Consider the following 54,746-nt stretch of genomic DNA (forward strand, 5'->3'; position numbering starts at 1 on the left):
CTCCTTGCCGGCGAAGATTGCGAGCTCGTCCCACCAGGGGGGCGGTGGTCGAACGCTGGTTGTGTGCTTGGCCCCCAAAGAGCAGTCGCGTGGCGAGTCCTCGATGCCCAATATTTCGGAGTGGCCCAACGGCGTCGCCGTGTGTTTGTTGTCGCAAGTGCTCGAGTGGGGTTCGATCCCGCAGCGGTACTTTTTGAGCGCGAAGGCCTGCGCCGGGATTCTGCGCCGAGCCGAGAAACGGGCTCGGTCGTTGCCGCCCTTACTGCAAACGGCGTTGGAACGTGTGGTGCAGACGACAACCAAGGACAAGCAGGACAAGCAGGACATTTGATCCCAGCCGAAGCGTTCAGAATGGTGGCGTTTGGTGAATACGCCTGCGATGGCACTGCCAGCACTATGAAGGCCAGAGACTACAAGGATGCTACCGATCTGGCTGTGATGACCGTCCACGGCACCCAAGACCCAGACACCAACACCGAGCTGGCGCATACGCTGGGCCGCAATCAGGGGCAGGAAAATGCTGTTTTAGCCAAATACAACAGCATCAAAGACCACGATCAACGCGTCATATTCGCTGCCAACAACTGGGATGAGTTGGTGCAGGTGAGACCTGTTGTGCCGGTGGCATTCAGCTCAAAGGACTGTGGTGGTGATGCGTCTGAGGACATGTCTCCGACGCTTAGAGCATGCGGACACGCCGACAGCCATGCCAATGCAGGCGCTCCTCCTGCGGTTGCTACAGCAATGGCAGTCCGCCGCCTGACGCCTGTAGAGTGCGAGCGTCTGCAGGGGTTTCCAGACTGCCATACCGATGTGCCATATCGCGGCAAGCCAGCAGCAGACGGACCGCGCTACAAGGCGATCGGCAATTCAATGGCCGTTCCGTGCATGGCATGGATTGGAAAGCGTATAGCTCTGCACCTGTCTGAAATCAGCCTTCCCTGTGTTGATGAGGAGGCAGCATGAACACAGTTATCAAATTCCCTGGTGCTGCCGAGCCAGCATCCAAACCCGTTAGCAGAGGGAGCAATGTGGATGAGAATGCGCGCACCGGCTTTCGCCTGTTTTATCGCAGCATGAAGAGTGCTGCGTGGTACCGAGACCTTGCCAAAAAGTCCGTAATGTTCCACCTCATCCTTGAGGTTGCCCATGAGCAACGCACAGTGCAGTTTGCTGGCAAGCGTATTCAGCTTACTCGAGGGCAACTGGTGTGCTCTGCAAGAAGCCTTGGGCAGGAGTGTGGCATCTCTGAAGATCAGGCGCGCAGGGCGCTGGAATACTTCAGGGAAGATGGCGCGATCAGCTGCGTTGGGGCTCGCGGAAAGCACGGTTACACCATCGTAACATTGCTCAATTTTGACGCTTATCAGCGCGGATTATCGCAAATATTTAGCGCGGAATATGGCGCGGATTCTGAGGCCGCACCAGAACAGGTGTTTGGAGGTGATCACCAAATCAGCGGCGCGGATTTACCTGCCGAATTACATGCCGAAGACTATAACAATAATAACAATATAAAAGACAATACTGAGGGGGCATCAGCTTGCGCTGACACCCCAACAACAGCCGGCAAAACGAAATCTCCGAATACCCCCTATCAGACCATCGTGGATATCTATCACGAAGTGCTGCCAGAGATGCCTGGCGTTCGTGAGTTGACTGATGGCCGCAGGACCAAGATCCGCAACTTCTGGTCGAAGTTCAAATTCACTGAGCAGCGCTGGCGCAGCTACCTGACCCACATTGCGACGCATTGCCGCTGGATGTGCGAGAGTCGGCCTCGGCGCGATGGTGAGTCGCAGTGGAAGCCAAAGAACCTGGATTTTCTGATCACCGAGAAGTGCTACCTGGGCGTGAGGGAGGGCCGATTCAATGACGAATGAGCTGATGGGCTATGTGCCACCGCACAGCTTCGAGGCTGAGCAGTCTGTCCTTGGCGGGCTGATGCTGCGCAGCGATGCGTATCACGACCTGAACCTGAGTGAGCAGGATTTCTACTCGCGGCCGCACCGGATTATCTACAGCGCGATCGCCAGCCTGATGGCGGCTCGCCAACCGGTTGACCTGATGACGCTCAATGCGCGCATCGAGGAGGACGGGGGGATCGAGGAAATTGGCGGAATGCCTTACCTGATTGAGCTGGCCAAGAACACCCCGAGTGCGGCCAACGTAGTGACCTACGGCTCCATTGTGCGCCAGATGTCTGAGCGACGCTTTGCCATCGGCAAGCTGCAGGATGCCATTGAGGCGATGATGGAGCCCGGGTTCAGCAGCACCGACGAGAGGTTTTCAGCCATGGGTGCGCTGATCTCTGAGATTGAAACAAAGCGGGCTGGCGGCGTGGTCGGGCTGGCTGTGCCGGCTAGCGAGATCGTCAAGGAGTGGTGCGATCTGATGGAGGAGCGACTGACTCGCAAACCAGGTGAGGTAACCGGTTTTACGACCGGCATTCAGGGTCTGGATGAGCTGCTCTACCCAACTGGGATCAGCAAATCAGCGCTGATCGCCGTGGGCGCTCGGCCAAAGATGGGGAAAACTACGTTCCTGGCGGCGGTCTGCAACCATGTTGCACTGGTCAGGAAACAGCCTGTGCTGGCATTTTCGCTGGAGATGACCAAAGTCGAGTTGCTGGAGGTAATGCTTTCTCAGGCTGCTGGCGTGAGTGGAACTGATCTTCACTCTGCGTCAGACCAGAGCAAGATGGACAAGGCCTATGCGGTTATTGCCGAGTTGGGTATGTCCAAGCTGCACATTGCCGACCAGCCAAGCATGAGCCTGCAGCAGATCTGCGCGGAGGCTCGGCGCTTGCGCCGCGAGTTTGGCCAGATCGGCATGGTGGCCGTGGACTATCTGACGCTGATGAAAGCCGAGAAGGCAGAGCGCAATGACTTGGCCTACGGGAATATCACCAAGGGCCTCAAGAACCTCGCCAAGGAGCTGCAGTGCCCAGTACTGATGCTGACCCAGCTCAATCGAGAGCTTGAGAAGCGCGCCGACAAGCGCCCTATGCCGAGCGACAGCCGAGACACGGGGCAAATTGAGCAAGATTGTAACATCTGGATTGGTCTGTATCGGGACGAGGTTTACAACGAGCAGTCTCCGCTAGCTGGCTTGATGGAGATGATCGTGCGCCTGCATCGTGGCGGCAGCACAGGCACTGCCTACGCCTCGTTCGGCAAGGGGGTGATGGGATCAATCAGCCAGGACGAGGTGGCACGCCGTACCCATCTGGCCGAAATGGATAGTGCAAAGGGCAAGGGCAAGAAAGGCGGATGGGATGACTAAATTTAAATTTGGTTTTGCACACTGGCGCATTGCCAAATTTTCCGTGATTTGATAGACAGCGCTCAGGGCTAACCACCCTGCTTTGACGGGCTAACCACCCAACGGGAACCACCCGAAACGAGGACCTAACCATGACTACCCGAGATCTATCTACGGCGACCCAGACAGGGCGTGTGATTGCGATCATGAGTGACGGCAAGTACCGCACTCTGCGCGAGATCGAGCGCGAATGCTGGAGCCGTTTCCAGAAAGCCGACACCCAAGCCGCCATCAGTGCCCGCCTGCGTGAGGTGTGCTGCCACGGCTGGATTAAACACTCCCATCACGAGACTATCGACGGCGCACAAGTCTGGCGCTATCGCCTCGAGCCGTTCCCGTCATCTGCGGCCGTTGCCGTTAAGGCGGTGGCAGCATGAGAATTGTTACTGCCATCGCATCCGCACTGGCTGTCAGCGCACCGACGTGGTGCCTGCCTGCTGGATTCAAGCCGTCCAGTTCATACTGCCACCCCAATCCGCGCAATGACAGGGCCGCTGATCGCCAGCGCGCCGCAGCCAAGCGCCGCAACAAAGCCAAGCGGGGGTGAGGATGAGCAACCTGACAAAGGCCCAAGAGGCCCAATTCCGCGAGTTGGTGATCGCCAAGCACGGGGAGGTGTTCACCACCTCACGCCAAGTCGCCGAGCTGTTTGGTAAGCGACATGACAACGTGCTGGCCGCTATTGAAAACCTTGAATGTAGTGATGAGTTTGCAGAACTCAATTTTAAGGTTTGCTTTGAAAACAGTGGGTTACAAAACGGCAAGCCGTTGAAGTATTACAGCCTAACCAAAGACGGAATGGTCTTCCTCGTGATGGGTTTCACTGGCAAGCAGGCCGCCCAGTTCAAGGAGCTGTACATCCTTGCCTTCAACTGGATGGCCGAGAAGATCCGCACCACCCATGAGCTTACTCACTGGCAGCACGACTTCGCCCGCCGAGAGGCGGTGTCCGTTGCTAAAGGTACTGAGCATGGCCAAGGGCTGGCCCGCCGCCGTATCGAAAAGCATGCGTTGAGCCAAGAGCAGGCAGCCATCCACGCCAAGCTCCAGCTGTGCCTGAACCTGATCGGGGAGGAGGCAGCATGAGCAACTTCCCCAAGATGTTCCTGCGTTCAGCCAACGTCCGCGACCGCGCCTGCCAGCTGGTAGCAAGCCTTCCGGTTGACCAGGATCGGCCGCTGGTCATCGAAATCAAGGAGATGACCCGCAGCCTGGCCCAGAACGCTCTGTTTTGGGCCGTCATGACCGACATTGCCAACCAGGTTACATGGCACGGCCGCAAGCTCTCCAAGGAGGAGTGGAAAATCGTCCTCTCCGCCGCGCTCTACAAACAATCCGTGGTACCGAATATTGACGGCACCGGCTTTGTGGCGCTGGGGCAGTCCACATCCAAGATGACCGTGCGCGAGATGCGCGATCTGATCGAGCTGGCGCAGGCTTTCGGCGCAGAGCAGGGCGTGCAGTTCGGGGATGAATCCCGCCGCGGCTTCGACTGGGTGGCCAGCTATGGGAGGGCTGCGGCATGATTCGCCTGTTTTTATTTCTTCTGTCGCTGTCGCTGATGCTGGCACTCGCCCTGGCGGGTCTGGTTGTTATCAATGCGGGAGCGGCGTGATGAGCAAGACCAAGGCTGAGCGCCAACATCTATCAGACGTCGCCTCGCTTGGCTGCATTGCCTGCCGTAATGCGGGGCTGGGGCCATCACTCGCCGAGATCCACCACGTCCGCAGCGGGCAGGGTATGGCCCAGCGTGCAGAGCACACCAGAGTGCTGCCACTGTGCCCACGGCACCACCGCGCTTGCTACCCCACCGGATTCCACGCCGCGCCAAAGAGCTGGCAGGAGGAGCACGGTACTGAATCCTCTTTGCTGGAGCAGGTGGCCCGGGAAGTAGCAGAGCTGCGCAAGAACACGATCGGGAGGGCAGCATGAGCGACAAGGTTGTCAGTCTGAGCGAGGTCAAAAAGGAGAGCGGCGCCAATGTCGTCGCCACCCTTGAGGAGATGCTGGAGAGCGCAAGGCGCGGCGAGATCGTCAACTGCCTGATCGTGACCGTGAATCATGATGGCACCTGTACAAGAGCGGTGGCTAATGGGCATCAGCCGTTTAACCTTCTTGGCCAGCTCGAAGATGCCAAGGTCAGTTTTATGGAGAGCTACCTCGCATGATTCACTTATCAGCTCTCGACGCCGCACGCCTGTTGGACAAGCACCCCAAGGCCAAGCAGGCCGTTAACAAGGTGCGCAAGGCTGAGCAGTTCAACAACCTGCACAGCAAGGTGCTGGCCCAGCTGCATGGGCTGCCTGAGCCTGCCACTGAATTACTGTTCCACCCCAAGCGCAAGTGGCGCATGGATTTTGCCTGGCCGGTGCAGATGATTGCGCTCGAAGTACATGGTGGCATCCACTCCGGTGGTCGCCACACTCGTGGCGCCGGATTCGTAGGGGACAGAGCCAAGATGAACGAGGCGACCTTGCTGGGCTGGACTGTCATTGAGGTGACGCCAGAGCAAGTGCAGAACGGCCAAATGCGGGAATGGCTTAACCGCGCCTTCTCGAACCATAACAAATGAGGACCTATCCATGAGCATCGAATTCCTGATCAAGATCCATGCACCCAAAGCGGTATCAGCCGAAGCCGATAGCCAGCGCCTCACGAAGTCGTGCGATGGCATCGGCCGCGATGAAGCATTGGCCGCACTGGCGCATGCTGAGCGCGCTCACCCCATCGGTGTGGCTGTGCTCAGAGCACGGCATCTGGGGGACATGATTGCCCTTCGCAAGCTTATCGCCGCCTATCCGCCGCGAGCCGTACTCAGCATGGCCGGCATGTTGTGCGAACCAGAGCGCATGCTGCGACTCTACAAACGCCATCATCCGTATGGGCGCCGGGAGGCAAAGCGGGCGCGTGAGCTGGAGCTACAAGGGGACCATGACAACGCAGCACGGGTGCGCGCGCTCATCGAAATGCGGTGCCAGCGCGACACGGAAGGAGGGCGCTGCCCGGCATGCTCTGGCACCGGTGAGCTGACAAAGCCCAAGCCGCATGCCTGCCCGAACTGTCACTCTGGCTATATCGCCTCACCGGAGTTGCTGACTACAGCAGAGCGCCAGGCCGAGCAGGAGCTGCAGCACTGCTACGGCGATGCCGTGAAGGAGTATCACCGCTATCTGGATATGGCTAAGGCGGCGTGAGTGGGGTATTGCGATAAGGGCGCCCATGTGGCGCCTTTTTGATGTTTGTCACAAATTTAAATAATTCGCTTGCATTCGCACTGAGTGCGAATATAGTTTGAGTTGTAGTCAACGCAAACCCAAGCAGCCCACCGATTGTCGGGAGGGAGCAGGGATTAGGAGAGACATCATGACCATCAAGATCATCACCCGCCTTGATTCAGGTATCGCCAGCATACATGCCGGTGAAAATCATACTCGGTATGAATGGGCAACTGGCCCCCGCAATCTGGTTAAGGCAATGACTTTGCTGCCAGATCATCGCCGTCACATGATGGACGCCTATGGAAACATCGGGTGTGGTGGCAGCTGGATAGAGGTCGATGGCGTGCGCCTGTCAACAGATGACATGATGAAGTTTGAGAGTGTCTGTATGTATGCAGACATGAGCGCATCTGAGTATGACAAAATGTTCAGCATTCCCCGGAAAACTCGCACAGAGTGGGCGAAGGACATGCTGGATAAAATAGCGCGCATTCCAGGCCTTATCATCGACGCCATCACAGATAGCGCGGCTGTGGAGTGGATGGGTGAAAACTCCAGCTCACCCGATGGCGTTGAGGCGTATGCGTATAACGCTATGGGTATCAATATCAGCCATCAGTTGGCTGAAAAAATCCATCTCTCTATCACCCCTGCCAAGCCAACCAAGAAGCAGTCAGCTGAGATTAAGTCACTGTGGCGCGATGGCCGTAATGTGTGGGAAATATCCAAGCTCACTGGGATCGGTGAGTCAGTAATCCAGGCAATGGTTAAGCAATTCTAATAACAGGTGGCCGCCATGCGCGGCCTTATTCCGGGGGTTATATGGGGCTTAAAAAATCCGTGATGCTGAGCGACGATACAGTGGCTTACATCAATGCAAGGCATAAGCAGGAAGAGGGAGAGCCGCGCTGGTCTGCCGCCGTGAACGGGGCGGTGGAGACGCTGCGCTCATTGTATCGCAGTAACATTCCAGCGCTTAACGAGCGCGCATGGAATCTGCTGCTCAATGCGCATTCCGGCCATTTCTTCGACTGGCGACCGAGCGCTCCCATGCGCCTGGCATCTGACATCATGGATGATCTCGGCGTTATATCTATCGAGTCTCTGTCCGATGATGACGCTGCAGCTGTGCGCACAATTCACGGACTAAGCCAGATTGAGCAGTTAGCTGTATTTGAAGTGGTTCGCATCTTCTGGGCTCATGAGCGCAATTCCGGGTCGCTAATGGATATGATCGAGGATTGTAAAGCGAGCTTATAGCACCAAACCGCCAATAACCCGACGGCAGCCAAAATGTGCTTTTAGCCTTGCCATTTACGGCGGCGTGGCACAAAATCTACACAACATGGCCAGAGTTTCACGACTCTGGCCTTTTTCGTTTCTGGCCCGCCACTGTGCGGGCTTTTTCGTTGGCGGGGTCGGGTATGTCAGTGCAGGAAAAAAGCGAGATGGCTGCAGCAGCGGTGGCCGGGGGTGTTGCCAAGTCCGGCCCCCCAGTTGTGGTGTCGGGGATGACGCTGGCGGGATACAGCCTTAATGATTGGGTGCTTGTAGCCACATTGTGCTGGATTGTCATTCAGGCTGGCTGGTTCGTGTGGTCAAACATCATCAAGCCTAAGCAGCCATGAAAGCCGTTCGCAATACCGTGGCTGTCGGGTCGTCGCTGATGCTGCTGGCCGCATCCATGATTGGGCAATTGGAGTCGTCTGGTCGGATGCTCCTGACATCATACCAAGATGCTGGCGGGGTCTGGACTATCTGTGACGGTATCACCAAGGGCGTCACTCCCGGTATGACGGTTACACCTGAATGGTGTGCCAGAGCCAAGGCCGGTGAGATAGAGGCCCACAGCCAGCCGCTGGCCACTGTGCCGTATCAACTACCCGGGCACGTCATACTGGCTATGACCGACCTCTGCTACAACGTGGGTACCGGCGCCTGCGCTTCTTCAACGGCAATGCGCCAGCTCAAAGCCAATAAGCGCGAGCAGGCCTGTGACGCCATCCTGCTGTTCAAGTTCTCCATGGTGCGTAATCAACGAGCCGACTGCTCTAAGAGTTCAAGCGGCTGCTATGGAATTTGGACTCGCCGCCAGATAGAGCGTTCGCTCTGTCGCAACGAACTGACCCCGGCTCAGGCCAAATTGCTCTTCAAGGATCTGCCGCTCGGCGGCCTCGAATAACGAGGAATCCATGACTGATTTTCGTCCCTTTATCCCGTATGCGCTGGGAGTTGTGCTCGTGGGCGCTGCGTATGGTTATGGCCACCATCGTGGCGTCAATTCCACCGAGCTCGAGTGGCAGGGCAAGTGGAACAAGCAGGCGCTGGCATTGGCCACTGCTAAGGCCGAGGCACTGGAGAAGGTGAGAGCTGTAGAGCTGCGGCGCCAATCCGACATCGAGAAGGTGAGACAAGATGCTGAACAACAAATCGCTCGCGCAAAGACTGATGCCGCTGCTGCTGATGCTGCTTCTGAGCGCCTGCAGCAGCAAGCCAAGCGCTTGGCAGCAAGAGCAAGTCAGTGCTCCGGCAATACCGGTGCTGCCATCAGTGGCCAGGCAGCCGACGCCACTGCCGTGGTGCTCGCCGACCTGCTCGGCCGGGCTGACAAGCGAGCGGGAGAGCTGGCAGCAGCTTATGACCAAGCTCGAAGCGCAGGATTAGCCTGCGAGCGGGCCTATGACGCATTGCAGAAAAGCCAATGACTGACGACAAGCCGAAAAAAAAGCGCGCACCGCGTCGCTCCGCCAGTGTTGTGCAGGATGCGCTGAACCCTGAGCGTCAGCACCGCAGGCAGACAACCAAGCCGCGCGACGCAAAGGTGCAGCAGCCGCGCAAGTCTCATGGGGTGTACGCCAAGTTTTTCCCCGATGAGGTGATCGAGGATGCGGTGCGCGCCAACCTGACCGACGAGCTGATTGCCATGCGCTGCGGGTTTCGTAATGGGGTGCTCACGCTTGGGCGCATCGCCAAGGACCTTGAGTTGCCGGAAGACCAGTTGGATGTAGAGCAGCGCATGGACCTCTACAAGCTCTACAACTCCACTACCCGAGCTATGGATAACGTGCTCGGCCGTATCGTGCAGCTTGAAAAGACTATCGTGGAGATCCCCTACATCGTAGAGAGCACCGAGGCCAAGAAGGTACAGGCCGATAAGGATCGTGCTCTCACCGACAAGGCTCGCATCGAGTACGAGCTACTGAAAAAGGGCAAGAACACCGGGGTTCAGGTGTTGTGGAACCTGGGCTTTATGAACAAGGGCGGGAAGGGCGATGGAGATTAGGACCATCACCTACAAGCCCAGCCCGACATTTGAGGCCATTCACCGCGAGCGGCCCATGATCGCCGCCGTGCGCGGGCCGGTTGGTTCGGGTAAATCGGTTGGCTGCGTGATGTTTATGCTGGACGTGTCCATCAATCAAGCGCCCAACAGCGACGGCGTGCGCAAAACGCGCTGGGTCTGCATCCGCAATACCTACGGTGAATTAAAAGCGACCGTTATCAAGACCTTTCAGGACTGGATCCCGGAGGAAGTGTGCCCCATCAAGTTCGACGCCCCGATCGTCGGCATGATGCGCATTCCCCATCCTGACGGCCGCACGACTATTGAAGCTGAGTTCTTCTTTCTGTCGATGGACCGGCCCAAGGATATTCGCAAGATGCTGTCGCTCGAGATGACAGGCGTCTGGATTAACGAGGCCCAGTTTCTTGATCTGAACATCGTCAACGAAGCAGCGAGCCGGGCGGTGCAGGCGCGTTACCCATCCGGCAAGGACGGCGGCCCGACGTGGTGCGGCCTTATTATGGATACCAACTCGCCGGATGAAGACCACTGGTGGCACACCTTCGAGTTCGGACAGGATGACGACGGCAACTCCCTCAAGCCGATCGGTTGGAGCTTCTACGAGCAGCCGGGGGCGCTGGTAGAGGTGTCCCCAGGGGCGCCTATCTCACCAGACCTGCAAGCCCTTATCGATGCCGGCTATTTTCGTGACTACCTGGGGCGCCGCTTCGTGGCCAACCCCAAGGCCGAGAACGTCAAGAACAACAAGAAAGGGTATGACGCTTGGTTTGACCAGCTCGGCGGCAAGACGCTGAACTGGGTTCGCTCGCGTATCTGCAACCGCTTTGCCACCGTGGCCACCGGCAAGCCGGTCTTTATCGACCACTTCAATCGCGATCTTCACGTCGCCAAGGACAAGCTCGGTCCCATCAAGTCGCTGCCCATCGTCATCGGCATGGACTTCGGGCTTACCCCGGCAGCCATCATCGGCCAAATCACCGCCTTCGGGCAGCTGCGCATCCTCGATGAAGTGGTGGCCACAGGCATGGGGGTGGAGCGGTTCATTGATGAGCAGCTGTCGCCATTGCTGACCAGCCGGTACGCCAACATGGAGTTCACCATCTGGGGAGATCCGGCAGGGGTAGGGCGCAGTCAGGCAGATGAAACAACCTGCTTTGAGGTGTTGAGCAATAAGGGGATGCCAGCTGAGCCTGCCCACACCAACAACTTGCTGGCACGCCTTGAGGGTGTTCGGTGGTGGATGTCCCGGCTTGTTGGTAAGGGCCAGCCAGCTCTGCTTATCAGCCCACACTGCAAAGTCATCATCAAAGCCTACGAGACCGGATACCAGTACAAGCAGCTCAATGTGGCAGGCGCCACCAAGTACACCGAGCAGCCAGACAAGAACCAGTATTCCCACCCGGCTGACGCATCCCAGTATTTGTGCTTGGGCGCCATGCCGGAGAGGGACCGCAAGCAGACCATCACCAGCAACGCCACAAGGGCAGCGCAGCGCGCCGCCGACTCTGTAACAGGATACTGACCCCATGAACAACCCGACTGAAATTACACTGCCAGGTGAGGTGGTGGAGCAGCTCTCGCCCCTTGATATCTTCGGCGTCAGCCGCTTTCGAGATCTAGAACACCAGCTGCAGCAGCGCAGTCTGGTGGAGCAGCGCTGGCTGGAGGATCTGAGGCAGTATCGCGGTGAGTACGAACCTAGCTTTGTCAAAGAGCTGGAAGATGCTAAGAAGTCTCAGGCTTACGTCAATATCACCCGTGAGAAAACCGATGCGTGGGCGTCCCAGATGGGGGATATGCTGTTCCCGGTCGATGACAAGAACTACGGGATCGCGCCGTCACCTACCCCCAGACTGTCTATGCTGGCCAAGCAAGTGCAAGGCGGTATGGGTGGTGAGCAGCAACCGACAACCGAAGCACAGATGGCGGTGCGGACGTTGGCCGCCGCACAAGCAGCGGCAACCGCCATGGAAAAGACCATTGACGATCAGCTTGTTGCCTGTGACTACAACGCTGAATCGCGCCGTATGCTGCACTACGCAGCCAAGATCGGCACTGGCATTCTCAAGGGCCCGATCGTTGAGAGCGCCATCAAGCAGGCGTGGCTGCCAGGTGAGGATGGCTCGTGGTCCGTCGAGATAGTGAAAGACCTCAAGCCAGGGGCTCGCTGTGTGCTGCCGTGGGACTTCGTGCCGGATATGAGCGCCACCCGCTTTGCCGACTGCGAATTTGTCTACGAGCGGGAGTACATGACTAAGAAGGAGCTACGCAAGCTGCTCAATTTGGAAAGTATGGGCTTCATACCTGATCAGGTGGAGAAGCTGCTGGCGCAAGACCCATCCACTACCCGCACTCGTTACGCCGAGTTTGTAGACCAGATCCGCTATCTGTGCGGACTGAACCCCACGAATCAGGATTCTCGCTATGAAGTCTGGACCTACCATGGACCTGTTCCGCTCGATGTGATGAAGGTTGCCGGGGTCGAGATTGGCGAGCTTGAGGAGCGCGAGGTTGATGGCGTTATCATCTTCTCGGGTGACGTGATCCTGAAAGTGACCATCAACCCCATGGATACAATGGAGTGGCCCTACTCCGTCTACGTCTGCGAGCCGGACGAGGGAAGTATATTTGGCCTGTCGATGCCGTACCTGATGCGCCACCCGCAGCGGATCATCAACTCAGCGTGGCGGGCGATGCTGGATAATGCCGCCAAGACGGTCGGGCCGCAGGTCGTGGTAAACAAGAGACTCATCACACCGAGCGATGGCAACTGGGAGGCCACCCCGTTCAAAGTGTGGGAAATGGACGCGAACGTACAGTGGGCTGAGGTGCAGAAGGCGTTTGGCGTGTTCCACTTCGACTCACGCCAGAGTGAGATGGCGAACATTTTGCAGCTGGCGCTATCGCTACTCGACCGCGAGGCAGGTGTGCCGATGATTAGCCAGGGTGAGCAGGGGCAGGTAACGCCAACGCTGGGTGGCATGTCGATGCTGATGAACGCGGCCAACGCCGTGCGCCGACAGCAGGTGAAGGAGTATGACGACAACATCACCAAGCCCATGATCAGGCGCTTCTACAACTGGAACATGCAGTTCGGCGAGGATGCCGCCATCAAAGGCGACTTTGAAGTGCAGGCCAGAGGCACCAGTGCGCTGCTGGTCAAGGAGATCCAGACAGCCCAGCTGACGCAAATACTGGACAAGTACAGCCAGAACCCCAAGTTTGCGCCGATGTTCAATGAATACGATGCAATGGCCACGCTGTTCCAGTCCATGCACATTGACGCGGCAAAGATCCTTCGCAGCAAGGATGAGTACGAGGCGGCTATCAAGAAGACGCAGGAGTCTGGCCAGCAAGATCCGGCGCTCATCAAGCTGCAGATGGAGCAGCAGCTGGCACAGGTTAAGTTCGAACACGAAACCCAGCTGGCGCAGATGAAGAGTGCAGCAGCCCTGCAAATGGCCCAGATGCAGGCCTCGCTCAAGCAGCAGGAGCTGGAGTTCTCCAGCCAATACAAGCTGGCCACTATGCAGCTGCAGCACGAGGACAGTCAGCGCCGCGAGCGCATTGAGCTGCTCAAGCTGGCACAGGCCAAGCAGATGACCCAGGCGCAGCTGATGGTTGAGCTGGAGAAGCTGGACAAGCAGCAGACCCACGACACCCAGAAGTTTATGGCCGAAGTGAAGATGAAGCAGATTATGCCGCCGACAGGGAATTACGGTCTCGAGTAGTTGACTTTTCCGGCAGGTGGCACAAAATAACTCCAAGACTGCCAGAGTCCCATCAACCCGCCTTGTGCGGGTTTTTGCGTTTCTGGCGCCCGCAATCTGGACAAGGAGGTGATCCCATCTCCCGACCCGGGGTTAAGGGCCTGCTCAAGCACTTCCGTCAGGCAGGGCAAGGGCGATTCGCTGGTTTAGCTCAGTAGGTAGAGCGCCTGCCTTGTAAGCAGGATGCCGCGGGTTCGATTCCTGCAATCAGCACCATATTCATAGCCCGGCCATGTGCCGGGTTTTTTATTGGGGTAGCACCGTGGACGAGCTTAAGAAATACAACTGCCACAAGCAGGTTCATGCCAAGCCAATGAGTCGCGGCGATTACAACAAGCTGCGCGGATGGACCATTCCTGCCAACGAAAACCCAAGCGATCCTGGCTATCTCGTGGTCTACAACAAGGGCACCGAAGATGAGTATTTGAGCTGGTCTCCGGCGCACATCTTTGAAGCCGGTTATACCGAGCACCTGCATGACGGCAAGGCAGTATGGAAAAGACCATTGCCCATATCGCTGTGGTGACGGCAATTGCCGCCCGCTATGGTGTGGCCTTCAATCCGTGGGCCAACCATCAGCGCATTCGCATTGACCGCGAACGCAAAGAGCAGGGCGCCAAGATGGCGCTATGCCTGATCAAGGCCGGCTACCCTGTCAGCAATCTGTTCACGGAGACGTTCCGTGCTTAGCCGCAGCCAAGACACCAATGCCGTACTGAGGCACCTGCAAGACCAGCTACAGCAGTTGCGGTCCGACCTCGAGCAAGACATGGAGCACGAGCAGACGCAGGCCATCCGGTCCCAGATCCGGCTGCTCGATAAGCTCATCAAAGATTTCACACCAGCCGATTAGCTCGGTAGATGACAGTTGCCCGCCTTGTGCGGGCTTTTTTTTTGGAGATTTCACATGGATCACCTGGACGACCAAGCCGCCGCAGATGCCAACCAAGTCGCCGCCCAAGGCCGCGATGAGGATGTGTTCGCACAAGCATCCGCAGCCGCCGACGCGCGTTTGCGTGGTGAGCCCGCAACCAGCGAGCCGCAAGACAACGACGAGCAGCACGACGAGCAACATCACGCCGACAACGATGGCGGCAGTGAACAGCATCAACAGGAGGCCGCCTCTGCTGCAGAGCAGCACGCCGCGTCCGGTGATGATGACCTGTTCCGTGATGCTACTCCCGAGCAGCGCGCCTATTTGCAATCGCTGATCGCCGACCGGGAGCGCGAAGCTCAGGCTGCCCGCTCTGCCAATGGTCGGTACGCCGCAGCACAGCGGCAGCTTGCCGAGAAGGAACGTCAGGTCAACGAGCAGATCAAGAGCATCCAGCATGCAGACAAGCAAGGTGATGGGCAGGAAGCCAATCGCCAACTTGATGCACTGGAAAGCCGCATTGCTGCTATGCGCGAGGACTATCCCGAGATAGCCGAGCACATGCAGGGCGTTGCTACTGCTCTGCGCGAAGAGCTGCGCGGTGACATCTCGCAGGTAAAGGAGCCGGTAGCCCAACTGCATGAGCAGGCCATGGCGCGCCAGCATGAGGAGCGAGTTGCCATCGAGACTGACGAGCTGATCCGTCGGCACCCCGATGCCAACACGATTGTGACCAGCCCGGCCTTTGCTGCGTGGGTATCTCAACAGCCTCCCTCTGTGCAAAGCATCGCCAACTCTGACAGCGCAACGGATGCCGATGTGGTGCTGACCCTCTACAAGTCCACCCAGCTCCAAGCTCAAACCCAACGCAACGCACAGCGTCAACGCAAGCTGGCTGACATGGCACCTCTTGGCGGCAGCCAGGGGCGCGCCACTGTCGATACATCGGATGAGAGCTCGGTATTCACCCGAGCCGCAGCCGACGCCGACAAGCGCCTGACGCAGCGCAAATACTGATTCAGGAGATAAATCATGGCATTGACTGTTTATGGGGATATTTCCCCGCGTGTCGGCATCATCGCCGAAGTGAAGATGCTCGAGCACGCCGAGCCGATCCTGGTGCTGCAAAAGTTTGGTGACCCCAAGCCGCAGCCCAAGAACAAGGGGCAGGTGATCAAGTTCCGCCGTCCGGTGCCGTTCGCCGCGGCAACCACCCCGCTGACCGAAGGCGTCACCCCGTCCAGCCAGAAGATGGCCTATCAGGACGTGTCGGTTAACCTGGCGCAGTACGGTGCGTGGACCGAAATTTCGGATGTGATCGACGACACCCACGAAGATCCTGTGTTGCAGGATGTGCAAATGCTGCTGGGTGAGCAGGCGGCCGAGACCTTTGAAGTGCTGACTTGGGGTGTCATCTCCGGTGGCACAAGCGTGATTTACGCCAATGGCGTAGCGCGCAACGCGGTCAACACCCCGGTCTCCCTGGCTAAGCTGCGTCTGGCGTCACGCTCGCTCAAGAAGCAGCGCGCTAAGAAGATCACCAAAATTCTGGCTCCGTCCGTCAATGTGGCCACCAAGCCGGTGGAAGCAGCGTTCGTTGTTGTCGCGCACACCGATTGCGATTCCGACATTCGTGGCTTGGCCGGCTTCAAGTCGGTGGCTGAATACGGCACTCGTCAGCCTCTGTGCCCGGAAGAGATCGGCAGCGTGGAAGAGTTCCGCTTTGTGCTCTCCCCGGTGCTGTCTGCCTTGCCGGATGCTGGCGGCGCCAAGGGCACCATGGTTTCCACTGGCGGCACCAGTGCCGACGTGTACCCCATGGTGGTGTTGGCCCAAAACTGCTTTGGCATCGTCCCGCTCAAGGGTAACGGCGGCCCCGGCAGTGTGGTGCCGATGATCCTCAACCCCAACACTCCTCGTGGTGGTGACCCGCTGGGTCAACGTGGCTCGGCCTCTTGGAAGAGCTGGTTTGCTGCGGTTCGTCTCAACGAGCTGTGGATGACGCGGATTGAAGTGGCGGTCACCGCCCTCTAATCCACAACGGATAACCGGCCCGCCAAGTGCGGGCCATTTCTTTTTCAAGAGTTGGAGAAACTCCATGGAACTGGTTGATCTGAACAATGCTACCCCGGCAGACCTGCGTAAGTACCTGCTGGAGAATTTCGGCGTCGAGAAGGCGGCTAACACCAGTCGTGAAAAACTGGTTGCCGAGATCCTCGAGCAGGAGCAGGCCAACGGTATTTCCCGCGACGCCACCACCGCAGCCAGTGCCGAAGCCATTACTGGCGCCCCGACTGCTGAGCAACGCGAAATCAATGCTGCTAAGCGCGTCAAGATCCGGGTGTCGCGTGACCCTCAAAGTCGTGGCAATGATGATGTGTATGCCTCCGTCAATGGGGTTGCCTACATCATCAAGCGTGAAACCGTGGCGGAAGTGCCGGAGCCTGTGTATCAGGTGCTGATGCAAGCCACAGAGATGCGTTACGAGCAGAACGACGACGGCTCACTGGTGCCGCGCACTGTGCAGTCTTACCCGGTTAGCCTGGTTGGCTAATCATGACCTTCCTTGAGTTGTGTCAGCGATTGCGGGCCGAGTGTCAGGATCTCGGCAGCGGGCCTGATACGGTAACCGGCCAGAGTGGCAGGATGCTGACCTATGTCACCGCCATTCGCGAGGCGTGGGTCAAGGTGCAACTGTCCCGCACCGATTGGGAATGGCTGCGCACCGATCCGGCAACCCCCCTGCAAAGCCTTGCGGCTGATGGTGACTCCCCGTTTATCGAAGAGCCCTACCACATGGCCATAGTGTGGCTGGCGCTGCGTGGCCTGTCGTTAAGCCAAGTCACCACTGAGCTGCGGATCCGCGCAGAAGAAGAGTGGTCCACCTATCACAGTATGCTCGTTCGTCGTTATGTGCCGGCAACGCTCACCTTTGGTAATGGCGGAGGTGAGTGGTGAAACTGCCCAGCATCGAGAGCAAGGTGGTGTTGCTGGGCGGTGGCATCGATATGGCCAGCACGCCGCTGGCGCGCAACCCCGGCTTTGCGCTCACTGCGATCAATGTGGAGCCCAGCGTGACCGGTGGTTATCGCCGCACGCTGGGGTTTGATCGGTTTGATGGGCGGCCGCGCCCAAGCCAGAGCAAGGGCTATTGGGTGATGCGCACCGATGGTGCCACTGCTCTACCGGCGGCCAGCTTGCAGGCTGTGACGTGGAGTGGCGGCGCGGGGGTGCTCCTGCACGTCAGTGGCAACGATGCCTTTATCGGCAGCGACAGTACCCCGACCCTGACAGCGGGAGACCACATCACCATTGGTGGTGTGAGCTTCACGCTGATTGCGGCTGTGTCGCGTTCGGCGCGCACCATTGATGACATGCTACTGGCCTCTGCTGCTGCAGCGGATTGGCGGCGCTCGATGATTGGTGAGGTGCCAGGCATTGGGCCGGTTCGCTGCGTCGTGGCACTGCGCGATAGCGTGTTCGCCATCCGGGATCAGTCGCTGACAGTCGGTGGCTTGTTCAAGGCGACGGCGGCAGGCTGGCAGGCCATCACAGACTTTGGCTCAAGTTTCACTGTGCAGGATGGTTACGGCATTGATGACGGTGAGATAGAGCTTATCCGCCACAGTGACAGCGCCACCATCACTGCCGTGGCTCAGCTGGCGGCGGACGGTGCCACTGGCACGATGTTTATTCCGCAAGGTCAGAGCGTGGTAGCTGGCAACGTGCTGCGCTCGGCGCCGGCCAGTACCTATGCAGTGACCTTATCTGCTGCGCTGGCTGGCACCAGCACGCTAACGGCAGACACCGCCACCAACATGCTGGGCGGCGGCACGATTGCGGATGCTGACGCAGCGGGCTGGTACGCCTATATCGGCGGCAGCTTCTTTCCGGTGCTGTCTTACAAAAAGAAAGACACCACAACCAGCACGGTTCACACCATGACGCTGTGGAACCCGCACGGGCGCACTGTGCCGACCGGCACGGCGCTGACGTTGTATCGCTACAGCGCGTTTTGTGAGGTAGTCGCAAATCAAGGCGCTACCACGCTTAAAGCTGGCGGACGCTATGACGTGGCGGTACATAATTTCTATGGCGATCCGACTTGGCGCCGCGCCTATCTGGCCAGTGGCGTTCAGCGCTGTCTGGAGCTGCGCGAAGATGGTCGCCTGATCCCGCTGCTGGCTAACACGGCCAGTCCAGCCAATGACACGCCTATCAAGGTAGAGGCGCACGCCGATCACCTGTTCTTGGCCTATCCCGGTGGGCAATACGTCCATTCCGGCGCAGGCAACCCGCACACCTGGAGTGCGCTGCTTGGGGCTAACTCGTTTGCGGTGGGCGATGAGATCACCGGCATGCGCACCAGCTCTGGCGGCATTTTGATGATCACCGCCAAGAATCGCACCATTGCCCTCTACGGCACTGGCAGCAAGGACTGGCAACAGAAGGTTATCAGTGAGTCAGTCGGTGTGTATGACGGAACGCTGCAAAGCCTGTTTGTGCCTATCGGCCTATCCGATCGCGGCCTTGTTCGCCTTGACCGGGTGCAGGAGTACGGCGACTTCACCTTGAACCGCCTGGATCCTGCCGACAAGGTACAGTCCATCATCGAGCGATTCCGCTGGCACGCCTCCACCCAAGTGGCTGCCGCGAACCAATATCGCCTGTTATCCACATCAGGTCGCAATCTGGCTATCAAGATAAATGCTGACGACAGCATTGAGGCAACCGAGTTTAGCTATGGCGCCCCGGTAGATCAGATCTGGCGCTACGACGAGCAGGATGAGCGCAATTTTTTCACGCTGTCCGGCAAGGACGGCTGGGTCTATGAGCTGGATGATGATGCAACCAGCTTTGATGGGCAGCAAATTGTCTGGCTACTGCGGCTGGCGTACAGCCACTTTGGCGCGCCATCGGTCGTTAAGTCGTGGCGTTCTGTGGCCATCGAGCAAAGCGACAGCGCCAGGCTGAGAGCCAAGATCGCATGGTCGCTCGACTATCGACATGGACGGCAATTCAAATCCGAATCCACCGAACTGGATCGTGACGGTGGGCAGGATGGCGTCTGGAATTACTCAAACTGGAACCAGTTTTACTGGGCCACCGAAGCGCAGGATGAATCCAACATCCAGCCACTCAATGGGCACGGCACATCCATATCACTGGCCTTTAGTGGTCGCTCTGCCAGCGAGCCGAATTTCAACCTGACCGGCCTAATCATCAGTTATATCCTACGGAGGCTGCAGCGTGGCTAACGATTATTACAACCGACTATCCGAAATGAACCCCGGTGAGGTGGCGGATGGTTTGGCAGTGGAGCAGGAGTTTGACGCCATTGCTCGAGGCTTTGCCAAACTGCCGACTCCGCACCGCGATGGTGGTGGATTTGAGGGGCCGACCAAGGTCGGAGACCCAACACAAAGTGATGAGGCTGTTAATTTAGGTACGCTGGAAAAGCTAAACCTGCCAATGTATCGCAAGAAAATCACAAGCGAAGATTGGAACTCAATCACCACAGAAGGTGTTTATGATGTTGTAAATGCTAGTGGTAGCAACGCACCAAACGCATATCCTTATGGCGTGTTGGTGGTGTACGTATTTAACGGAACGGCCACCCAGCTTTATTACCCAGACAGGGATGGGACGCTAAAGAAAAGAACCTGCACAAATGTGGCTTCTCAGGCATGGTTAAGCTGGGACTCTTCCCTTTCAATGTCAATGGGAAGCATGGGTTTCGTCAATGCTGTGATTAATGGCGACATGAGGATTGTCCAGCGCGCTTATAAAATGCCAATTAATGTACCCAACAACTATTTTGAGTACGGAGTTGATCGTTTTTATCTAGGAAATACAGCGGGAGCCGCTTCTAATGTGGTCATGTCATATAGGCATGCTATGGGCCCCAATGCTGAGTTCCCATGGGCTGCGCAAGCATACACGCTTTCGACGGGGGTGTTTTCCGCCAACGGCGTTTGCTACTTTGAACAGCCAATAGAGGGTCTAAATCTGGCTGGATTTGTCGGGGTTCCGCTCGTCGTCAGCTTCTGGGTTAAAAGCTCTGTTGCAGGCAAGTACAGTGTAGGGCTTGCGGCAAATGATGGAGCGGCGAATACCTCACAGATCGCCGAGTACACAATTAATGCACCTGATGTGTGGGAAAAGAAAAGCGTCAAGCTGCTTGCTGTTCCCTCTGCTGCTGTGGCTGGATATGACACGTCCAGTCACCTGCGACTTCGCTTTGCCTTTGCTGGGCGCAACGACACGACTTCGCCAGGCGCTTGGGCCTCTGGAAATTTCTTTACTGTTAGCAACCAGGCACACATGGCTGTATCAGCTGGAAATTCATTTTATATTACTGGCGTGCAATTGGTGACAGGGGTAGAAGAGAAGCCGTTTGAGCATCGACCATACCAGTTAGAGTTAGCGTTGTGCCGGAGATACTGTTATCGGCACAATGGGCTTGTATGGCTGAGCACCCCGACACAGAACGATCCAGCTATTAAGGCTAGCATCTTACTTCCCACAGAGATGCGGGTAACACCATCAGTGATAGATATAGTTAAAGGGAACGCCGCGTACCCTGTAACTGTTGAAAACATGTCTGCGCAAGTAGTTAATTTTAGCGCAACTTCAGCTGGTTATAATAACGTTCAATCATTTCTAGCTAATGCAGAGCTATGACTGGGGGTGGTGATTATGTATGTATTGGCTAACAAAAGCTCAATATTTCGCAAATCTGATGGAGCGTACATCCCAGTGGATGATGGGAATTGTGACTATATTGAGTTTTTGAAATGGGTGTCAGAAGGCAATTCTCCAGAAACACCAGAATACACAGCCACAGAATCACGTAATGCTATTGAGCATCTGCGCCTTCGGGCCTACTCCGACCCACTGACCGGCTCTGACCGCCACTTTAACGAAGCCATCCGCATGCAGGCCATGGGCGAGAGCGGCTGGGAGGCTGTGCGCCAGCGCGGCATTGCCCGCTTCGAAGAAATCCAGCAGCAATACCCGTGGCCGGCCTGATTACCCCACCGTAGTTTCCACACCACACAGGACTTCACATGGCAACGACTGATTTGTCAGGGATGGGTATTACCTCGTCCCGGCCGGAGACTCAGCCTGAACAGAAACAGGTTGCTCCGAACTTTGACGCCACCAACGTCAACGACCAGCTTAGCTCAACGCTGAACTCCAACTCCCTGCTGATGCGCGTGGCCAAGTCGCAAGGGCAGGCCACGGCGAACCAGCGCGGTCTGGGCAATTCATCCATCGGTACCGAGGCGGCGCAGCGAGCTATGGTTGATGCTGCCCTGCCCATCGCGCAGCAGAATGCGCAAAGTGCGTTTACTGCCGGGGAATCACAGAAAGACCGGGAGCATGCACTTGGCGTGCTGGACAAGCAAGCTGGCATTGATAAGGACAAGACTGCACAAGAGGTGGTTGCCAACACTCACGGCAAATACCTTACCGCCGTGCAGGATGCGATTAACAGCTACAACGAGCGCTATGCCGCCGTCATGGCAGATAGCAATATCACCGCCGCCAACAAGACCACCCTGGTCAACAACATGAAGAGCGAGCTTAACTCGTCTCTGAATATGTACAAATCGCTGTACTCCAACATCAGCACCATCCGCCCGGACTGGAGCAGTTTCCCGACCATCACGCTGCCCGGCGTCAGCTTGGGCTAAGGAGCAAGCATGTTTGACTTCGGAAGTATCGGCAGTTCCATCCTGGACTTTGCCGACAAAGCAGCCAGCACCGTGCTGGGCGGCCTGAGCACAGCCGGCAGTTGGGCGCAGAGCAACCCCGGCGCGGCGTCGCTTCTTGGCTCGGCACTGGTTGCCGGTGGCAGCTACATGGAGAACCGGGAGACGCTCAAGGAGCAGAAGAAGCAGAAACAGGATGAGTGGGACCGGCAGGATACGCTCTATAACGCCCCAATCACCGCCACCCCGGCCGAGTTCAAGGTCAGCACCGGTCTGACCGGTAACAGCGACATGATCGGCAACGGGGTCTTGGCGGGTAACGGCCTGCTGGCGACCATGAAGAAAAATCAGGGGGTGGTGTAATGGCATTTACCGGTTCGTTTGGCGGTGACTACGCCAGAGACTCTGGGGCAAGGGCTAATGCTGAGTCAAAGTCCAATGGCAAGAGTGGTGACGGCAAGTCCAGCTCGAGCAAGTCCAATGCCAGCAAATCAACCAGTACCGCAAGCAGCCCCAACAGCACCATGAGCGAAGCAGCTCAGCGCAATGCCTACGGTGCAGGCCGTGCGGCTGCACAGGCGATCGCCAGTGGCACAGCCAAATCATCTGGCAGCGGCAACCTGACATCCGGCAACAGCAAGCTCACCGACCGGGTTGCGTCCATCAATAAGACCCTGAACAGTTATGGGGTGAAAACAGCAAGTGTAAACAGCAACCTTGCAAGTGCGCCGTCTTACGCCAGACCAGGCTACGGCGACACGTTGGCTACCCAGCGCAATATCACCGCAGCAAGCGCTCCAGGCTATAACGCATCAGGGTTCAGCCCTATGGGTGGGGCGTCGAGTTACGGGATGACTGAAGATGGCTTTAACGAAACCATCAACACTGACAACCTCAATGGGGTGCTTGGGAACCTGCAGAGAAAAGCGCGGATGGGGACGCTCACGGCGCAAGATCAAGAGAACATCAATGATGCCTCTGCGGCATATCAGAACCGAACAGCCAGAAACGTTGTCAGTTCACTAGCATCGCCAGTGGCTGGTTATATCGGTGATGGGATTATCAGCGCCACCAAGAAAGATTCCTACTTCACAGGTGTGGGTGATCGTCTTGCGTCGGGTGATTACGACAGCAGCCGGCTCGCAGGGCAAGAGGGGCGCTCTCTTGGTAATGAAGGACTGCTTGATTCAGCACTCAAGATTGGATCTAGCTTGGTCGGTGCTGCTATCCCAGGAATGAGCGTAGTCGCTGGCCCACTAACCGCATCGCTAACTACTCCGGCGTCAGGTACTGGCCAGTTGCTCTATGGCATGGCAGAGAGCCCAATTCAGCAGCCAATCAATCAATTGACCGGTACGGGCGGCGGTAATAATAGCGGCTTTACCCCGCCGTCACGTCTGACTCCCAGCACCAGTGACCTGACTAGCGCCACCCCCGATCTCAGTTTTAACTACGACCCGACCCGCTACGGTGTCACCAGCGGAACCAGAGGAGCATAACCATGGGGCTGATCCAGAACATGCAGGCCGCGCAGTGGTCACAAGGCCAACCGGGCGGCGACCAGATGCACGCCAGCATGATGCAGATGCTCGAAGCAGCACTGATGGGGGATGGCGGCGAGGCCGTTGCAGGCCGCCTTGGGGCAGGGAAAGACAAGGTGCAAGGCGTGGCTGATGCCGTGGCCGGTGGCATTTACGCCATCCTCAAGCAGGCCAAAGAGGCAGGGCGCCAGGTGCCGGCACAGCAGATCGTCAAGGCCGTTTATGTGGGCTGCCGCGAGATGTTATCTACTGGGCAGATCACTGACCCGGAAAGCAAAATCGACGCACTGTTTCGCGCCATGGACCGCCTCAAGCGGATGGACGCCGATCAGGATGTGATTGATGACCAAATCCTGGCCGAAGCCGGCCAACTGCTCGAGCAGATCGCCCAGCAGGCTGGCAATGATGAGCAACCAGCGCAAGGAGCCGCAGCATGAGTCTGTTAGCAGCAATGGCCAAAGGGTTGGGGGTTGGCACCCTTGATAATGCCAAGGTGGGATTTGCCGAGCAGCAGCGCAAGCGTGAGGCTGAGCAGCGCAAAGCGGAGCAATCAGCAGAATGGCAGCAGCGGGGGGCGCAGCTCGACAAGCAGTTGCAGGCGAGCCGAGAAGATACCGATAAGCGGCTGGCCGCGCAGGAGAAAGACACCCAAACACGGCTGTCTGCTCAAGCTGAAGAAAGTCGGCTTGATCGCGAGCAACAGTGGGCTTTGTTTGAAAAGAAACTCTCGGTGGCCACCAGTGAGGCGGCAGCCAGTGCTAACGCCAAATACCGTGAGGCCAATGCCCAAAACATTGCTGGTCATCTTGATGCGCTGAGTAAGCAACGCAATGAACTTCTCGCAAACGACAAAATTTCAGATGAACAGCGCGCCATTGCGCTAGGGGAAATTGACTATTTCGGCAACACGATTGTCAGTGACCCGGGCACGCAGGCGCTATTGAACGAAATTGGTGGTGGTGGGCGCATTACTTACTGGAGCAACCTGAAACCCAAGGCAAGGCCAGGCGCAAACACTCAGGGTGGAGGTACTGGCGGTGGAAGTGAATCTAAAACAGAACCACCACCTCAACAATTTAAAGTAAGTGAACCACCGCCATATGCAAAACCCGGTTATGCGTTTAGTGGTGTTATTGGGCATATCCAAAGGGGGGGTGGTGGAAGCATGGCGGCTGGATATGATCCTCAATACAGGCAGCCATTGAATGTCGCACAGGGTAAGCCTATAAAGTTATCTAGCGATTTCAGCTTGCCGACTGATGACTCACATGTGCCCGCTTATGCAAGGTATAACAAATAAAATCATAAAGGGCGCCCGTCGAAGGGCGCCGTTACATTCAGCATGGATTCGTTATCGTTTACAGTCGGAGATTGATATGTAAATCGAAGAGATTGGCCCGCCCGTCTTATCTGAATATACCAAGTAAATGTTGAAACCTTCGCTTAGTAAGTTCCTATAGCCATTGCAGGCGTTAACAACCTCTTTCGGCCGGACGGTTTCGTAGAAGAACTTGCCATCAATCTGGTTGGGGTCAATTTCCATCATAGTAAAACGCATGTTAATATTTTTTCTGTCATCAATGAAAAACGAGTCGTATCTCGCATCGCCGCCAATATCCTTTGGCAGGTTTTTTGAGAAGGATTCTATACCTTTAAGTTCAGACTGTGCTGCCTCACTAAGAACAATAGGACTAGACCTGTACCATTGTTCATCAGCTTTATAGTTGTAATTTGAAAATTTCGCATAATTATCGAGGTGGCTAGTGCCTCTACTATAGAATGCGTAACTTAAAATTAGTATCACTGTAAGAGTCAAAAATAGTGAGAGTTTATATTTATCATCACATACAACATCAAACTTGTTTGAGTCATATGATGTAACGCCGCGTTTTTTTAATGAGTGAAACTGATACGCATTTGTAATTAATGTTATTAATGGTATGGAAAATCCCATGCCGCTAGCTAATACAGACATATTTCTGCTAATGATGGATGTTAGATTCGGTTTACTGCCATCAATCCTCTTTACCTCTATTCCCAGCAGAAGCTTTCCTATGCTGGAACCTAGCGTGGCAGTCACAATGGCATCAATCAGCATCGCTATTGGTTGCGCCGCCAAGATAAATATTATATATAAATTATTTAGGCTGGCCTGTTGCGATATCGTTCCGTTGGTTATTAATTTTTTTGCTAACATCTCAAACAACAAAAATAAAACCAATGTAACCCATGCCATATCAAATGTTCTGGCAAAAAACCTTCGCCATGGTGATGGATTGCTTGCGGCCTGGTGGCGTACTAATTCTTTTTTTTCGCTTTCATGATTTACATCGCGAACAGGAAGCGGCGGAGGCATGAATGAAAGCTCTGTAAAGGTGTCTATCCTGCACCAGGACTCAAGACCTTCATGCCAAACCAAACAATCAGAGCTAATCTCACCAGAGAGTAACTTTTCGCGTAGCCCATCTTGACTGATTGGCCCAGTGGCCATGCCGTCCTTTTCGTACCACCAGTTATTCATACATTTCATACCAATGTGCGTAAACAATCAATCGCTGACCTCGCCTGACTGCGAGTCACAGAAACCTACTGCGAACAACTTGGAAGCCGGTTACATCAAATTGGTGTCCGTTAATGCGCATTATTCTTTTCTCATTCATTTGCGTGGATATATATCCAGCTCTGGAGTCGCTAAGAGAATATTCACATGTCACTCCGGAACTATCACTTGTTGTGCGAAGGTCAGCCGAATAGTCATCGCCATTGATGGTTAGCATGCTGGGACATGCCGTGTCGATTCGTTTTTCAGACAATGCAATAACGCCGTGCTTAAAATTCGCTGCGCTCCAGACAGCTAGGGTTGCGCCATCTGCGGCGGTTAAAGTGGCAACCTTGCTGCCGCTCAGTCCGTATGGATTCTGTAATAGCTTCCATTTCCCGGTGTCAGGGATATGAACCTCTTTGTTGGCGCTAGCACACCCGGCCAGCATCACAGCCAGCCCCACGCAGATCAGTACCTTGTTCATTGCCACCCCGCCTCTTTTGGTCGGTCTCAATTGATAGCACTCGGGCGGGGCGGATCACAAGGCCGTGGATCGGTGGTGGTGACGGGGATCACTTGTCTTCGTCTTTGTCGGTGTTCGCCTTGGCCTCTCGCTCTCTCACTTCTTTGAGGAGCGCCCTAGCCAGCTCGGTCAAGTCATCCCCGCTAAACACGGCATAGCTATTTGCCAAATCCCTCGGCTTTTCGTTCAGGCCATCCAAGTACACAACACCATCGCCGTCTGAAAATTCGGCATCTTCGGCAAAAGAGCGTTGCAGCCGGTAAACGATCTCGGCGTTCATAGTGCGCCCTGACGCATCAGCAGCCTCATGGATGGCGGTATGAAGGTCTCTTGGTAGGCGTAATGCGGTTTTCTGTATGTCTTTGCTCATGCCGATGTTGCAACCAACATTTGTTTATATGCCCCCATTTTAACAACAACGAAAGATGAATTTACAGTGACCTCAAAATAATAGTTGACCTCATAGTAAAGTCGCGCAATCATTGCCTTTATAGTGAAGTCATCAAACGGAGATGAAGATGCAACAAGAGAAAGTTAGAAACACATCACTGCGTTTACCGAATGATATCCGCAAGTGGCTGGGGCATCGCGCTGTCGAGAACGGCCGCAGCATCAACAGCGAGATCCTGATGATTTTTAAGGAGATGATGAAGAAGGAACAGCAATGAAAACAAAAGACATCCCACCGTTTGGGGTTCGAATGAGCGCGGAATTGAAGGGGTTGCTAGCCAAGCGAGCAAAAGAGAATGACCGCTCAATGAACTCTGAAATAGTCCAGATCTTGAAGAAGGCGCTAAGCGATGAAGGTAAGCGAGAGTAGTGCAGAAATGAATTCGGCCGAGGCTGCTGGAACAGCCAAGGCCGAGGATGTAAACCAAAACACGCACGTTAAGGACTACGGTATGACTATACATCAATCCGATATGCAAACGAAAGTCATTGGCAGGGCCGCGAATCAGCTGCCCGTCATTGCTGGTGTTGAGATCACCACCGATGACGCCGGGCGGTTTAACCTGAACGCTCTGCACAAAGCTCACTTGAGCATGAATCCTGGCCTGCACAAGAACAGCAAGCAACCCGCCGACTGGTTGAAGTTGGACCAGACAAAGGAGCTGATTGATGCTCTTTTTAACTCCGAAGATTTTCATAGTTGGGGTTTAAACCAAGAAGATCAGCACTTTGGGTTGGTTGTTACCAAAGTGGGTCGTTATGGTGGCGGTACTTTCGCCCATGAGCTGTTGGCGATCTCCTATGCCGGGTGGATCAGCCCAGCCTTCCAGCTCCAGGTTAATCAGGTGTTTCTGGATTTCCGGACGGGAAAGATTGTGCCGGTATCCCAAATTCCAGATTTCAGCAACCCGGCCGCTGCGGCTCGTGCATGGGCAGAGGAGTATGAGCGAGGTCAGGCGTTGGCCATCGAGAACAAGCAGCAACAGGAGCAGATCCATTCACTGGAAAGCCTGTTCCGCCAAGGCATGACCATTCCGCAGTTCTGCAAAATGCTCAACGGCGTGAACTCTCAGCAGGTTCAGACGTATTTTGAGGAACGTGGCTGGCTGTTCAATGAGAGCAAATCTGGCCAGCGCTGGCGCGCAACATCTTACGCCCGTGACAGATACCTCACCGAAGAGCAGATGGAGATTCGCGGCCACGGCTTTGATCCGTTTGTGCAGTTCAAGCCGGTGCTGCTACAGAAAGGCGCTGTTCGGGTCTATCAGATTTATCTGAAGGGTGAGCTCCCCATGAAAAAGCATTGGGATGGCTTGTTCACTCAGGACAAAGTGATCAAGGGGGCAGCATGAGCGCCCGTGACCTGCTACTGGAAAAGTTGGCTCGGCTGGCCGACGAACTGGAGCTGACCGATATTGACTGGTCTGCCAAGTGCAGCTTGGACGGGATCCTTAAAGAATTGAGGGATATCGCCAGCGCCGCTTAAAGGCTGCTCAAAAAATCCATAGGGGTGTCGCGTTTCGTGACACCCTTTGTTTTTGGCGCCCAGGTTTGCGCTGCGCCTTGCTAATCAGTACAATTATCCGTACATATCGTAATGAAGGAGGCGCCCATGTACGCCATCAACTACAGCCAGGCTCGTCAGCATCTGGCTGAGACCATGGACAGCGTGACCAATGACTGTGCGCCGGTGATGATCACACGCCAAGGGGCTGAGCCGGTGATTATGCTCAGTCTGGCTGAATACAACGCATTGCAAGAAACCGCGCACCTGCTGCGCTCACCCAAGAATGCGGCCCGCCTGATGCAGGGTATTGCCGAGCACAAGGCGGGCAAGGCCATCGCGCATGAGCTGCTGACAGAATGAAGGTAAGCTTCGTTTCGACGGGCTGGGAGGATTACCTTTACTGGCAGCAGACCGACAAGAAAATGCTTAAACGAGTGAACACGCTGATTGATGCAGTGACTCGCACGCCGTTCGAAGGGATTGGCAAGCCCGAACCACTCAAGCTGAACTTGACGGGATACTGGTCACGCCGGATCGACAGTGAGCACCGGCTGGTGTATGCGGTCGAGCAGGATGCCATTGTGATTATCCAGTGTCGCGGTCACTACGACGACTAGCGTCGCGCTTGCCATTTAAGCGGTAGTGGCACAAAATTCACCCATGATAGCCGGACTCTTTGCAGGGTCCGGCTTTTTTATTTCTGCTGGAGAATGAACATGGCCTACAAGCCCACCCGAGAGGACTTTATCGAAGCCGCACGCCAGCGGTACCTGCCGCAATCTCAAACGCAACCCGAGGAGCAAAACACATTTTACGATGCCGTTGATCTCGTTCAGCGTGGTGCTGCTCAGACTCTGGGTGGTGACCTTGAAACGGTCGGGCAGCTGGCAGATTCACAGGGCATCAAGGATGCTGGGCGCGGCATTAGCGCTTGGGGTGATAGCCAGTTGCAGCAAGTATCCACGCCGATGCGTGAGGCGATGGGAAAGCAGTTCTTTCAGGAGGATAAAGACACCGGCGCCATCGAGGCGGGTGATGCATGGGGAGACTGGCGCGCATGGGTAGGTCAGGGCGCTAACGTGCTCGGTCAGATTGGTGCGATGGTCGTCGGCACAAAGGGGGCGGGGATGGCGGCTCGCCCTGTGGCTCGTGGCGTGGCCACCGCGTTCGCCAAAGATCTGGTGGCCGGGAAAGCTAAGGATTTGGTCGTCAAGCAGACGGTGAAGGAGGCACTGCAAAACGGGGCGCTTGAACCGGTGAGGGCTGCGCTTACGGCTGCACCGACCGAAGCCGCCAAGCGTGCAGTGCTGGATCAGGCCATTGGTCGCCTTGGCGCCATCGGTTATGGCGCCCACACAGGCGCAATGGCATCCGGCATGCGGGCGCAGCAGGCAGAGCAGGAGACTCGCGATCACCTTAATGGTCTGGATAACGACAAGCTCAATGCCACTCCTGCCTATCAGCAAGCATATTGGGACTTGGCCGATGGCGAGATGCAGGGCGCCAGCGTTGATGAAATCCGGCGTGCAGCCATCGATAGCATGGCAGAGCAGGCGGCGACGCAAGCATGGTCAGATCCCAAGGCGCTGGCCGCAGACTTTGCCAGCGGCTATCTGGGCGGTGCTATCGGTGGTATCGGCGGCGCGGCGGGAAAGATTGGCGCATCAAGAACCGGAGCGGCCGTGCGCGGCTTTGTTACGGAAGGCGCGACAGAAGCGCTGCAGGGTGGCGCGACTCAGCGCGCCGTGAACGAAGCGGTGAAGGAGTGGGGCGACGAGACCCGCGACCCGATGGCTGGCGTGCTCTCCACGATGCTGAACGAAGGGACGATCGGCGCTGTCGCCGGTGGTGCTGTGGCAGGCGTTGCCGGTCCGGAAGCTCACACCCCTACGCCGACCAAGCCGGTGATCCGGGTCGAACGTCGTGATGTGACCGGTGACGTGCAAATGGATGACGCCATCTTCAAGATGGACCAGCGCCAGGCAGAGCGCGGCGCAGCCATTGAAGATGAAATCAGTAAGATGTTTTCAGGCAACCAAAATCCGCTTGGCTCTAACAAATTTGACCCCATCAGCGACATTCCAGCCTATCAGCGCCAAGGCTTTGTGCGTGGCGGGCAGGATTTTCAAGGTACGCCTATCGTTCCACTGGAAGGGGAGTTGCTGGATCGCGGAACTGGCGTCATGCCGCTCTCTGACAGCACTGAGCTGGGCGATCCAGTGAATCGCTCACCGCGCTATGAGGCTGCACCCAACCGTGCTGCATTGGAAGGCCTGCACAGCGAATCAACTGGCAAAGCCGGCGGTGGTGACACACGGCGCAACCCGATTGCTCCACGCGATCCGCTGTCTGGCGAATTACTAAGTAATGACGAGTCACCTATTGCCGGCCAACTTCCTGGCGCCACCTATGACGGTGAGGGGCGTGAGATTGGAAGTGAATTACCTTACCGCGACGTGATTTATGGCGAAGATGGACGACCCGAACAGCAACGTGCTGCCGATATTGCTCAGCGCGAACGCGACTTAACCAACCAGCCGCGCCAGATTGGACAGTCTGACACCATCTTTGCCGGTGGCGAATCAGGTGCTGATCAGCGCAATAGCGCCTACACCCCGCCGAGACTTTCCCGCGATCAAGTTGATACCAGCCTTGGCGAGCAATCCACCCGTGATCCGCGCTCACCGGTTAGCCAGTCGATTGCCAATGCCGGCAGCGCCACCGATTCGGTGTTTGGCCCGCTGCAATCGCTGCGTGTGACCCGCAAGGGTAAGCCGTTCGCCACCGAGAAAGAGGCTGCGCTGGCCAGTCGTCGCGGGCAGGAGATGCCCGTCCCGCTCAACGGTGGCGGGTTTGGCGTGGCACAGATTGCCGAAGTGCAGCAGGTGCAGGCACAAGATCCAGCAGCTAATACCGAAGCTCCCACTATTAACACCCCAGCAGATCAGCCAGTCGCAGACGTAAGCGCTGAAACTGTTACGGCACCGGTTCAAGCCGAGGCTAGCCAACAACCCGTCGAGGTAACCTCCAATGAGCAGACTCCCACCTTGGCTCCAGTCAGCAGTGAGCTGCAGGGTGATCAGCCAGTCACAGGCGAGCCAGTTTTACCAGTGGTTGAGCCAGACGCAGGAGACGGTGCAGGATTGCCCGCCGCAGATCAAGCCAGTGGCGCAGCGTCTGAGCCTGCACCTACTGGACCACAGCAAGATGACCAAGCACTGACAACCCCGGCCACTGATGCCGGGGTTGTTGTATCTGGGGCGAACGAAAGCAGCACCACCCAGGCAACGATGCCGTGGCGTGAGGTTGTTGATAACCCGGACGGCACCATCACTCTGAAAGGCGATCTGCCGGCGATTAAGGCGTGGGTCAAGGGTGAGGGGGTAAAAGCTGTGCCGGGCAAGGGCGGTCTGGTGGTAGCCAAACCGTCAGTGGCCAAGGTGCGGGAGTTTGCCGCACAGGCCAGTGAGCCGGCTCAACAGGCTGAGGTTGCAAGCACTGCCGTGGATGTCACCTCGCACGAGACCAAGAGCAATCAAGGTGTTAACGAAGCGGCCGTGCAAGAGAATGAAGCAGCCAGCGGCATTGCCTTCTCAAGGCGAGCCCAAGCTAAAGGGGAAGCACCAACCAAGCACCTGACCCGCAAAGAGGCAGAGCTGGTCACCCGTGAGTGGTTGAAGCAATACCAAGGTGTGGCCGGTATTGATATCCAGATCCATGCCACCCAGGCAGAGATGGAGCGGGCGCTAGGGTTGGAACCCAAAGAGGGGCTGATCCGCCGCGCCGCGTTCGATCGGGATGAATCCGGGTTGCATGTCGCAGCCGACACCATCAGCAATGCGCGCCAACTGCGCGAGATCCTGCGCCATGAGGTGCTGGCCCACTACGGATTGGCTAACGTGCTGGGCGGCGGTGAGTACACCAACCTGATGTCCCGCATCATTAAATCCAAAGATGACCCCTCGATGCGCGATGTGTGGCAATGGGTCGAGACGCACTATGCCGATGAGGATATCGGCGTACAGGCAGAGGAGGTTATCGCCCATCTTGCCGAGCTGGAGCCAAGCGCCTGGCGCCGTGGCTGGGAGAAGGTGGTGAACTGGCTAACCAAGGCGCTGCGTGCGGTCGGCTTTCTGCCATCGTCGCATGTCAGCGCTACCGAGATCCGCTCGCTGGTTGAGGCGCTGGGTAACGAACTGCAAGGAGGCAAGTCGAAGCCGGTACCGGAAGGGCAGCGCTTTAGCCAGCGCAAAGACAAAAGCGGCGAAGTCCGCGATATTCGCATGAGCCAGACCTCAACTGACAGCGCCATGGACAAGCTCAGCCTGGGCGTTAAGCCCGATATCATCGATCGCACCAAGGAGCGCCTGGAGGCGCTTCGCGGTACCGATAAATCGACAGTCAAGAAGTGGGTTGACCGCTTCATCAAGAAAGCCAACACCGAGATGCTCGATGCGCTGGCCCCCATCAAATACGCCGAGGATGCAGCCGGTGTGACGGAGGCGGGGGATTCTGGCTACGTGGCAGCCCGTCTGGCGTCGGGTTCGGCCGCTACCATGCAGGCCACCATGCTCTATGGTTTGCCGGAGTGGAAGGATGGGGTTATCCAGCGCAAGGCTGGCACTGGCGAAAACGATGCGCTGCTCGGTATCTTTGAGGGGCTGGGCAAGGACCTGCACAACTGGCTGGGTTGGATGGCTGGCCACCGGGCGGAAATCCTGATGAAGGAAGGCCGCGAAAACCTGCTGACCGACGATGAGATCGCCGCGCTCAAGGCGCTCGACAAGGGCAAAGAGGCGCAGTTTCAAGAGGCCAAGCAGAAGTGGAACGCCGTCAACAAGGCGGTGCTCGATCTGGCCGAAGAGGCTGGATTGTTCACCAAGGCTGACCGCGCCAACTGGGAAAGCGAGTGGTATATCCCATTCTTCCGTGAATCGGAAGATGGCGATGCCATGGCGCCGTTCAAGGCCAAGGGGCTGGCCAACCAGAGTGCCGGCATTAAGAAGCTCAAGGGCGGCACCGAGCACACCGCAGATCTGCTCGAGAACATCTTTTCCAGCACCGGCAAGCTGATCGATGCGTCCATGAAGAACATGGCCGCCCAAAAAATCGTGTGGAACCTGGCTGACACTGATCTGATTGAGGTGGTCGCCAAGCCCAACATGATGGACTGGCGCGCCATCAAGAACGGCCGTGAGCTGATAACCGTCAAGGTTGATGGTGAGGATTACATGCTGCGGGTCAATGATCCCGATCTGTATCGGGCGATGACCTTCTTTGACCGCGAGCCATTTGGAAAAGGGGTACAGCTGGCATCCAAAGCCAAGCGCCTGTTGACTGCTGGCGTTACGGCCTCGCCTGAATTTATGTTCCGCAACTTCATGCGTGACTCGCTCAGCGCATGGGCCATCAGCAAGGACGGCTTTAAACCGGTGGTTGATTCCATTAAGGGGATCAGGAAAACCCTGGCGATGGATGGCAGCACGCTTGATGTGATGTTCTCCGGCGCCTCATTCTTGGGGGGCTACGTCAACGGCAATGACCCGGGGGCGATGGCTGACTCGGTACGCAAGGCACTGCGTCGCAAAGGGATGACGCCAGAGCAGATCAGCAAGTACGAAAAGTCCATCATCCGTAACGCCAAGCAGGCGCAAGAGGTGATCGCCAGCGCGTGGGACAAGTACGCCAAGTACGGCGAGGCCTTTGAGAATGCCAACCGCGAGGCGGTCTATGACGCCGCCATCAAGGCCGGCAAGAGCCATGCCCAAGCCGCCTTTGAAGCCAAGGACCTGATGGACTTCTCCATGCTTGGGGCATCAAAGGGCATGCAACTGTTTGTGCAACTGCTGCCGTTCTTTAATGCCCGGGTGCAGGGGCTTGGCAAATTGGCTCGGGAACTGCGCGACAACCCTCGCGCCATTGCCAGACGGGCTGGCATGATCACCGCGGCGTCGTTGGCACTGCTGGCCATGAACTGGGATGACGACCGCTACAATGACTTGCCTGATTGGGATAAGGACGCTAACTGGCACTTCTTCTTGGGTGACCAGCATTTCCGCATTCCCAAGCCGTTTGAAATCGGTGTGATGTTTGCCACCATCCCTGAGCGCATGGTCAGAGTGGCGGGTGGTGCTGACACCGGGGAGCAGTTCGGCAAGGCGCTGGCCCGCAGCTTTATGGACACCTTCGCGCTCAACCCGACACCGCAGGTGATCAAGCCGCTGGTTGAATCCTATTTCAACTACGACACGTTCCGTGGTGCGCCCATTGAGAACATGGCGGATCTGGCGGTGCGTGCCGAGGCCCGATACAACGAGAACACCTCTTTGCTGATGCGCGAGCTCGGCCAGGCTACCGGCATGAGCCCCAAGAAGCTGGAGCACCTGATGATTGGTTACACCGGCACCATTGGTAGTTATGTGATGGCGGCAGCGGACGGGCTGATCCGAGCAATGTCACCTGGCGAGTCTGCTGCATGGCGTGCTGATGAGATCCCAGTGGTGAAGGCATTCTATCGCGGCAGCGCGCCGGCCAAGTCTACCCAGCAGATGGATCAGTTTTATTCCATGCTGGATGAGGTGAACAAGCTCAAGCGCACCGTCGATCAGTACCGTAAGGAAGGCATGACTGATGAAGCCAAGGCGCTGCTGGATGAGCAGGGCGCCATTCTACGGGCGCGCAGCAACATGAGCCGCACCCAGCAGCAGATCCGCCAACTGCGTAATGAAATGGAGCTGATCCAGCGCGACCGCGTACTGACATCAGATCAGAAGCGCGATCGCCTGGATAAACTGATGAGCAAGCGCAACGCACTGGTGGCTGAGTCGGTGAAGCGCAATCAGCCATTGTGGGAATGACGGCCCTCATAACGGGGTGGTCGTGGGTATACACTGACCACTCCAACCAAACCGCGAGGACCTAACGATGGCAGGTATTGCCCTGATTTTCTGGCTGATTGCTGGGACGCTTATCAGCGTCCACTTTGCATTGGCCTTGCCGCCCTTCCTGATTGGATGCTGGTTCATGCACAAAGCCACCAATGCCAGCGTGGACAATGTGATCATGTGGCTAGGGACGTTGGCTGTCGTTGGGTTCCTAATAAGCCTTTTGATAAAGGCTGCCAGCTAACACATCAAATCACGGGGCTTCGGCCCCATTTTCATACCCATCATACTGATAAGCATACTAATAGATGCCAAAATGGGAGCTTCGTTGACAGCGAAAAACCTGCGCAGTAGATTGGCTTTGCTCAATTAAGAGCACGGATCATTCGAATCCATAACCACTTTGGCAATCATCAGGTTATGGATATAACAGTCTGCAAACATAACGGCGCTTGGCCATAACCTGTTTCTGGTGATTATGTTTACGCTCAGATACGGGAGTCAGCATGCAGGTCAGCGCGCAATTATTACAACTGAAACACCTCATCAATACCATCGATCTCGAACAGAGAGACCGTATCGATCTTGAATCACTGCTCTGTAGTCTGTTGCCAGATTACCAGTTCGCATCACCCAGCCCTGACCCCTGTGATAACCGCATAGCACTCCAAGAGTGACCTCAGGTGCTCCGTTCGCATGACTTCGGCTCTTCGCATAAGGGCTGACCGCTCGTCACTTTCGGAGCACTGCCAGCACGGATCGGGCAGCATGGCCTGCACCGATAGACCGAGATGCGTGCCTATCAACGCGGCATCTGACAGCGCCATAAAGCTATCGTTGCTGAGTGATAGCCAGCGCTGGATCGTTGTGCGATGGATGCCGGTTAGGGCGCCCAGGTCGCTGTGCGATAGGCCGCGCTCATCAAGGATGTGCTGCATTCGGCCTTTCGCGCGGCGGACGTATTCCGCCACATACGGGGAATTTTTCAGGTAGCGTTTCATGTGTGTTCCTACTGCTGACTACAGGGCGCTACCCGTGCTCGTTATATTTTTGAGAGAGTGTAGATGAGAATGAGAAAGCCGCAAATTTGCTGCTACTTGGCTGCGAACTGCAGCAGATCTGCGTACTCGCAATGAGGTAGAGTAAAGACGCTAAACATAATAACAACATAGGCTTGCGTTCGTAGGACAGGATCGCCGGGGCAGTGAGGCGGCCAGCATGACTAATGGATATGTTCTGTGCTTGCTCTCTGTGGTAGAGTACGAAAAACCTGTATGGGCATACAGTATTCTACAGCCGTGAGGCTGATGGCAGTGATTGGAGCCGGGCAGATGAAGGTACAGAGCAACAAAAACGACAGCCCTGATGGGCACGGGATTGGTTTGGAGTTTGAGAGGTTGGCTGAGATGTTGGCTGACCTGGACTTGGATCAGACTGCGAGGGATGAGGTAGACAAGCAAGTGCAGAGGTTGAGAGAGCTACTGAATTAATGACCAAAGAGCCTGCTGCGGAGCGGGCTTTTTTTGTTGGTTGGTCGCATAAATAGAAAAAGGCCTGCATTTCTGCAGGCCTTCTTGTTCTTGGATCACCTGTGGATCATTTTGGATGCAATCATGGTCACGCCTCAGTCGCCTCGTTTTTGCTAAGTGACTGTTTTTTAAAGCTATGTCCGGTTGCTGTCCTAGTTAAATTGGTGGAGCTGGCGGGAGTTGAACCCGCGTCCAAAATTCCTACATCCTCGGCACTACATGCTTAGTCACTCTTTACATTCGCCAACCCGCTGCGGAGAGACACGCCACGAATTGACTAGCTCGATTGGTTTTAATGCTTCCGCCCCGAGCAGGACTTCCACACGATCCTGTGAAGGATGACCTTCAGATTCCCTAGGACACAGGCAAGCTAGGGGAGAAGGGCTCTAAGCAGGTTATTAAGCTGCTAGTGCGTAGGTTTCGTCGTTTGCGACTATTTTTTTGCGGCTTTTTAGCGAGGCCAACCGCACCTCGGCATGCACCTTGGGTTTCGTGAATCCTGTCGAATCCAAAATCAGCCCCAAGTCAGGGGATTGTATGCGCCTTGGCAGGTCCGGCGCAAGGCTCACAGACAAATTGACCGGCCAAAGCCGGTCAACTGCAGAAACTTTGTGCAAAAAGGCGATCAGCCCAGTCGCTTGTTCTTCATGATGCGTGATTTCTCACGATCCCACTCGCGTGCTTTGGTCGCCTCACGCTTGTCGTGATCCTTTTTACCCTTAACGAGGCCAATCTCGACCTTAACCCAGGGGCCCTTCCAGTAGAGGGCGAGGGGCACCACGGTGTAGCCCTGGCGTTCAATCAGACCAATCAACCGGTCGAGTTCGCGGCGGCCTATCAGCAGTTTACGCATCCGGGTCGGGTCGCAGACGACGTGGCTGGAGGCGGCTTGCAGCGGCAGGAAGGTGGAACCAAACAGGAAGGCTTCGCCACGAATAAAGGTGACGTAGGCTTCACCTATGTTGGCTTTGCCCGCCCGCAGGGATTTGACCTCCCACCCTTGCAGTGCCATGCCGGCCTCGACCTTCTCTTCGATGAAGTATTCGTGGCGGGCGGTCCGGTTCAGCGCAATGGTGTTGGAGCCGGCTTTGTTTTTACTGTTTTTTTTGGTCATGACGGGCGATTCCGGCAAAAATTAAGGGGGTCATTATACGTGCCGGCGGACGGCTGTAAAACGCACAGCGGTGCAACTGGACAAATGTTGCACTGTCCTGACGATGATTTTGTGACGCGTGGTGTTAGAATCTCGCCGACAGGATGAGGAAGTTGCATGCCCCGTATCAATCGCAGTGCGCTGGTAATGTTCAGCGCCGAACAGATGTTCACTCTGGTCAATGATGTGAAGGCCTATCCCCAGTTTCTGCCCGGTTGCGTCGGCAGCCGTGTGCATGAGCAGGGGGATGACTATATGACCGCGTCGGTCGATGTGGCCAAAGCCGGTATTGCCAAAACCTTCACCACTCGCAATTCGCTGGAGGGCAATCACCGCATTCACATGCAGTTAGTCGATGGCCCGTTTAGCCGCCTGATGGGGTGGTGGACCTTCACGCCGCTCGATGTGGATGCCTGCAAGGTGGAGTTTGAGCTCGACTTTGAATTTACCAATCGTCTGGTCGAGATGGCCTTTGGTCAGGTGTTCCGCGATCTGGTTAACGCCATGGTCAATGCCTTTACCTTGCGAGCCAAGGAGGTCTACGGTGCCTGATGCTCTGCATATCGAGGTGGCCTACGCCCTGCCCGAGCGACAAACTGTGCTGGCGCTGAAATTGCCGGCGGGCAGCACGGCCCAGCAGGCCATTGAGCAGTCCGGTATCTTGCAGCGTCATCCCGAGATCGATCTATCGGTCAATAAAATCGGGATCTACAGCCGTCCCATCAAGCTGGCCGATGTGCTGCAAGATGGCGATCGGGTCGAGATCTATCGCGGCTTGATTGCCGATCCGCGCGAGATGCGTAAAAAGCGCGCCGACAAGGCCAAAGAAGAGGGCCGGGCCAATCCGGTCACTGGTGCGTTGATTAGCCGCGATTAACCGCGCGCGTCAGCAAAACGAAAAAGGAGCAGTGAATGCTCCTTTTTTGCATTCTGGTGTTTAGCCCTTAGCGGGTGATCTCCTCACTTCGCACCTGGACGCATTGGTGCAGCCGCTCGTTCTCGACGATCTGCACGCCGCTCTCTTCGGATAACATCAACATGGCGCGCGCCACCTGCTCGGCCTCAATGGCGCGATAACGGGCCAGCCGGCCGCGCAGCAGCGGCGCAATCAGCGGATAAATCAGCTGGCTTAACTGCTCCGAGCGCCGTGGTGTGCTGCGCTCCCCGAGCAGCATGGCGGGGCGGACGATAATCAGTTGCTCCCACGCATAGGTTTGCAAGGCCTGCTCCATCTCACCCTTGGTTTTCAGATACAGCGAAGGGGCGTGGGCGTTAGCACCCAGACTGGATACCACCACCAGGCGACGGCAACCGTGGCGCCATACCAGCCGGGCAAAGGTCAACACGTAATCCAGATCCACATGGCGAAATGCGGCTGCCGAGCCCGCTTGCCGGCGCGTGGTGCCGAGGCAGCAAAAGGCTTGGTCGATATTGTTGGGGAGTGTCAGTTCATCAAGCCGGTCGAAGTCAGTCGGTAACCAGTGACGCTGTGAGTGCGGGCGCCCAGGCTGGCGGCAGGGGAGATAGAGCTCATGGTCACCGAGCAGATCAACGAGCGCGCGACCTATCAGGCCGGTTGCTCCTGCCAGCGCAATGGTTGCCATCTAATGCACTCCTCTTCAAGCGGCCAGCAATGCGGTAAAGAAAAACCGGCACGGGGCCGGTTTGTCATGTTAGAGCGGGGTATTAAACGCAGCGGGTAGTGGGAAGTCGCCAGTGACGGTCGCCAGACGGTCGCCGACAAACTTGATGGTCAGCTCCTTGCGCTCCTTGTCACCGTGGCCCGGCTGGAATTCATACAGGTAGTACCAGGTGTCGTGTTCGAAAGCATCCTGCAGCATGGGTGAACCCAGCACATAGACGACCTGCTCGCGGGACATTCCCTGGCGCAGCTTGTCCACCTGCTTTTGTTCCACATAGTTGCCCTGGGGGATGTCGATGCGATAGACCAGGCTGCAACCGGATAGGGTAAAGGCGGTCAAGGCCGCGGCAATCAAGAGTTTCATCCGCATAACGAGTTCAGATCATCCATACCGTCATTGAGCTGGGGCAAATCATACCGGCTCCCATAGCGGAAGTAAAAAGCGTTTGGCCACTGCACCTCACAAGCTGTGACAAAGGAGAGCGGTGCGACTCGTTGTGTCTTGAGATGACCTGTGCAAGGGCCGCTAATATAGCTGCACGGGAAGTCACGTTGATTTCGTCGCCGCTACCTGAGATGTTTTTGCTATGACTTTAGTGACCTATTGCCGCAACATGCGGGCAGTGGGGCTCATTGGAAGCGTGAAAAACAGAAAAACGTTTTTCAAGAAATTCATCACCTTAGAAAACGTTTTGCCCTGTTTTGATGCTCTGGTGAGAGAAAAGAAGTGTGAAGCGCTTCATGGAAATTGCAGGTATGATCCCCCTATAGTTGGCGCTCCCGATTCAGGGGGGGCGTCAGCCCTAGTTACAGCCAAATCCGCCTTCTGCCGACGCAGGGCGCGGTGACCAGGAGTATGTTATGTCTGATGTGTTTCACTTGGGTTTGAAAAAAGCGGATCTGCAAGGTGCCACCCTGGCCATCGTGCCCGGTGATCCCGAGCGGGTGAAGCGCATTGCCGAGTTGATGGACAACCCCGTACTGCTGGCCAGCCACCGTGAATTCACTACCTGGCGTGGCGAGATGGACGGCAAGGCCGTGATCGTCTGCTCGACCGGCATCGGTGGCCCGTCTACGTCGATTGCCGTCGAAGAGCTGGCTCAGCTGGGCATCCGTACCTTCCTGCGTATCGGTACTACCGGTGCCATCCAATCTCACCTGAACGTGGGTGACGTGATTGTGACCACCGCTGCCGTGCGCCTTGACGGTGCCAGCCTGCACTTTGCTCCGATGGAGTTTCCGGCCGTAGCCAACTTCGAGTGCACCACTGCACTGGTTGATACCGCCAAAGAGCTGGGCTCAACCCTGCATGTGGGTGTGACCGCATCGTCCGATACCTTCTATCCGGGCCAAGAGCGTTATGACACCTTCTCTGGCCGCGTAGTGCGCCGTTTCCAGGGCTCCATGCAAGAGTGGCAAGCTATGGGCGTGCTCAACTATGAAATGGAGTCGGCCACCTTGCTGACCATGTGCGCCAGCCAAGGGCTGCGTGCCGGTATGGTGGCGGGCATCATCGTCAACCGTACCCAACAAGAGATCCCGAACGCCGAAACCATGGCGAAAACCGAATCTGATGCCATCAAGATCGTGCTCGGCGCTGCCCGCAAGCTGATCTGATAGCCCTCTTTGTTATAAAGAGTACCGAGTGGGGGGTGGGGGCCGTTGCGAAAGCGCGGCCCCTATCTTTATCTGTTGGCTGGCCAAAATATGAGCATTCGCTTCCCCGGTCGGGGCCTTGCCGGCGCTGGCGGGCGAGGAAGTGTGAAGCCACCGATAGAAGGAAACAATTGAGGCTGCTAGGGTGACGCTCCGGTTGTGCTTGCCAGGAGCCTGTATGTCCACACCCATCATCATTGATTGTGACCCCGGCCACGATGACGCCATTGCCCTGATCCTGGCGCTCGCCAGCCCCGAACTGGATGTGCGCGCCATCACCACGGTGGCGGGCAACCAGACACTGGATAAAACCCTGCATAACGCCCTGCGTATTCTGACGCTGCTCGGCCGCCACGATATACCGGTGGCAGCTGGCGCGGCGAGACCCTTGCAGCGAGCACTGGAAATCGCCGCGCAGGTGCATGGGGAGTCAGGACTCGATGGCCCGGAGTTACCAGAGCCTGCCTTTTGCGCCGCATCAGAAGGCGCGTTGGCGCTAATGGCGCGGGTATTGGAACAAAGCGCCGAGCCTATCACCCTGGTGCCCACCGGGCCGCTGACCAATATTGCCCTGCTGCTCGCCGCCTATCCGCAACTGCATAGCAAGATTGAACGGATTGTGCTGATGGGCGGGTCCGCCGGCGCCGGAAACTGGACCCCGGCTGCTGAATTTAATATCTATGTCGATCCTGAGGCTGCCGCCATGGTGTTTACCAGCGGTATACCCATTACCCTGTGCGGTCTGGATGTGACGCACCGGGCGCAAGTGATGGCAGAGGATATCGAGCGGGTTAGGCAGCTCCCCGGACCTGTTGCCCGTTGCGTTGCCGGATTGCTTGATTTCTTTATGCGTTATCACCGCGATCCCAAGTGGGGATTTGTCGGTGCTCCCCTGCATGATCCCTGCACCATCGCCTGGCTGCTTAGGCCAGATCTGTTTAAAAGCCAGGATTGCTGGGTCGGCATAGAGACCCAGGGAGAGTACACTGCCGGAATGACGGTGGTGGATCGCTACGCCTTAACGGGCCATGCACCCAATGCCACGGTCTTGCTGGATATCGACAGAGACGGTTTTGTTGCTCTGCTGCTGGAGCGACTGGCTCTGTTTGGCAAGGAGTAGGGATGCGTGCACTGCGTGCCGGATTATTGGTCGTCTTGATGTTAAGTGGCTGCTCGTCGCCGTTTGAGCGGATGTGGCAGGGCATGGGTGTGTGCGAATTTGAGGATCTCTATATCGACCCGTCAACCGGTGAGCCTGCTAGCAACGAGTTGGCCCATTATCGACCGTGGAAGGTAGAGGAGGGGTTGGCCTGGTATCGGGTAAGCGAGAATTACCACGGCATTCCGGTCAGTGGCTTTGTGGTGCCAGCGTCTACGTTTGATGTGCATCTGCTGTTTATCCCGTTACCGCTTGATGAGGCGCGCCGTGAGTTTGTTCACTACTTCGGTACCGATTATTCGGACGTGCGCCCCTATCGCGATGGCAGTGCGCCGCTATTGACCCGCAATCAGGGCGATTTGCACACCAGTGTGCTCGATTGCACCCGCGAAGAGTCAGACGATGAGGAGGCGCGGATCCCCGATGTCATCTCCGATCAATAAATCGCCTCACGCTTTTCCCGGTTCTTTGCAGGGCATCGCCGTGCGCCCGGGCAAGGGTGAGCCTGTCATCTGGGTGGCGCACGCTGCGCTTATCGCCGGGCAGGGAGTGGTGGGGGATCGCTTTCGTGGGCGTGCCAATAGCCGCCGTCAGGTGACGCTTATTCAGTCGGAGCATCTCGCGGTGATTGCCGGGTTACTGCAGCTGCCTGGTCTACCAGTGCCGGGCAGTGATGCCTTCATGATGCAAGTGGGCGGAGTGCTACGCCGTAATCTGGTGATTGCGGGCATCAATCTGCTGGCACTTAAGGGGCAACGCTTTCGTATCGGGCAGGTTGAGTTTGAATACAGTGGCCTGTGCGAGCCATGCGAGAAGCTGGAGCGCGCGCTTGGTACGGGCGGGCTGGCCGCCATGTGCGGTCACGGTGGCATCACGGCCCGAGTGCTGACACCCGGGACCATTGCGGTGGGGGATGCGCTTATCCCGCAGCCTTGAGTGATTCCTGCCAGGGCTCGTGACACACCTGAATATCGACAGGCAGCTTGTAGAGCAGCAGGCGCGCCAGTGAGCCATCCATCCAGCGGTGGCGGCTACCGACTAAAAGCAGTTGGGTGGGATGGTGAGTGAGCCAGTCGCCCAGTTCGTCGACCACGTCATCCACCACCAGATTCTCGTAGCGTACAGCCTGCGACTGACCAGCCATCAGACGGCTGATGCCTGCTTTGGCGCCGAGCGCGTGGCTTGCGCTGCATTCGGTGGCGGAGAGTTCGGGATTGCGCTCGCGCACTCGCGAGCCGTGCACCAGATGCAGCAGGCAGAGCTCTGCATTCATCCCCTGCGCCAATTGATATGCCTTGGTTAACGTGGCCTGCTCGTCTTCACGGCCTTCGAGCAGTAACACCATTCTCGATAAGGTCATTGCAGTCTCCTTGGGCGTGGCCCGGCAGCTGACAAACAACACCTCGCGGTCAGGGTCAGCGTGCGCCGGGTGAATGACAATGTCATGACAACCGTAGAGACACGGGCTGCCACTTCTCCAAGCATACTCTGCCTTGCTGAACCCCTCATGACTCGGGGGAAAGATTGTGGTGACACCGTTGCTGGAGCGTGTGGTATCAAGAGGTGGTGGTGAGACATTTGCGATGGGGCGTTTGTGCTAAGGCTTGTGCGGTGCGCCATGCCAGCCACTGTACTGTGGCCACCCAATTTCCACCGGGCAATAAAAGTTAAGCCCCGCTGGGCGGGGCTTAACGACGAGATGGGTGGTTACTGGGCCAGCAATTCCCGGGCATTGGCCAGCGTGTTGTCAGTGATGTGATCGCCACCAAGCAAGCGAGCCAGCTCTTGCAGACGGTCCTGCTGGGCTAATGGTTGCATGTGCGTCTCGGTGGTCTGCCCATCGGTATGTTTGCTCACCACCATATGTTGATGACCATTGCCGGCGACCTGCGGCAAGTGTGTGACAACCAGCACCTGGGTGGATTCACCGAGTTGACGCAGCAGGCGGCCCACAACGGCAGCGGTCGGGCCGCTGATCCCCACATCCACTTCGTCAAAGATAAGCGTGGGCGTTGCCATGCGCTGCGCGGTAATCACCACCAGTGCCAGGCTGATGCGGGAGAGCTCGCCGCCCGAGACCACTTTCCCGAGCGGTTGCAGCGGTTGCCCCGGGTTGGTGGTGACCATAAATTCGATGCGATCGATCCCGAGCGGGGAGAGATTCTGGCTGCGATCCGGTGCCACTTCGATAACAAAATGGCCCTGTGGCATGGCCAGCTCGCGCATACTCTCGCTTACCTTTCCGCACAGCGCCTCGGCATGGCGCTGACGGCTCTGGCTCAGCGCGTCGGCGCTGGTCATGAACGCGCTGCGGGCGGCATCAAGCTCAACTTGCATGTTTTCAAGGCGCGCTTCATCCGAGCCAATTCGTGCCAGCTCTTCGGCCAAGCTCTGGTGATGAGTGGCGAGCTCTGCCGGTTTGACATGGTGTTTGCGAGCCAGCGAAATGGCGCGTGACAGGCGTGCTTCCAGCTCGTTGAAAAGCTCGGGATCCAGTTCGAGCCGATCCAGATAGCCGCGCAGTTCGCTGTGGCTCTCTTCAACCCGGATCAGCGCTTCGTTGAGCATATCCAGCACCGGCGTCAGCCGGTTATCCATGCCTACCAGGCTCTCGGCCTTATTGACCGCGGTTTGCAGCAGACCGGCAATGGTGGTGTCGTCGTTTTCATAAAGCAGATCGATGCAGCTGCCGCACTCTTGCAGCAGCTCGGTGCCATTGGCCAAACGCTGGTGCTCTTCCTCAATGGCTTCGAATTCGCCCGGTTGCAGGGCGAATTCGTCGAGCTCTTGCACCTGGTATTCGAGCAGTTGGCGACGGGCTTCCCGTTGCTGCTGCTCGGCGCGCAGGCGGGCCAGCTCATTTTGCAGCTGACGCCACAGCTGGTAGTGCTGACGCACTTCATCAAGCAGCAGAGTGTGGCCGGCGTAGGCATCAAGCAGTGACAGTTGATAATCGGGGCGCAGCAACAGCTGGTGTGCGTGTTGGCCATGAACGTTGACCAGCCACTGACCCAGGCTTTTGAGTTGTGCCAGCGGCACTGGCACGCCGTTGATATAGCTGCGCGAACGGCCCTCTGCCGACACCACCCGTCGCACGATGCACTCGTCGGGCTCATCACCGGCCAGCTCGTTGCTGGTGAGCCAGCCGCGCGCGGCCGGGTTGCCAGATAGCAGGAAGCGGGCACTGATTTCGGTCTTGTCGCAGCCGGGACGCACCATGCTTGCCTCGGCGCGCTCGCCCAAACACAGGCCCAGCGCGTCGATGGCAATGGATTTGCCGGCGCCGGTTTCCCCTGTGATGCAGGTCATGCCGGATTGCAGGTCGAGCTCGAGAAATTTGACGATGGCAAAATTGGTGATGGTCAGTTGTGCCAGCATGGTCGCATCCTGTGTGGGCCAACATTACTGTGTATGCATCCAGTATATACTGGTTTTACATACAGTAAAGAGGCCCGATACAGCAGGAAAAAGTCAGAACAACTTGCTGCCCCAACCCAGTTTATTGCGCAGCACATGGAAGTAGCTGTAGTCGAGAGGGTGCACCAGCTTGAGCTGATGGGCGCTTTTACGCAGCAAAATTTCATCGCCCGGGTGCACCGCCAGGGTGACCTGACCATCGCAGCTGACCTGCATGGCGTCATCCTGATTATCCGGTGAGACCAGCAGACGCACCTCGCTGTCGGCATCAATGACAATCGGGCGACTGCTCAGGGTGTGCGGGAACATCGGCACCAGCGTCATGGCATTGAGCTTGGGAGTGAGGATGGCGCCGCCCGCCGAGAGCGAATAGGCAGTTGAGCCGGTCGGGGTGGCGATAATCAGACCATCCGAGCGCTGGCTATACATAAAGCTGCCATCGATATAGACCTCGAACTCGATCATGTGGGCAATCTTGCCCGGGTGCAGCACGGCTTCATTGACCGCCAGATTACTTGCCTTGCGCTCGCCGTGACGATAGACCGACGCTTCCAGCAAGAAGCGCTGCTCGGTTTTGAAATGGCCCGACAGCACTTGCTCGAGGGGAATCAGATAATCTTGTGGCGACAGGTCGGTAAGAAAGCCCAGATTGCCACGGTTGACCCCGATGACTGCCACATCAAAGCGGGACAATACCCGGGCGGCGCCCAACATATTGCCGTCACCGCCAACCACAATCGCCAGATCGCTCTGCTCGCCGAGTTGTACCAGATCGGCCACCTGATCCGGCAGCACGCCAAGTGATTGCGCCACCCGGGTCTCCACCAAGACGCGAAAACCGCGTTCGATGAGATAGTCATAGAGACCGTGCAGGGTCTGGTTCGTGCCGTTGTGATGGGCCTTGCCAATCAGGCCGATAGTCTTGAAGGGTGAATCCATGGTGGTGATGATGTTGACCCATAGTGGGTCGAGTATACCCTGTTTGCCGGCCATTTCTGCTGCTATCTCGTCAAAGCGGGGCGGGCCTACTTGAAAGCGCGACGAGCGTCCCCATAATAGCCCAACACAAGCAGTCTGTTGGTTTGGATTACGGGAGATGTCATGAACCACGAAGAGCAAAAGGTTGAGCAGGTTGAAGGGCTGGAAGATCACGTCGAGCAGCCCGATGTGGACAGCGAAGTCACCCCCGAGCAGGCACGTATTGCCGAACTCGAGGCTGAACTGGCTGCTGCCACCGCCGCTGCGGCCGAGGAGCGGGATCGTGCCGTTCGCGCCGTCGCCGAGATGGAAAACCTGCGCCGTCGCGCCGCCCAGGACGTAGAGAAGGCCCACAAGTTCGCGCTGGAGAAGTTTGCCGCCGAACTGCTGCCGGTGCTGGATAATCTCGAGCGTGCCATCGAACTTGCCGATCGCGAGAATGAAGCAATCAAGCCCATGGTTGAAGGGGTTGAACTGACCCTCAAGTCGATGCAAAGCGGTGTGGCCAAGTTCGGCCTGTCTGCGATCGACCCGACCGGTCAGCCGTTTGATCCTAATGCGCATCAAGCCATGAGCCTGGTGCCGAGTGCCGACGTGGCACCCAATACCGTGATCGCCGTGATGCAGAAAGGCTATGACCTCAACGGTCGTGTCATTCGTCCGGCCATGGTCATGGTGGCCAAGGCGCAGTAAATCACTGCGAAACCGGCCCAGCCCGCCATCCGGCGGGCTTTTCATTGTGATTTTTTTGGAATCGGCCCCTTGAAGGGGAAAAACCGACCCCCATATACATTGCAAGCCTGCGGCAGGCGCACACCAAACCGTCAAACAGCCAAGATTGCCGGAAAAAGTGTGCCGGGCTCTTGAAAGCCCGTCGGGATAACCCCACCTAGCCGTTAACGTTAAAAAGGCAGACAAGACCTGCCACACCAGTTGAAGCATTTGGAGATTCGTCAAATGGGTAAAATCATCGGTATTGACCTGGGTACTACCAACTCTTGCGTAGCCATCCTTGATGGTGACCACGCTCGCGTGATCGAGAACGCCGAGGGTGACCGTACTACTCCGTCCATCATTGCCTATGCCGATGACGGCGAAATCCTGGTCGGTCAACCGGCCAAGCGTCAGGCAGTGACCAACCCGAAGAACACTCTGTTCGCCATCAAGCGTCTGATCGGCCGTCGTTTCGAAGACGACGAAGTGCAGCGTGACATCAAGATCATGCCGTACACCATCGCCAAGGCTGACAACGGTGATGCCTGGGTTGAGGTGAAGGGCAAGAAGATGGCCCCGCCGCAAATCTCTGCCGAAGTGCTGAAAAAAATGAAGAAGACCGCCGAAGATTTCCTCGGCGAGCCGGTCACCGAAGCGGTAATTACCGTTCCGGCCTACTTTAACGATGCGCAGCGTCAAGCCACCAAAGATGCCGGCCGTATCGCCGGTCTGGAAGTAAAGCGCATCATCAACGAACCGACTGCCGCCGCGTTTGCTTACGGCGTCAACAAGGTCAAGGGCGAGCGCAAGGTCGCTGTCTATGACTTGGGCGGTGGTACTTTCGATATCTCCATCATCGAAATTGATGAAGTGGAAGGCGAAACCACTTTCGAAGTGCTGGCGACCAACGGTGATACCCACCTCGGTGGTGAAGACTTCGACAACCGCCTGATCAACTATCTGGTTGACGAGTTCAAACGTGAGCAAGGTATCGACCTGCGTAACGACCAACTGGCGCTGCAACGTCTGAAAGATGCCGCTGAGAAGGCCAAAATTGAGCTCTCCTCTGCCCAGCAGACCGACGTTAACCTGCCGTACATTACTGCCGATGCGACCGGTCCCAAGCACATGAACATCAAGGTAACCCGCGCCAAGCTGGAAGCCCTGGTGGAAGACATGGTGAAGAACTCCCTCGACCCGGTGCGTGTGGCACTGAAGGATGCGGGCCTGTCTGTGGGCGAAATCGACGACGTGATTCTGGTCGGCGGTCAAACCCGTATGCCGATGGTGCAAAAGACCGTGGCCGAGTTCTTTGGCAAAGAGCCGCGTAAAGACGTTAACCCGGACGAAGCCGTGGCCATGGGTGCTGCCATCCAGGGCGCCGTTCTCTCCGGTGAAAAGACCGACGTACTGCTGCTCGACGTGACCCCGCTGTCTCTGGGTATCGAGACCATGGGTGGCGTAATGACGGCCCTGATTGAGAAGAACACCACCATCCCGACCAAGAAGTCGCAGGTGTTCTCTACCGCTGAAGACAACCAGTCTGCCGTGACCATTCACGTGCTGCAGGGTGAGCGCAAGCGTGCCGGTGACAACAAGTCCCTCGGCCAGTTCAACCTGGAAGGCATCCGCCCGGCGCCGCGTGGTCTGCCGCAGGTTGAAGTGACCTTCGACATCGATGCCAACGGTATCCTGCACGTGTCCGCCAAGGACAAGGAGACCAACAAGGAGCAGAAGATCACCATCCAGGCTTCCTCCGGTCTGTCTGATGCCGAAATCGAGCGCATGGTTCGCGAAGCTGAAGCCAACGCGGCCGAGGACAAGAAGTTTGAAGAGCTGATCCAGACCCGTAACCAGGCTGATGGTCTGGTGCACTCGGTACGCAAGCAGATCACCGAAGCCGGTGACGCGCTGCCGGCCGACGAGAAGAGCAAGCTTGAAACTGCTCTTTCCGAGCTGGAAACCGCCATCAAGGGTGATGACAAGGCTGCTATCGAAGCCAAGCAGCAAGCGCTGCTGGAAGCGTCCCAGAAGCTGATGGAAATTGCCCAGCAACAGGCTCAGGCACAAGGTGCCCAGGCCGGTGCCGGTCAGCAACAATCTTCCGCCAAGGCCGATGATGACGTGGTCGACGCCGAGTTCGAAGAAGTGAAGGACGACAAGAAGTAATTGTCTCGGCGGGCTGCACAGGCGGCCCGCAGGGTGCGCCCTGAGTGCACAGTCCATGAATTCACGGGCGTTGGGAGACCAACGCCCGTCTGCGTAACAACAGGATGAGTATGTCGAAGCGCGATTATTACGAAGTGCTGGGAGTGGCCAAGGGCGCCGACGAGCGCGAAATCAAGAAGGCCTACAAGCGCCTGGCCATGAAGTACCACCCGGACCGCAACCAGGGTGACGCCTCTGCCGAAGAGAAGTTCAAGGAGGTCAAGGAGGCCTACGAGATCCTGACCGACGCTGAGAAACGTGCCCGTTATGACCAGTTTGGCCACGCCGGGGTTGATCCCAACATGGGTGGCGGCCAGGGTGGCTTTGGTGGCGGTGCCGATTTCGGCGACATCTTCGGTGACGTGTTTGGTGACATCTTCGGCGGTGGTCGTGGTGGTCGCCGTGGACCGGCCCGTGGCTCTGATCTGCGTTACAACATGGAGCTGACGCTGGAAGAGGCGGTGCGCGGTGTCTCCAAAGAGATCAAGATCCCGACCCACGTTCACTGCGAGCAGTGCAACGGCACCGGCGCCAAGAGCAGTGCCGATGTGAAGACCTGTCCCACCTGCCACGGCTCTGGCCAGGTGCAGATGCGTCAAGGCTTCTTCGCGGTGCAGCAGCCCTGCCCGCACTGTCACGGTCGCGGCAAGATCATCGCCATTCCGTGCAGCAAGTGTCATGGTGAAGGTCGCTACCAGCGTAGCAAGACCCTGTCGGTCAAGATCCCTGCCGGGGTGGACACGGGCGATCGCATCCGTCTCTCCGGTGAAGGGGAAGCGGGTGATGCCGGTGCTCCGAGCGGTGATCTGTACGTTCAGGTGCATGTCCGCGAGCACGAGATTTTCGTACGTGATGGCAACAACCTCTACTGCGAAGTGCCGATCAGCTTTACCGCTGCGGCGCTCGGTGGCGAGATTGAAGTGCCGACCCTCGATGGTCGCGTCAAGCTCAAGATCACCGCCGAGACCCAAACCGGCAAGCTCTATCGCATGCGTGGCAAGGGTGTGAAGTCGGTACGCTCCGGCCAAGTGGGCGATCTGATGTGCAAGGTGGTGGTCGAGACCCCGGTCAACCTCACCGAAGAGCAAAAGGATCTGCTGCGTCAGCTCGATGAGTCATTTAGCGGTGCAGCTGCCAAGACTCATAAGCCCAAATCGGAAGGCTTCTTCGAAGGGGTTAAACGCTTCTTCGATGATCTGACCAGCTAACCGCTCCTGTGATTGCATCCCGAAAGCCGGCCTTGTGCCGGCTTTTCTTTATCTGATAAACGCCGAAATGGAGAAGGTTTGACACTCTGTTTAGCGGGGTTTAGCAAACCTCCTCGCCTGAGTCTGGCGATCCTGATCACACCTTTTTATCAACATCCGTGGCGAGATGTTGAGCAGATCACACTTCAACTAAAACGATTTAGCAAGCGTATTGAGTTAGCTAAAGCGGTTTAGCTAATCTTGCCTCGTCCAAACAACAATCACACACAGACGAGGAAGGTGACATGCAAAAGAGCAAGGTAATGCTGGCCGTCGCCCTGGGGTTAATGAGCAGTTCCCTGTGGGCCGCAAGTGGCGATATCGAGGCGCGCCTGGCGGCGCTGGAGGCGCGGGTACAGGAAGCCGAAGCGCGGGCAGCCGCTGCCGAGGTGCGTGCTGATGCCGCCCAGACCAAGGCCAATGACGCCAACAAGACCGCCAGTGCCGCCAAGGTGCAAAGCGACAAGGTGGACCAGAAGACTGCTGGCGCCCAAGGCTTTGAGTTCCATGGTTATGCCCGCTCCGGCCTGCTGGTCAGCGGCAAGGGATCCGGTGGAAAGGGCGGTGCCTATTCAACACCGGCCGGCTCGGTCGGCAGCCCGGTGGGGCGTCTGGGTAACGAAGATGATACCTACATGGAAGCCAACCTGCTAAAGACCCAGACCTTCGATGATGGCAGCTTCGCCCGTTACAAGCTGATGCTGGCAGATGGCGTCGAGACCAGCAATGACTGGACGGTCAGCAGCTCTGCGCTCAATACCCGTCAGGTTTACACCGAGTTGGGTAACCTGCCGAGCTTCTCCGGCCCGTTCAAAAATGCGCTGCTGTGGGCTGGTAAGCGCTTTGACCGCGACAACTTCGACATTCACTGGCTCGACTCGGACGTAGTGTTCCTGGCCGGTACCGGTGCGGGTGTCTATGACGTGCAGCTGGCCGATAACTGGAAGGCCAACTTCTCGCTCTATGGCCGCGATTATGGCGACATCAGCGCCAGCGATCTCTCGGACGTAGAGAGCTATATCCTGACCATGAACAACCGCTTTGGTAACTGGCAGTGGATGCTCAACGGTCTCACCTCCAAGGATAACGACCAGCGCGTTAACGATGACGGTAATGGTGCCAAGGCAGCAGGCAAGGGGGCTCACACCATGCTGGCTTACCACGCCGACAGCTTCTTTGGCGTGCGTCCGGGGATGAGCAAGGCCGCAGTGCTTTATGGTCACGGTCTGGGGGCCCAGGTCAAGGGGCTGGGGTCGGACAGCGAGTTGTTGCCGGATGCCGACGCCGTGCGTGTCGCCGTATTTGGCACCACCGATCTTGGCAGCCACTGGCGCTTTGCGCCGGTCGTCATGGCCGAGCACAGCAGCGATCGTTACGTCAAGGGTGACGAGTACCGCTGGGCGACCCTCAATGCCCGCTTTGCCCAAGTGCTGAGCGAGAACTTCGAGCTGGTCTATGAAGCGACTTGGCAATACACCGACTTTGATCCCAAGGGTTATGACAGCCGCAAGGCGGTCAAGGGGGATTTTGCCAAGCTGACCTTCGCGCCAACCTTCAAGGCCCGGACTGCCGGCTTCTTTGAGCGTCCGGAGCTGCGCGTATTTGCCACCTGGATGGACTGGTCTTCGGTGCTGGATAACTACGCCAGTGACGATAACTTCGGCAAGGACGGGTTCTCGGCGGGCGGGGAGTGGAACTTCGGCGTCCAGATGGAAACCTGGTTCTGATTTGTTAGACCGATCACATAAATGGTGGAGGATGGCGTCGATCTATTGTTCAGCTAAAACGGTTCAGCTGATAATGCACGCCATCATTTTGCATCCCGGGAGTAGGTGAGATGCGGCGAGTTTGGGTATTGGGTGATGCGGTAGTGGATCTGCTACCAGAGGGTGAAGGGCGTTACTTGCGCTGTCCGGGCGGGGCGCCGGCCAACGTGGCCGTTGGCGTGGCCCGTTTGGGAGGGAATGCCGGATTCATCGGGCGGGTAGGGGACGATCCGTTTGGCCGCTTCATGGCCGCCACGCTGGCAAGCGAGGGCGTCGATGTTGGCCACCTGACGCTGGACCCAGCCAGCCGCACCTCGACCGTGCTGGTGGATTTGGACGAGGCAGGGGAGCGCAGCTTCACCTTCATGGTGCGTCCAAGCGCTGATCAACGCCTCGAGCCCGCTGACTTGCCTGAGTTCGTCAGCGGACAGTGGCTGCTGACCTGCTCGATAGCATTAGCTAGCGAACCGGTGCGCAGCAGTGCCTGGCAAGCAATGCGGGCCATTCAGGCTGCCGGTGGCCGAGTCTGCTTCGATCCTAACCTGCGCCCGGAGGTGTGGCCGAACCCAGCCGAGATGCGGCCCCAGGTCAGTGACGCTGTGCGCCATGCCGATGTGGTCAAGCTCTCGGCAGAAGAGCTCGCGTGGCTCACCGGCCAAGAAAAACTGACCGACGGCTTGGCGGCGCTGGAAGGGCCCAATCTGGTGCTGATCACCCTTGGTAAAGAGGGCGTCCTGGCCCGGCTGGGTCAGGAGTGCCTGCGCTGGCAAGGGCCGGTGGTCACGCCGGTTGATACCACCGGCGCCGGGGACGCCTTTGTTGCCGGCCTGCTGGCTGGGCTCAGTGAACGGGCCGATTGGCCGACGTTTGCTGAGCTGCCCACCCTGCTCGCGCAGGCGCATGGCTGCGGGGCGTTGGCCACCACGGCCAAAGGGGCCATGACGGCGCTGCCCGATGCCGCGGCACTGGCCGCTTTCCTCCACCGGGGATAACACTTATTGCATAAGGCCTGCCGCTGCGGGCCAGGAGAAAACACACATGGATATCAAAGCGATTGCTCAAGGGTTGATCCCGCTGGTGGGGGGGCGCGATAACATCGTCAGCGCCGCTCACTGCGCCACCCGTCTGCGTCTGGTGTTGGCCGATGACAGCAAGGTCAATCCGGCCGCCATCGACAAGCTCGACGGCGTGAAAGGTTGTTTTAGTAATGCCGGCCAGCTGCAGGTGATCTTTGGCACCGGTCTGGTGAACAAAGTGTATGAAGAGTTTGTTGCCCAAAGCGGTGTTGGCACCGCCAGCAAGGCCGAGCTGACCGAGTTGGCCAGTGCCAAGCTCAACGTGGCCCAGCGTCTGGCCCGCACCCTGTCCAATATCTTTGTGCCGATCATCCCGGCCATCGTGGCGTCAGGCTTGTTGATGGGGCTGCTCGGCATGGTGCGCACCTATGGCTGGGTCGATGCAGACAGCGCGCTGTTTATCATGCTCGACATGTTCAGCTCGGCGGCCTTTATCATCCTGCCAGTGCTGATCGGTTTTACCGCGGCGCGTGAGTTTGGCGGCAACCCCTATCTGGGCGCCACCCTGGGCGGTATCTTGACCCACCCGGCGCTCACCAACGCCTG

65 protein-coding genes, 1 tRNA gene and 1 other RNA gene (1 of these 67 running past the window's edge) are annotated in these 54,746 nt (G+C 57.2%); 55 read left to right on the top strand and 12 right to left on the bottom strand.

The features are described 5' to 3' along the window. The 23 genes from BW958_RS20810 to BW958_RS20395 form a co-directional block, all read left to right on the top strand. Positions 1-331: hypothetical protein (locus tag BW958_RS20810; RefSeq protein WP_372629947.1), on the top strand; the 331-nt coding region annotated here is incomplete at its 5' end. After that, positions 328-966, top strand: coding sequence for a DNA cytosine methyltransferase (locus BW958_RS15915; RefSeq protein WP_372629949.1), 639 nt, complete (start codon positions 328-330; stop codon positions 964-966). The genes BW958_RS20810 and BW958_RS15915, both read left to right, overlap by 4 nt. Then, positions 963-1,883 carry a hypothetical protein gene (locus tag BW958_RS15920; protein WP_076576800.1) on the top strand — a complete coding sequence of 307 codons (921 nt, stop codon included), beginning with the start codon at positions 963-965 and terminating at the stop codon, positions 1,881-1,883. Before BW958_RS15915 ends, BW958_RS15920 begins: the two co-directional genes overlap by 4 nt. Further along, positions 1,873-3,285 carry a replicative DNA helicase gene (locus BW958_RS15925; RefSeq protein ID WP_076576801.1) on the top strand — a complete coding sequence of 471 codons (1,413 nt, stop codon included), beginning with the start codon at positions 1,873-1,875 and terminating at the stop codon, positions 3,283-3,285. Before BW958_RS15920 ends, BW958_RS15925 begins: the two co-directional genes overlap by 11 nt. Positions 3,286-3,416: 131 nt before the next feature. Beyond that, positions 3,417-3,701: a hypothetical protein gene (locus BW958_RS15930; RefSeq protein ID WP_076576802.1), complete on the top strand. Its 285-nt coding sequence runs from the start codon at positions 3,417-3,419 to the stop codon at positions 3,699-3,701. After that, positions 3,698-3,871 (top strand): hypothetical protein, encoded by a 174-nt coding sequence (locus tag BW958_RS20550; protein ID WP_179078870.1) that lies wholly within the window; start codon positions 3,698-3,700, stop codon positions 3,869-3,871. Before BW958_RS15930 ends, BW958_RS20550 begins: the two co-directional genes overlap by 4 nt. 2 nt (positions 3,872-3,873) lie before the next feature. Further along, entirely contained in the window at positions 3,874-4,410 is a 537-nt protein-coding gene (locus BW958_RS15935; RefSeq protein ID WP_076576803.1) for a Rha family transcriptional regulator, read from the top strand. Continuing rightward, positions 4,407-4,850, top strand: a complete 444-nt coding sequence (locus BW958_RS15940) for a recombination protein NinB (protein ID WP_076576804.1) — start codon at positions 4,407-4,409, stop codon at positions 4,848-4,850. The genes BW958_RS15935 and BW958_RS15940 overlap by 4 nt, the downstream gene beginning before the upstream one ends. Positions 4,851-4,938: 88 nt before the next feature. Continuing rightward, a complete protein-coding gene (locus tag BW958_RS15945; RefSeq protein WP_076576805.1) occupies positions 4,939-5,256 on the top strand; it encodes a Ref family recombination enhancement nuclease in 318 nt (105 codons plus the stop codon). Continuing rightward, positions 5,253-5,492, top strand: a complete 240-nt coding sequence (locus BW958_RS15950; RefSeq protein WP_076576806.1) for a hypothetical protein — start codon at positions 5,253-5,255, stop codon at positions 5,490-5,492. Before BW958_RS15945 ends, BW958_RS15950 begins: the two co-directional genes overlap by 4 nt. Beyond that, positions 5,489-5,896 (top strand): hypothetical protein, encoded by a 408-nt coding sequence (locus BW958_RS15955; RefSeq protein WP_076576808.1) that lies wholly within the window; start codon positions 5,489-5,491, stop codon positions 5,894-5,896. The genes BW958_RS15950 and BW958_RS15955 overlap by 4 nt, the downstream gene beginning before the upstream one ends. Before the next feature lie 10 nt (positions 5,897-5,906). Then, positions 5,907-6,518 carry a hypothetical protein gene (locus BW958_RS15960; protein ID WP_076576810.1) on the top strand — a complete coding sequence of 204 codons (612 nt, stop codon included), beginning with the start codon at positions 5,907-5,909 and terminating at the stop codon, positions 6,516-6,518. A gap of 169 nt (positions 6,519-6,687) precedes the next feature. Next, the gene (locus BW958_RS15965) at positions 6,688-7,323 is read left to right on the top strand and encodes a hypothetical protein (RefSeq protein ID WP_076576811.1); all 636 of its coding nucleotides are present in this window, start codon (positions 6,688-6,690) and stop codon (positions 7,321-7,323) included. Positions 7,324-7,364: 41 nt separating this feature from the next. Beyond that, positions 7,365-7,802 carry a hypothetical protein gene (locus BW958_RS15970; RefSeq protein ID WP_076576813.1) on the top strand — a complete coding sequence of 146 codons (438 nt, stop codon included), beginning with the start codon at positions 7,365-7,367 and terminating at the stop codon, positions 7,800-7,802. Positions 7,803-7,966: 164 nt separating this feature from the next. Then, positions 7,967-8,170, top strand: a complete 204-nt coding sequence (locus BW958_RS15975; protein ID WP_256702049.1) for a hypothetical protein — start codon at positions 7,967-7,969, stop codon at positions 8,168-8,170. Then, entirely contained in the window at positions 8,167-8,724 is a 558-nt protein-coding gene (locus BW958_RS15980; protein ID WP_076576814.1) for a glycoside hydrolase family protein, read from the top strand. The genes BW958_RS15975 and BW958_RS15980 overlap by 4 nt, the downstream gene beginning before the upstream one ends. 10 nt (positions 8,725-8,734) lie before the next feature. Next, positions 8,735-9,247, top strand: coding sequence for a DUF2514 domain-containing protein (locus tag BW958_RS15985; RefSeq protein WP_076576816.1), 513 nt, complete (start codon positions 8,735-8,737; stop codon positions 9,245-9,247). After that, positions 9,244-9,825 carry a hypothetical protein gene (locus BW958_RS15990; RefSeq protein WP_076576817.1) on the top strand — a complete coding sequence of 194 codons (582 nt, stop codon included), beginning with the start codon at positions 9,244-9,246 and terminating at the stop codon, positions 9,823-9,825. Before BW958_RS15985 ends, BW958_RS15990 begins: the two co-directional genes overlap by 4 nt. Further along, the gene (locus BW958_RS15995; protein ID WP_076576819.1) at positions 9,815-11,368 is read left to right on the top strand and encodes a TerL; all 1,554 of its coding nucleotides are present in this window, start codon (positions 9,815-9,817) and stop codon (positions 11,366-11,368) included. Before BW958_RS15990 ends, BW958_RS15995 begins: the two co-directional genes overlap by 11 nt. A gap of 4 nt (positions 11,369-11,372) precedes the next feature. Then, a complete protein-coding gene (locus BW958_RS16000; RefSeq protein ID WP_083687376.1) occupies positions 11,373-13,577 on the top strand; it encodes a portal protein in 2,205 nt (734 codons plus the stop codon). Between the two features lie 179 nt (positions 13,578-13,756). Then, positions 13,757-13,832 (top strand) — tRNA-Thr (locus BW958_RS16005). Between the two features lie 46 nt (positions 13,833-13,878). Further along, a complete protein-coding gene (locus BW958_RS16010) occupies positions 13,879-14,142 on the top strand; it encodes a hypothetical protein (RefSeq protein ID WP_143233113.1) in 264 nt (87 codons plus the stop codon). Then, complete coding sequence (locus tag BW958_RS20395; RefSeq protein WP_143233114.1) at positions 14,109-14,306, top strand: hypothetical protein; 198 nt, start codon at positions 14,109-14,111, stop codon at positions 14,304-14,306. Before BW958_RS16010 ends, BW958_RS20395 begins: the two co-directional genes overlap by 34 nt. 46 nt (positions 14,307-14,352) lie before the next feature. Here the strand turns inward: BW958_RS20395 and BW958_RS20555 are convergent, their stop codons facing one another. Further along, positions 14,353-14,523 carry a hypothetical protein gene (locus BW958_RS20555; RefSeq protein WP_179078871.1) on the bottom strand — a complete coding sequence of 57 codons (171 nt, stop codon included), beginning with the start codon at positions 14,521-14,523 and terminating at the stop codon, positions 14,353-14,355. Here BW958_RS20555 and BW958_RS16015 point away from each other — a divergent pair, their 5' ends adjacent. From BW958_RS16015 to BW958_RS16070, 12 genes are all read left to right on the top strand, one after another. Further along, positions 14,524-15,507, top strand: coding sequence for a hypothetical protein (locus tag BW958_RS16015; protein WP_076576822.1), 984 nt, complete (start codon positions 14,524-14,526; stop codon positions 15,505-15,507). A gap of 15 nt (positions 15,508-15,522) precedes the next feature. Next, positions 15,523-16,524, top strand: coding sequence for a N4-gp56 family major capsid protein (locus BW958_RS16020; protein ID WP_076576823.1), 1,002 nt, complete (start codon positions 15,523-15,525; stop codon positions 16,522-16,524). A 64-nt stretch (positions 16,525-16,588) separates the two neighbouring features. Beyond that, the gene (locus BW958_RS16025; protein WP_076576825.1) at positions 16,589-17,044 is read left to right on the top strand and encodes a hypothetical protein; all 456 of its coding nucleotides are present in this window, start codon (positions 16,589-16,591) and stop codon (positions 17,042-17,044) included. A 2-nt stretch (positions 17,045-17,046) separates the two neighbouring features. Then, the gene (locus BW958_RS16030) at positions 17,047-17,448 is read left to right on the top strand and encodes a hypothetical protein (RefSeq protein WP_076576826.1); all 402 of its coding nucleotides are present in this window, start codon (positions 17,047-17,049) and stop codon (positions 17,446-17,448) included. Further along, entirely contained in the window at positions 17,445-19,748 is a 2,304-nt protein-coding gene (locus tag BW958_RS16035) for a hypothetical protein (RefSeq protein WP_076576828.1), read from the top strand. Before BW958_RS16030 ends, BW958_RS16035 begins: the two co-directional genes overlap by 4 nt. Next, positions 19,741-21,174 (top strand): pyocin knob domain-containing protein, encoded by a 1,434-nt coding sequence (locus tag BW958_RS16040; protein WP_076576829.1) that lies wholly within the window; start codon positions 19,741-19,743, stop codon positions 21,172-21,174. Before BW958_RS16035 ends, BW958_RS16040 begins: the two co-directional genes overlap by 8 nt. A gap of 15 nt (positions 21,175-21,189) precedes the next feature. Further along, entirely contained in the window at positions 21,190-21,522 is a 333-nt protein-coding gene (locus BW958_RS16045) for a hypothetical protein (protein ID WP_143233116.1), read from the top strand. A 38-nt stretch (positions 21,523-21,560) separates the two neighbouring features. Beyond that, complete coding sequence (locus tag BW958_RS16050) at positions 21,561-22,190, top strand: hypothetical protein (RefSeq protein ID WP_143233117.1); 630 nt, start codon at positions 21,561-21,563, stop codon at positions 22,188-22,190. Between the two features lie 9 nt (positions 22,191-22,199). Further along, the gene (locus BW958_RS16055) at positions 22,200-22,571 is read left to right on the top strand and encodes a hypothetical protein (RefSeq protein ID WP_076576834.1); all 372 of its coding nucleotides are present in this window, start codon (positions 22,200-22,202) and stop codon (positions 22,569-22,571) included. Continuing rightward, a complete protein-coding gene (locus tag BW958_RS16060; protein WP_076576835.1) occupies positions 22,571-23,707 on the top strand; it encodes a hypothetical protein in 1,137 nt (378 codons plus the stop codon). The genes BW958_RS16055 and BW958_RS16060 overlap by 1 nt, the downstream gene beginning before the upstream one ends. Before the next feature lie 2 nt (positions 23,708-23,709). Next, positions 23,710-24,186, top strand: coding sequence for a hypothetical protein (locus BW958_RS16065; RefSeq protein ID WP_076576836.1), 477 nt, complete (start codon positions 23,710-23,712; stop codon positions 24,184-24,186). After that, a complete protein-coding gene (locus BW958_RS16070) occupies positions 24,183-25,049 on the top strand; it encodes a hypothetical protein (RefSeq protein WP_076576838.1) in 867 nt (288 codons plus the stop codon). The genes BW958_RS16065 and BW958_RS16070 overlap by 4 nt, the downstream gene beginning before the upstream one ends. A 51-nt stretch (positions 25,050-25,100) precedes the next feature. On the opposite strand, the gene BW958_RS16075 is transcribed toward BW958_RS16070, so the two are convergent. The 3 genes from BW958_RS16075 to BW958_RS16085 form a co-directional block, all read right to left on the bottom strand. After that, on the bottom strand, positions 25,101-26,270 hold the full coding sequence (locus tag BW958_RS16075) for an RDD family protein (RefSeq protein WP_076576839.1): 1,170 nt from the start codon (positions 26,268-26,270) through the stop codon (positions 25,101-25,103). A gap of 55 nt (positions 26,271-26,325) precedes the next feature. Further along, positions 26,326-26,775, bottom strand: a complete 450-nt coding sequence (locus BW958_RS16080) for a hypothetical protein (RefSeq protein ID WP_076576841.1) — start codon at positions 26,773-26,775, stop codon at positions 26,326-26,328. An 88-nt stretch (positions 26,776-26,863) separates the two neighbouring features. After that, entirely contained in the window at positions 26,864-27,184 is a 321-nt protein-coding gene (locus tag BW958_RS16085; RefSeq protein WP_076576842.1) for an Arc family DNA-binding protein, read from the bottom strand. Between the two features lie 148 nt (positions 27,185-27,332). On the opposite strand from BW958_RS16085, the gene BW958_RS16090 reads away from it, so the two are divergent. The 8 genes from BW958_RS16090 to BW958_RS16120 all read left to right on the top strand — a co-directional run bounded on the left by BW958_RS16090 (position 27,333) and on the right by BW958_RS16120 (position 35,899). Beyond that, positions 27,333-27,482: an Arc family DNA-binding protein gene (locus tag BW958_RS16090; protein WP_143233118.1), complete on the top strand. Its 150-nt coding sequence runs from the start codon at positions 27,333-27,335 to the stop codon at positions 27,480-27,482. A 32-nt stretch (positions 27,483-27,514) separates the two neighbouring features. After that, positions 27,515-27,634 carry an Arc family DNA-binding protein gene (locus tag BW958_RS20815; protein WP_372629981.1) on the top strand — a complete coding sequence of 40 codons (120 nt, stop codon included), beginning with the start codon at positions 27,515-27,517 and terminating at the stop codon, positions 27,632-27,634. Beyond that, positions 27,615-28,616, top strand: coding sequence for a KilA-N domain-containing protein (locus BW958_RS16100; protein WP_083687380.1), 1,002 nt, complete (start codon positions 27,615-27,617; stop codon positions 28,614-28,616). The genes BW958_RS20815 and BW958_RS16100 overlap by 20 nt, the downstream gene beginning before the upstream one ends. Beyond that, positions 28,613-28,750 carry a hypothetical protein gene (locus BW958_RS20560; protein ID WP_179078872.1) on the top strand — a complete coding sequence of 46 codons (138 nt, stop codon included), beginning with the start codon at positions 28,613-28,615 and terminating at the stop codon, positions 28,748-28,750. Before BW958_RS16100 ends, BW958_RS20560 begins: the two co-directional genes overlap by 4 nt. 126 nt (positions 28,751-28,876) lie before the next feature. Beyond that, on the top strand, positions 28,877-29,131 hold the full coding sequence (locus tag BW958_RS16105; RefSeq protein WP_076576844.1) for a type II toxin-antitoxin system Phd/YefM family antitoxin: 255 nt from the start codon (positions 28,877-28,879) through the stop codon (positions 29,129-29,131). After that, positions 29,128-29,388 carry a Txe/YoeB family addiction module toxin gene (locus BW958_RS16110; RefSeq protein WP_076576845.1) on the top strand — a complete coding sequence of 87 codons (261 nt, stop codon included), beginning with the start codon at positions 29,128-29,130 and terminating at the stop codon, positions 29,386-29,388. The genes BW958_RS16105 and BW958_RS16110 overlap by 4 nt, the downstream gene beginning before the upstream one ends. A 99-nt stretch (positions 29,389-29,487) precedes the next feature. Beyond that, entirely contained in the window at positions 29,488-35,628 is a 6,141-nt protein-coding gene (locus BW958_RS20565; RefSeq protein WP_256702050.1) for an LPD38 domain-containing protein, read from the top strand. Between the two features lie 67 nt (positions 35,629-35,695). Continuing rightward, entirely contained in the window at positions 35,696-35,899 is a 204-nt protein-coding gene (locus BW958_RS16120; RefSeq protein WP_076576846.1) for a hypothetical protein, read from the top strand. 385 nt (positions 35,900-36,284) lie between these two features. On the opposite strand, the gene BW958_RS16125 is transcribed toward BW958_RS16120, so the two are convergent. The 3 genes from BW958_RS16125 to smpB all read right to left on the bottom strand — a co-directional run bounded on the left by BW958_RS16125 (position 36,285) and on the right by smpB (position 38,298). After that, positions 36,285-36,656, bottom strand: coding sequence for a helix-turn-helix domain-containing protein (locus BW958_RS16125; RefSeq protein WP_076576848.1), 372 nt, complete (start codon positions 36,654-36,656; stop codon positions 36,285-36,287). A gap of 690 nt (positions 36,657-37,346) precedes the next feature. Next, positions 37,347-37,706, bottom strand: a transfer-messenger RNA (tmRNA) gene (ssrA, locus tag BW958_RS16135). 103 nt (positions 37,707-37,809) lie between these two features. Beyond that, on the bottom strand, positions 37,810-38,298 hold the full coding sequence (gene smpB, locus BW958_RS16140; protein WP_076576851.1) for an SsrA-binding protein SmpB: 489 nt from the start codon (positions 38,296-38,298) through the stop codon (positions 37,810-37,812). A gap of 156 nt (positions 38,299-38,454) precedes the next feature. Between smpB and BW958_RS16145 the strand changes: the two genes are divergently transcribed. Both BW958_RS16145 and BW958_RS16150 read left to right on the top strand, forming a co-directional pair. Next, entirely contained in the window at positions 38,455-38,889 is a 435-nt protein-coding gene (locus BW958_RS16145) for an SRPBCC family protein (RefSeq protein WP_076576852.1), read from the top strand. Beyond that, a complete protein-coding gene (locus tag BW958_RS16150; protein ID WP_076576854.1) occupies positions 38,882-39,214 on the top strand; it encodes an RnfH family protein in 333 nt (110 codons plus the stop codon). Before BW958_RS16145 ends, BW958_RS16150 begins: the two co-directional genes overlap by 8 nt. 67 nt (positions 39,215-39,281) lie before the next feature. On the opposite strand, the gene BW958_RS16155 is transcribed toward BW958_RS16150, so the two are convergent. Both BW958_RS16155 and bamE read right to left on the bottom strand, forming a co-directional pair. Then, on the bottom strand, positions 39,282-39,941 hold the full coding sequence (locus BW958_RS16155; protein ID WP_076576855.1) for an NAD-dependent epimerase/dehydratase family protein: 660 nt from the start codon (positions 39,939-39,941) through the stop codon (positions 39,282-39,284). A 69-nt stretch (positions 39,942-40,010) separates the two neighbouring features. Further along, positions 40,011-40,349, bottom strand: coding sequence for an outer membrane protein assembly factor BamE (bamE, locus tag BW958_RS16160; RefSeq protein ID WP_076576857.1), 339 nt, complete (start codon positions 40,347-40,349; stop codon positions 40,011-40,013). A gap of 491 nt (positions 40,350-40,840) precedes the next feature. Here bamE and udp point away from each other — a divergent pair, with 491 nt between their 5' ends. From udp to BW958_RS16180, 4 genes are all read left to right on the top strand, one after another. Continuing rightward, positions 40,841-41,596: a uridine phosphorylase gene (gene udp, locus BW958_RS16165; protein ID WP_076576858.1), complete on the top strand. Its 756-nt coding sequence runs from the start codon at positions 40,841-40,843 to the stop codon at positions 41,594-41,596. A 217-nt stretch (positions 41,597-41,813) separates the two neighbouring features. Continuing rightward, positions 41,814-42,755, top strand: a complete 942-nt coding sequence (gene rihA / locus BW958_RS16170; RefSeq protein ID WP_076576860.1) for a pyrimidine-specific ribonucleoside hydrolase RihA — start codon at positions 41,814-41,816, stop codon at positions 42,753-42,755. A 2-nt stretch (positions 42,756-42,757) separates the two neighbouring features. Next, a complete protein-coding gene (locus tag BW958_RS16175) occupies positions 42,758-43,237 on the top strand; it encodes a hypothetical protein (protein ID WP_076576861.1) in 480 nt (159 codons plus the stop codon). Further along, a complete protein-coding gene (locus BW958_RS16180; RefSeq protein ID WP_076576863.1) occupies positions 43,218-43,730 on the top strand; it encodes an MOSC domain-containing protein in 513 nt (170 codons plus the stop codon). Before BW958_RS16175 ends, BW958_RS16180 begins: the two co-directional genes overlap by 20 nt. On the opposite strand, the gene BW958_RS16185 is transcribed toward BW958_RS16180, so the two are convergent. From BW958_RS16185 to nadK, 3 genes are all read right to left on the bottom strand, one after another. Continuing rightward, positions 43,714-44,154 carry a universal stress protein gene (locus BW958_RS16185; protein WP_076576864.1) on the bottom strand — a complete coding sequence of 147 codons (441 nt, stop codon included), beginning with the start codon at positions 44,152-44,154 and terminating at the stop codon, positions 43,714-43,716. The genes BW958_RS16180 and BW958_RS16185 overlap by 17 nt on opposite strands. A gap of 347 nt (positions 44,155-44,501) precedes the next feature. Beyond that, positions 44,502-46,172: a DNA repair protein RecN gene (gene recN, locus BW958_RS16190; RefSeq protein ID WP_076576865.1), complete on the bottom strand. Its 1,671-nt coding sequence runs from the start codon at positions 46,170-46,172 to the stop codon at positions 44,502-44,504. 93 nt (positions 46,173-46,265) lie between these two features. Continuing rightward, the gene (gene nadK / locus BW958_RS16195; protein WP_083687388.1) at positions 46,266-47,150 is read right to left on the bottom strand and encodes an NAD(+) kinase; all 885 of its coding nucleotides are present in this window, start codon (positions 47,148-47,150) and stop codon (positions 46,266-46,268) included. Between the two features lie 162 nt (positions 47,151-47,312). Between nadK and grpE the strand changes: the two genes are divergently transcribed. From grpE to BW958_RS16225, 6 genes are all read left to right on the top strand, one after another. Further along, entirely contained in the window at positions 47,313-47,882 is a 570-nt protein-coding gene (grpE, locus tag BW958_RS16200) for a nucleotide exchange factor GrpE (RefSeq protein ID WP_076576868.1), read from the top strand. Positions 47,883-48,146: 264 nt separating this feature from the next. Beyond that, positions 48,147-50,072, top strand: a complete 1,926-nt coding sequence (gene dnaK, locus BW958_RS16205) for a molecular chaperone DnaK (RefSeq protein ID WP_076576870.1) — start codon at positions 48,147-48,149, stop codon at positions 50,070-50,072. A gap of 110 nt (positions 50,073-50,182) precedes the next feature. Further along, the gene (dnaJ, locus tag BW958_RS16210) at positions 50,183-51,319 is read left to right on the top strand and encodes a molecular chaperone DnaJ (RefSeq protein WP_076576871.1); all 1,137 of its coding nucleotides are present in this window, start codon (positions 50,183-50,185) and stop codon (positions 51,317-51,319) included. Positions 51,320-51,603: 284 nt separating this feature from the next. Beyond that, complete coding sequence (locus BW958_RS16215; protein ID WP_076576873.1) at positions 51,604-53,085, top strand: carbohydrate porin; 1,482 nt, start codon at positions 51,604-51,606, stop codon at positions 53,083-53,085. Between the two features lie 110 nt (positions 53,086-53,195). Next, complete coding sequence (locus BW958_RS16220; protein ID WP_076576874.1) at positions 53,196-54,116, top strand: aminoimidazole riboside kinase; 921 nt, start codon at positions 53,196-53,198, stop codon at positions 54,114-54,116. Between the two features lie 46 nt (positions 54,117-54,162). Further along, positions 54,163-54,746, top strand: the 5' end (the start) of a protein-coding gene (locus BW958_RS16225) for a sucrose-specific PTS transporter subunit IIBC (RefSeq protein ID WP_076576876.1). The gene runs 781 nt beyond the window's last position; only the first 584 of its 1,365 coding nucleotides appear in the window; its start codon is at positions 54,163-54,165; the stop codon falls past the right edge of the window.

The organism is Aeromonas sp. RU39B (genome assembly GCF_900156095.1).
In the GTDB taxonomy this organism is placed as follows: Bacteria; Pseudomonadota; Gammaproteobacteria; order Enterobacterales; family Aeromonadaceae; genus Aeromonas.

What these genes read in the sequence shown, in the direction of transcription:
- BW958_RS16070 (WP_076576838.1), top strand. Translation starts at nt 24,183, where the DNA reads ATGAGTCTGTTAGCAGCAATGGCCAAAGGGTTGGGGGTTGGCACCCTT.
- BW958_RS16000 (WP_083687376.1), top strand. Translation starts at nt 11,373, where the DNA reads ATGAACAACCCGACTGAAATTACACTGCCAGGTGAGGTGGTGGAGCAG.
- BW958_RS16020 (WP_076576823.1), top strand. Translation starts at nt 15,523, where the DNA reads ATGGCATTGACTGTTTATGGGGATATTTCCCCGCGTGTCGGCATCATC.
- BW958_RS16110 (WP_076576845.1), top strand. Translation starts at nt 29,128, where the DNA reads ATGAAGGTAAGCTTCGTTTCGACGGGCTGGGAGGATTACCTTTACTGG.
- BW958_RS15990 (WP_076576817.1), top strand. Translation starts at nt 9,244, where the DNA reads ATGACTGACGACAAGCCGAAAAAAAAGCGCGCACCGCGTCGCTCCGCC.
- BW958_RS16155 (WP_076576855.1), bottom strand. Translation starts at nt 39,941, where the DNA reads ATGGCAACCATTGCGCTGGCAGGAGCAACCGGCCTGATAGGTCGCGCG.
- BW958_RS16220 (WP_076576874.1), top strand. Translation starts at nt 53,196, where the DNA reads ATGCGGCGAGTTTGGGTATTGGGTGATGCGGTAGTGGATCTGCTACCA.
- BW958_RS20395 (WP_143233114.1), top strand. Translation starts at nt 14,109, where the DNA reads ATGGAAAAGACCATTGCCCATATCGCTGTGGTGACGGCAATTGCCGCC.
- BW958_RS16065 (WP_076576836.1), top strand. Translation starts at nt 23,710, where the DNA reads ATGGGGCTGATCCAGAACATGCAGGCCGCGCAGTGGTCACAAGGCCAA.
- BW958_RS16145 (WP_076576852.1), top strand. Translation starts at nt 38,455, where the DNA reads ATGCCCCGTATCAATCGCAGTGCGCTGGTAATGTTCAGCGCCGAACAG.
- BW958_RS16100 (WP_083687380.1), top strand. Translation starts at nt 27,615, where the DNA reads ATGAAGGTAAGCGAGAGTAGTGCAGAAATGAATTCGGCCGAGGCTGCT.
- BW958_RS20550 (WP_179078870.1), top strand. Translation starts at nt 3,698, where the DNA reads ATGAGAATTGTTACTGCCATCGCATCCGCACTGGCTGTCAGCGCACCG.
- BW958_RS16030 (WP_076576826.1), top strand. Translation starts at nt 17,047, where the DNA reads ATGACCTTCCTTGAGTTGTGTCAGCGATTGCGGGCCGAGTGTCAGGAT.
- BW958_RS15995 (WP_076576819.1), top strand. Translation starts at nt 9,815, where the DNA reads ATGGAGATTAGGACCATCACCTACAAGCCCAGCCCGACATTTGAGGCC.
- BW958_RS16175 (WP_076576861.1), top strand. Translation starts at nt 42,758, where the DNA reads ATGCGTGCACTGCGTGCCGGATTATTGGTCGTCTTGATGTTAAGTGGC.
- BW958_RS15950 (WP_076576806.1), top strand. Translation starts at nt 5,253, where the DNA reads ATGAGCGACAAGGTTGTCAGTCTGAGCGAGGTCAAAAAGGAGAGCGGC.
- BW958_RS15925 (WP_076576801.1), top strand. Translation starts at nt 1,873, where the DNA reads ATGACGAATGAGCTGATGGGCTATGTGCCACCGCACAGCTTCGAGGCT.
- BW958_RS15985 (WP_076576816.1), top strand. Translation starts at nt 8,735, where the DNA reads ATGACTGATTTTCGTCCCTTTATCCCGTATGCGCTGGGAGTTGTGCTC.
- BW958_RS20560 (WP_179078872.1), top strand. Translation starts at nt 28,613, where the DNA reads ATGAGCGCCCGTGACCTGCTACTGGAAAAGTTGGCTCGGCTGGCCGAC.
- BW958_RS15965 (WP_076576811.1), top strand. Translation starts at nt 6,688, where the DNA reads ATGACCATCAAGATCATCACCCGCCTTGATTCAGGTATCGCCAGCATA.
- BW958_RS16085 (WP_076576842.1), bottom strand. Translation starts at nt 27,184, where the DNA reads ATGAGCAAAGACATACAGAAAACCGCATTACGCCTACCAAGAGACCTT.
- recN (WP_076576865.1), bottom strand. Translation starts at nt 46,172, where the DNA reads ATGCTGGCACAACTGACCATCACCAATTTTGCCATCGTCAAATTTCTC.
- BW958_RS16060 (WP_076576835.1), top strand. Translation starts at nt 22,571, where the DNA reads ATGGCATTTACCGGTTCGTTTGGCGGTGACTACGCCAGAGACTCTGGG.
- nadK (WP_083687388.1), bottom strand. Translation starts at nt 47,150, where the DNA reads ATGGATTCACCCTTCAAGACTATCGGCCTGATTGGCAAGGCCCATCAC.
- BW958_RS15930 (WP_076576802.1), top strand. Translation starts at nt 3,417, where the DNA reads ATGACTACCCGAGATCTATCTACGGCGACCCAGACAGGGCGTGTGATT.
- udp (WP_076576858.1), top strand. Translation starts at nt 40,841, where the DNA reads ATGTCTGATGTGTTTCACTTGGGTTTGAAAAAAGCGGATCTGCAAGGT.
- BW958_RS20565 (WP_256702050.1), top strand. Translation starts at nt 29,488, where the DNA reads ATGGCCTACAAGCCCACCCGAGAGGACTTTATCGAAGCCGCACGCCAG.
- BW958_RS16015 (WP_076576822.1), top strand. Translation starts at nt 14,524, where the DNA reads ATGGATCACCTGGACGACCAAGCCGCCGCAGATGCCAACCAAGTCGCC.
- BW958_RS15975 (WP_256702049.1), top strand. Translation starts at nt 7,967, where the DNA reads ATGTCAGTGCAGGAAAAAAGCGAGATGGCTGCAGCAGCGGTGGCCGGG.
- BW958_RS16125 (WP_076576848.1), bottom strand. Translation starts at nt 36,656, where the DNA reads ATGAAACGCTACCTGAAAAATTCCCCGTATGTGGCGGAATACGTCCGC.
- BW958_RS16050 (WP_143233117.1), top strand. Translation starts at nt 21,561, where the DNA reads ATGGCAACGACTGATTTGTCAGGGATGGGTATTACCTCGTCCCGGCCG.
- BW958_RS16090 (WP_143233118.1), top strand. Translation starts at nt 27,333, where the DNA reads ATGCAACAAGAGAAAGTTAGAAACACATCACTGCGTTTACCGAATGAT.
- BW958_RS15940 (WP_076576804.1), top strand. Translation starts at nt 4,407, where the DNA reads ATGAGCAACTTCCCCAAGATGTTCCTGCGTTCAGCCAACGTCCGCGAC.
- BW958_RS15980 (WP_076576814.1), top strand. Translation starts at nt 8,167, where the DNA reads ATGAAAGCCGTTCGCAATACCGTGGCTGTCGGGTCGTCGCTGATGCTG.
- BW958_RS16055 (WP_076576834.1), top strand. Translation starts at nt 22,200, where the DNA reads ATGTTTGACTTCGGAAGTATCGGCAGTTCCATCCTGGACTTTGCCGAC.
- BW958_RS15920 (WP_076576800.1), top strand. Translation starts at nt 963, where the DNA reads ATGAACACAGTTATCAAATTCCCTGGTGCTGCCGAGCCAGCATCCAAA.
- BW958_RS16215 (WP_076576873.1), top strand. Translation starts at nt 51,604, where the DNA reads ATGCAAAAGAGCAAGGTAATGCTGGCCGTCGCCCTGGGGTTAATGAGC.
- BW958_RS16185 (WP_076576864.1), bottom strand. Translation starts at nt 44,154, where the DNA reads ATGACCTTATCGAGAATGGTGTTACTGCTCGAAGGCCGTGAAGACGAG.
- smpB (WP_076576851.1), bottom strand. Translation starts at nt 38,298, where the DNA reads ATGACCAAAAAAAACAGTAAAAACAAAGCCGGCTCCAACACCATTGCG.
- BW958_RS16045 (WP_143233116.1), top strand. Translation starts at nt 21,190, where the DNA reads ATGTATGTATTGGCTAACAAAAGCTCAATATTTCGCAAATCTGATGGA.
- BW958_RS15970 (WP_076576813.1), top strand. Translation starts at nt 7,365, where the DNA reads ATGGGGCTTAAAAAATCCGTGATGCTGAGCGACGATACAGTGGCTTAC.
- BW958_RS16025 (WP_076576825.1), top strand. Translation starts at nt 16,589, where the DNA reads ATGGAACTGGTTGATCTGAACAATGCTACCCCGGCAGACCTGCGTAAG.
- rihA (WP_076576860.1), top strand. Translation starts at nt 41,814, where the DNA reads ATGTCCACACCCATCATCATTGATTGTGACCCCGGCCACGATGACGCC.
- BW958_RS15935 (WP_076576803.1), top strand. Translation starts at nt 3,874, where the DNA reads ATGAGCAACCTGACAAAGGCCCAAGAGGCCCAATTCCGCGAGTTGGTG.
- BW958_RS16105 (WP_076576844.1), top strand. Translation starts at nt 28,877, where the DNA reads ATGTACGCCATCAACTACAGCCAGGCTCGTCAGCATCTGGCTGAGACC.
- dnaK (WP_076576870.1), top strand. Translation starts at nt 48,147, where the DNA reads ATGGGTAAAATCATCGGTATTGACCTGGGTACTACCAACTCTTGCGTA.
- BW958_RS15960 (WP_076576810.1), top strand. Translation starts at nt 5,907, where the DNA reads ATGAGCATCGAATTCCTGATCAAGATCCATGCACCCAAAGCGGTATCA.
- BW958_RS16180 (WP_076576863.1), top strand. Translation starts at nt 43,218, where the DNA reads ATGTCATCTCCGATCAATAAATCGCCTCACGCTTTTCCCGGTTCTTTG.
- bamE (WP_076576857.1), bottom strand. Translation starts at nt 40,349, where the DNA reads ATGCGGATGAAACTCTTGATTGCCGCGGCCTTGACCGCCTTTACCCTA.
- grpE (WP_076576868.1), top strand. Translation starts at nt 47,313, where the DNA reads ATGAACCACGAAGAGCAAAAGGTTGAGCAGGTTGAAGGGCTGGAAGAT.
- BW958_RS16080 (WP_076576841.1), bottom strand. Translation starts at nt 26,775, where the DNA reads ATGAACAAGGTACTGATCTGCGTGGGGCTGGCTGTGATGCTGGCCGGG.
- BW958_RS15955 (WP_076576808.1), top strand. Translation starts at nt 5,489, where the DNA reads ATGATTCACTTATCAGCTCTCGACGCCGCACGCCTGTTGGACAAGCAC.
- BW958_RS16075 (WP_076576839.1), bottom strand. Translation starts at nt 26,270, where the DNA reads ATGAATAACTGGTGGTACGAAAAGGACGGCATGGCCACTGGGCCAATC.
- BW958_RS20815 (WP_372629981.1), top strand. Translation starts at nt 27,515, where the DNA reads ATGAGCGCGGAATTGAAGGGGTTGCTAGCCAAGCGAGCAAAAGAGAAT.
- BW958_RS15945 (WP_076576805.1), top strand. Translation starts at nt 4,939, where the DNA reads ATGAGCAAGACCAAGGCTGAGCGCCAACATCTATCAGACGTCGCCTCG.
- dnaJ (WP_076576871.1), top strand. Translation starts at nt 50,183, where the DNA reads ATGTCGAAGCGCGATTATTACGAAGTGCTGGGAGTGGCCAAGGGCGCC.
- BW958_RS16120 (WP_076576846.1), top strand. Translation starts at nt 35,696, where the DNA reads ATGGCAGGTATTGCCCTGATTTTCTGGCTGATTGCTGGGACGCTTATC.